Annotated in this window: 48 protein-coding genes (1 of these 48 cut by a window edge); 31 read left to right on the top strand and 17 right to left on the bottom strand. The window is 71.7% G+C overall.

Annotated features, from left to right (window positions below):
• The first annotated feature begins 60 nt into the window (after positions 1 to 60).
• Positions 61 to 495 (top strand): hypothetical protein, encoded by a 435-nt coding sequence (locus ACQ0O7_RS21900; RefSeq protein ID WP_430783992.1) that lies wholly within the window; start codon positions 61 to 63, stop codon positions 493 to 495.
• Here ACQ0O7_RS21900 and ACQ0O7_RS21895 read toward each other — a convergent pair.
• Genes ACQ0O7_RS21895 through cofC form a run of 4 tightly spaced genes read right to left on the bottom strand, consistent with a single transcriptional unit; the run spans position 452 to position 4587 of the window.
• Positions 452 to 1321, bottom strand: coding sequence for an NUDIX domain-containing protein (locus ACQ0O7_RS21895; RefSeq protein ID WP_430783991.1), 870 nt, complete (start codon positions 1319 to 1321; stop codon positions 452 to 454). The genes ACQ0O7_RS21900 and ACQ0O7_RS21895 overlap by 44 nt on opposite strands.
• A gap of 5 nt (positions 1322 to 1326) precedes the next feature.
• Complete coding sequence (locus ACQ0O7_RS21890) at positions 1327 to 3666, bottom strand: RNA degradosome polyphosphate kinase (protein ID WP_430783990.1); 2340 nt, start codon at positions 3664 to 3666, stop codon at positions 1327 to 1329.
• Positions 3667 to 3721: 55 nt separating this feature from the next.
• On the bottom strand, positions 3722 to 3919 hold the full coding sequence (locus tag ACQ0O7_RS21885; protein ID WP_430783989.1) for a cold-shock protein: 198 nt from the start codon (positions 3917 to 3919) through the stop codon (positions 3722 to 3724).
• Between the two features lie 29 nt (positions 3920 to 3948).
• Entirely contained in the window at positions 3949 to 4587 is a 639-nt protein-coding gene (cofC, locus tag ACQ0O7_RS21880) for a 2-phospho-L-lactate guanylyltransferase (protein WP_430783988.1), read from the bottom strand.
• A gap of 126 nt (positions 4588 to 4713) precedes the next feature.
• Here cofC and ACQ0O7_RS21875 point away from each other — a divergent pair, with 126 nt between their 5' ends.
• The 4 genes from ACQ0O7_RS21875 (at position 4714) to ACQ0O7_RS21860 (ending at position 8055) form a co-directional block, all read left to right on the top strand.
• A complete protein-coding gene (locus ACQ0O7_RS21875; RefSeq protein WP_430783987.1) occupies positions 4714 to 5439 on the top strand; it encodes a lysophospholipid acyltransferase family protein in 726 nt (241 codons plus the stop codon).
• A complete protein-coding gene (locus ACQ0O7_RS21870) occupies positions 5436 to 6428 on the top strand; it encodes an NAD(P)H-dependent glycerol-3-phosphate dehydrogenase (RefSeq protein ID WP_430783986.1) in 993 nt (330 codons plus the stop codon). The genes ACQ0O7_RS21875 and ACQ0O7_RS21870 overlap by 4 nt, the downstream gene beginning before the upstream one ends.
• Before the next feature lie 12 nt (positions 6429 to 6440).
• Positions 6441 to 7541, top strand: coding sequence for a cystathionine gamma-lyase (locus ACQ0O7_RS21865; RefSeq protein ID WP_430783985.1), 1101 nt, complete (start codon positions 6441 to 6443; stop codon positions 7539 to 7541).
• Between the two features lie 148 nt (positions 7542 to 7689).
• On the top strand, positions 7690 to 8055 hold the full coding sequence (locus ACQ0O7_RS21860; RefSeq protein WP_430783984.1) for a hypothetical protein: 366 nt from the start codon (positions 7690 to 7692) through the stop codon (positions 8053 to 8055).
• Positions 8056 to 8186: 131 nt separating this feature from the next.
• Here ACQ0O7_RS21860 and ACQ0O7_RS21855 read toward each other — a convergent pair whose 3' ends face one another.
• Positions 8187 to 8633: a hypothetical protein gene (locus ACQ0O7_RS21855; protein WP_430783983.1), complete on the bottom strand. Its 447-nt coding sequence runs from the start codon at positions 8631 to 8633 to the stop codon at positions 8187 to 8189.
• 120 nt (positions 8634 to 8753) lie between these two features.
• Between ACQ0O7_RS21855 and ACQ0O7_RS21850 the strand changes: the two genes are divergently transcribed.
• Complete coding sequence (locus tag ACQ0O7_RS21850; RefSeq protein ID WP_430784024.1) at positions 8754 to 9848, top strand: D-alanine--D-alanine ligase family protein; 1095 nt, start codon at positions 8754 to 8756, stop codon at positions 9846 to 9848.
• Between the two features lie 3 nt (positions 9849 to 9851).
• On the opposite strand, the gene ACQ0O7_RS21845 is transcribed toward ACQ0O7_RS21850, so the two are convergent.
• Together ACQ0O7_RS21845 and ACQ0O7_RS21840 are read right to left on the bottom strand one after the other, a co-directional pair.
• Positions 9852 to 10478 (bottom strand): DUF3515 domain-containing protein, encoded by a 627-nt coding sequence (locus ACQ0O7_RS21845; RefSeq protein ID WP_430783982.1) that lies wholly within the window; start codon positions 10476 to 10478, stop codon positions 9852 to 9854.
• Between the two features lies 1 nt (position 10479).
• Positions 10480 to 10713 carry an Lrp/AsnC ligand binding domain-containing protein gene (locus ACQ0O7_RS21840; protein WP_014447186.1) on the bottom strand — a complete coding sequence of 78 codons (234 nt, stop codon included), beginning with the start codon at positions 10711 to 10713 and terminating at the stop codon, positions 10480 to 10482.
• A gap of 96 nt (positions 10714 to 10809) precedes the next feature.
• On the opposite strand from ACQ0O7_RS21840, the gene ACQ0O7_RS21835 reads away from it, so the two are divergent.
• Both ACQ0O7_RS21835 and ACQ0O7_RS21830 read left to right on the top strand, forming a co-directional pair.
• Complete coding sequence (locus ACQ0O7_RS21835) at positions 10810 to 11748, top strand: thiamine-phosphate kinase (RefSeq protein ID WP_430783981.1); 939 nt, start codon at positions 10810 to 10812, stop codon at positions 11746 to 11748.
• A gap of 28 nt (positions 11749 to 11776) precedes the next feature.
• The gene (locus ACQ0O7_RS21830; protein WP_430783980.1) at positions 11777 to 12235 is read left to right on the top strand and encodes a GNAT family N-acetyltransferase; all 459 of its coding nucleotides are present in this window, start codon (positions 11777 to 11779) and stop codon (positions 12233 to 12235) included.
• A 1106-nt stretch (positions 12236 to 13341) separates the two neighbouring features.
• On the opposite strand, the gene ACQ0O7_RS21825 is transcribed toward ACQ0O7_RS21830, so the two are convergent.
• Both ACQ0O7_RS21825 and rpmB read right to left on the bottom strand, forming a co-directional pair.
• Positions 13342 to 14244: a DUF559 domain-containing protein gene (locus tag ACQ0O7_RS21825; RefSeq protein WP_430783979.1), complete on the bottom strand. Its 903-nt coding sequence runs from the start codon at positions 14242 to 14244 to the stop codon at positions 13342 to 13344.
• A gap of 506 nt (positions 14245 to 14750) precedes the next feature.
• Complete coding sequence (gene rpmB / locus ACQ0O7_RS21820) at positions 14751 to 14942, bottom strand: 50S ribosomal protein L28 (RefSeq protein ID WP_026207002.1); 192 nt, start codon at positions 14940 to 14942, stop codon at positions 14751 to 14753.
• Positions 14943 to 15104: 162 nt separating this feature from the next.
• Here rpmB and ACQ0O7_RS21815 point away from each other — a divergent pair, with 162 nt between their 5' ends.
• The 3 genes from ACQ0O7_RS21815 to ACQ0O7_RS21805 are packed head-to-tail and all read left to right on the top strand — an operon-like array spanning position 15105 to position 19191.
• On the top strand, positions 15105 to 16691 hold the full coding sequence (locus ACQ0O7_RS21815) for a DAK2 domain-containing protein (protein WP_430783978.1): 1587 nt from the start codon (positions 15105 to 15107) through the stop codon (positions 16689 to 16691).
• Positions 16688 to 18862, top strand: coding sequence for an ATP-dependent DNA helicase RecG (recG, locus tag ACQ0O7_RS21810; protein ID WP_430783977.1), 2175 nt, complete (start codon positions 16688 to 16690; stop codon positions 18860 to 18862). Before ACQ0O7_RS21815 ends, recG begins: the two co-directional genes overlap by 4 nt.
• Positions 18859 to 19191 (top strand): DUF952 domain-containing protein, encoded by a 333-nt coding sequence (locus tag ACQ0O7_RS21805; RefSeq protein ID WP_430783976.1) that lies wholly within the window; start codon positions 18859 to 18861, stop codon positions 19189 to 19191. Before recG ends, ACQ0O7_RS21805 begins: the two co-directional genes overlap by 4 nt.
• Positions 19192 to 19200: 9 nt before the next feature.
• On the opposite strand, the gene ACQ0O7_RS21800 is transcribed toward ACQ0O7_RS21805, so the two are convergent.
• Positions 19201 to 20460: an LPXTG cell wall anchor domain-containing protein gene (locus tag ACQ0O7_RS21800; protein WP_430783975.1), complete on the bottom strand. Its 1260-nt coding sequence runs from the start codon at positions 20458 to 20460 to the stop codon at positions 19201 to 19203.
• Between the two features lie 95 nt (positions 20461 to 20555).
• A complete protein-coding gene (locus ACQ0O7_RS21795; RefSeq protein WP_430783974.1) occupies positions 20556 to 21593 on the bottom strand; it encodes an LPXTG cell wall anchor domain-containing protein in 1038 nt (345 codons plus the stop codon).
• Between the two features lie 315 nt (positions 21594 to 21908).
• Here ACQ0O7_RS21795 and rsmD point away from each other — a divergent pair, with 315 nt between their 5' ends.
• The 10 genes from rsmD (at position 21909) to ACQ0O7_RS21745 (ending at position 28538) form a co-directional block, all read left to right on the top strand.
• Positions 21909 to 22472 (top strand): 16S rRNA (guanine(966)-N(2))-methyltransferase RsmD, encoded by a 564-nt coding sequence (rsmD, locus tag ACQ0O7_RS21790; protein ID WP_430783973.1) that lies wholly within the window; start codon positions 21909 to 21911, stop codon positions 22470 to 22472.
• A complete protein-coding gene (coaD, locus tag ACQ0O7_RS21785; protein WP_430783972.1) occupies positions 22469 to 22948 on the top strand; it encodes a pantetheine-phosphate adenylyltransferase in 480 nt (159 codons plus the stop codon). Before rsmD ends, coaD begins: the two co-directional genes overlap by 4 nt.
• A 29-nt stretch (positions 22949 to 22977) precedes the next feature.
• Positions 22978 to 23475, top strand: a complete 498-nt coding sequence (locus tag ACQ0O7_RS21780) for a hypothetical protein (RefSeq protein WP_430783971.1) — start codon at positions 22978 to 22980, stop codon at positions 23473 to 23475.
• 76 nt (positions 23476 to 23551) lie between these two features.
• Complete coding sequence (locus ACQ0O7_RS21775; RefSeq protein WP_430783970.1) at positions 23552 to 24115, top strand: YceD family protein; 564 nt, start codon at positions 23552 to 23554, stop codon at positions 24113 to 24115.
• A gap of 5 nt (positions 24116 to 24120) precedes the next feature.
• Entirely contained in the window at positions 24121 to 24294 is a 174-nt protein-coding gene (gene rpmF, locus ACQ0O7_RS21770) for a 50S ribosomal protein L32 (protein WP_043527495.1), read from the top strand.
• Positions 24295 to 24330: 36 nt separating this feature from the next.
• Entirely contained in the window at positions 24331 to 25299 is a 969-nt protein-coding gene (locus tag ACQ0O7_RS21765) for a phosphate acyltransferase PlsX (RefSeq protein WP_430784023.1), read from the top strand.
• Positions 25292 to 26023: a ribonuclease III gene (rnc, locus tag ACQ0O7_RS21760; protein ID WP_430783969.1), complete on the top strand. Its 732-nt coding sequence runs from the start codon at positions 25292 to 25294 to the stop codon at positions 26021 to 26023. Before ACQ0O7_RS21765 ends, rnc begins: the two co-directional genes overlap by 8 nt.
• On the top strand, positions 26020 to 27186 hold the full coding sequence (locus ACQ0O7_RS21755) for a mannosyltransferase family protein (RefSeq protein WP_430783968.1): 1167 nt from the start codon (positions 26020 to 26022) through the stop codon (positions 27184 to 27186). Before rnc ends, ACQ0O7_RS21755 begins: the two co-directional genes overlap by 4 nt.
• A gap of 11 nt (positions 27187 to 27197) precedes the next feature.
• Complete coding sequence (mutM, locus tag ACQ0O7_RS21750) at positions 27198 to 28043, top strand: bifunctional DNA-formamidopyrimidine glycosylase/DNA-(apurinic or apyrimidinic site) lyase (RefSeq protein ID WP_430783967.1); 846 nt, start codon at positions 27198 to 27200, stop codon at positions 28041 to 28043.
• A 144-nt stretch (positions 28044 to 28187) separates the two neighbouring features.
• Positions 28188 to 28538: a hypothetical protein gene (locus tag ACQ0O7_RS21745; protein ID WP_430783966.1), complete on the top strand. Its 351-nt coding sequence runs from the start codon at positions 28188 to 28190 to the stop codon at positions 28536 to 28538.
• A 10-nt stretch (positions 28539 to 28548) separates the two neighbouring features.
• Here ACQ0O7_RS21745 and ACQ0O7_RS21740 read toward each other — a convergent pair whose 3' ends face one another.
• The 5 genes from ACQ0O7_RS21740 to ACQ0O7_RS21720 all read right to left on the bottom strand — a co-directional run bounded on the left by ACQ0O7_RS21740 (position 28549) and on the right by ACQ0O7_RS21720 (position 33485).
• On the bottom strand, positions 28549 to 28890 hold the full coding sequence (locus ACQ0O7_RS21740) for a hypothetical protein (protein ID WP_430783965.1): 342 nt from the start codon (positions 28888 to 28890) through the stop codon (positions 28549 to 28551).
• Positions 28891 to 28892: 2 nt separating this feature from the next.
• Positions 28893 to 29327, bottom strand: coding sequence for a hypothetical protein (locus ACQ0O7_RS21735; protein WP_430783964.1), 435 nt, complete (start codon positions 29325 to 29327; stop codon positions 28893 to 28895).
• Positions 29328 to 29413: 86 nt separating this feature from the next.
• Entirely contained in the window at positions 29414 to 29971 is a 558-nt protein-coding gene (locus ACQ0O7_RS21730) for a spherulation-specific family 4 protein (RefSeq protein WP_430783963.1), read from the bottom strand.
• Positions 29968 to 31887 carry a hypothetical protein gene (locus ACQ0O7_RS21725; RefSeq protein WP_430783962.1) on the bottom strand — a complete coding sequence of 640 codons (1920 nt, stop codon included), beginning with the start codon at positions 31885 to 31887 and terminating at the stop codon, positions 29968 to 29970. Before ACQ0O7_RS21725 ends, ACQ0O7_RS21730 begins: the two co-directional genes overlap by 4 nt.
• Complete coding sequence (locus ACQ0O7_RS21720; protein ID WP_430783961.1) at positions 31884 to 33485, bottom strand: DUF3492 domain-containing protein; 1602 nt, start codon at positions 33483 to 33485, stop codon at positions 31884 to 31886. The genes ACQ0O7_RS21725 and ACQ0O7_RS21720 overlap by 4 nt, the downstream gene beginning before the upstream one ends.
• 726 nt (positions 33486 to 34211) lie before the next feature.
• Here ACQ0O7_RS21720 and ACQ0O7_RS21715 point away from each other — a divergent pair.
• The 3 genes from ACQ0O7_RS21715 (at position 34212) to ACQ0O7_RS21705 (ending at position 38793) form a co-directional block, all read left to right on the top strand.
• Positions 34212 to 34406: a hypothetical protein gene (locus ACQ0O7_RS21715; RefSeq protein WP_430783960.1), complete on the top strand. Its 195-nt coding sequence runs from the start codon at positions 34212 to 34214 to the stop codon at positions 34404 to 34406.
• Positions 34407 to 34578: 172 nt separating this feature from the next.
• Positions 34579 to 38163, top strand: coding sequence for a chromosome segregation protein SMC (gene smc / locus ACQ0O7_RS21710; protein WP_430783959.1), 3585 nt, complete (start codon positions 34579 to 34581; stop codon positions 38161 to 38163).
• Positions 38164 to 38172: 9 nt separating this feature from the next.
• Positions 38173 to 38793, top strand: coding sequence for an HAD-IA family hydrolase (locus ACQ0O7_RS21705; protein WP_430783958.1), 621 nt, complete (start codon positions 38173 to 38175; stop codon positions 38791 to 38793).
• Here ACQ0O7_RS21705 and ACQ0O7_RS21700 read toward each other — a convergent pair.
• Positions 38754 to 40457, bottom strand: coding sequence for an alkaline phosphatase D family protein (locus ACQ0O7_RS21700; RefSeq protein ID WP_430783957.1), 1704 nt, complete (start codon positions 40455 to 40457; stop codon positions 38754 to 38756). The two genes, ACQ0O7_RS21705 and ACQ0O7_RS21700, sit on opposite strands and share 40 nt — an antisense overlap.
• 142 nt (positions 40458 to 40599) lie before the next feature.
• On the opposite strand from ACQ0O7_RS21700, the gene ftsY reads away from it, so the two are divergent.
• From ftsY to ACQ0O7_RS21665, 7 genes are all read left to right on the top strand, one after another.
• Positions 40600 to 41769 (top strand): signal recognition particle-docking protein FtsY, encoded by a 1170-nt coding sequence (ftsY, locus tag ACQ0O7_RS21695; protein WP_430783956.1) that lies wholly within the window; start codon positions 40600 to 40602, stop codon positions 41767 to 41769.
• A gap of 36 nt (positions 41770 to 41805) precedes the next feature.
• A complete protein-coding gene (locus tag ACQ0O7_RS21690; RefSeq protein ID WP_430783955.1) occupies positions 41806 to 42603 on the top strand; it encodes an aminoglycoside phosphotransferase family protein in 798 nt (265 codons plus the stop codon).
• Positions 42604 to 42766: 163 nt separating this feature from the next.
• Positions 42767 to 44140, top strand: coding sequence for an ammonium transporter (locus ACQ0O7_RS21685; RefSeq protein WP_430783954.1), 1374 nt, complete (start codon positions 42767 to 42769; stop codon positions 44138 to 44140).
• 33 nt (positions 44141 to 44173) lie between these two features.
• Complete coding sequence (locus ACQ0O7_RS21680) at positions 44174 to 44512, top strand: P-II family nitrogen regulator (RefSeq protein WP_430783953.1); 339 nt, start codon at positions 44174 to 44176, stop codon at positions 44510 to 44512.
• 4 nt (positions 44513 to 44516) lie between these two features.
• Positions 44517 to 46787 (top strand): [protein-PII] uridylyltransferase, encoded by a 2271-nt coding sequence (locus ACQ0O7_RS21675; protein ID WP_430783952.1) that lies wholly within the window; start codon positions 44517 to 44519, stop codon positions 46785 to 46787.
• A gap of 117 nt (positions 46788 to 46904) precedes the next feature.
• Complete coding sequence (locus tag ACQ0O7_RS21670) at positions 46905 to 49376, top strand: glycosyltransferase (protein ID WP_430783951.1); 2472 nt, start codon at positions 46905 to 46907, stop codon at positions 49374 to 49376.
• Positions 49377 to 49386: 10 nt separating this feature from the next.
• Positions 49387 to 50342 carry the 5' portion of an O-methyltransferase gene (locus ACQ0O7_RS21665; RefSeq protein ID WP_430783950.1) on the top strand. Its footprint extends 79 nt past the window's final position, so the window shows 956 of its 1035 coding nt (coding positions 1-956); it begins with the start codon at positions 49387 to 49389; the stop codon falls past the right edge of the window.

Here is a 50342-nt window from a genome sequence, read left to right as displayed (position 1 = left end):
CGGGGGCCCGCCCCTCACGTGTTCCGGCGCGGCCCACCCGCCACCGCCTACCGTCCGGGCATGCAGCGACGACCGCCCGCGCCACGGGGCCTGACCACCCGGGCCACCCTCGCCGCGATCCTGTTCGCGATCGCGGTGGTGCCCGGATGGACCCTCGGCGATCTGGCCGAACGCGCCTCCGGATGGCCGGTGCTGGACTGGCTGATCACCTGCGGATGGTCCGGGCTGGCGGTGGCGTGGGCCGCGCCGTGGGGCTCCTACCGGCGGATCGACGGCTGGCTCGGCGCGGTGCCGGTCTACGGCTGGTATCTGGCCGGGATCCTCGCCTGGCGGCTGGCACTGCTGCCGTTCCGGGATTGGGAACCCCGCCCCGACGAGTCGTGGCGGGCCCGCTGGCTCACCGGAGACCACGTCGGATACTGGCGGGCCGATCCGCCGGTCCGCCGGCCGGTCACAGCCGGGACGCGCCCAGCAGCCGGTCGCCGGACCAGGTGAGCAGCCAGCCCTCGCCCTTCGGCGTCTTGAACGGGTGATGATCGTCCACCCCGTGCAGTGCCGCCAGCAGGTGCGGCATCAGCTTGCCCTGACTGCACACCACCACCCGCTCCCGGGAGCGCAGCTCGGCCAGCCGGGCCAGCGCCGCCGCCACCCGGGCCGGCACCTGCTCCGGATCCTCCGGCTCGGCGAACGCGCCGTCACTGACGATCGACCGGTCGCCGATCGCGGCTGCCAGCGGCTCCAGGGTCTGCGTGCAGCGCAGCGGGGTGCCGGCCACCAGCCGGCGCGGCCGCAGCGGGGTGAGCAGCGCGGCGAACCGGTCCGCCTGCTTCGCGCCGACCGGATCGATCGGCCGCAGCTCGTCCCGGCCGGCCCACTTCTTCCGCTCCCCGGCACGGGCGTGCCGGACCAGCGCGATCGTCGCGGTCACCGGGGGCTGCGACGCGGCCTCCGTCAGGACGGCCCGCTCATCGTCGTACGTCAACCGGGCCACCGCCTCGTCCACCGGCAGCCACACCCGCTCGTCGACCTCGGCGGTGTCCCGCACCGGGCCGTCGCCGGCGACCGCCATCAGCCAGTACGCCACCGACTTCGGCCGGCCGTCCGGCAGCGTGTAGTCGCAGTCGGGCAGCCGCTGCAGGGGGATCCCGGCGAACCCGGTCTCCTCCTCGACCTCCCGCACCGCCGCGAGCAGCGGCTCCTCGTCCCTGCGGAGCTTGCCCTTGGGCAGGCTCCAGTCGTCGTATCGGGGCCGGTGCACCAGGCACACCTCGGCCCGCTCACCGGACCGGCGGAGGAGAAGCCCGCCGGCCGCGCGTTCCACACTCGTCACTTTTTCCCAATGATCCGCCGGAGCATGGCCGCCTGCAGGTGGACCTGTGGGCGGCCGGGGTTGCCCTGGTTACGGTGCCAGATGCCGTCGCCGTCCAGATCCCAGCCCTCGGTGTGGTCACCCATGGACAGCTCCAGCACGTGCCGCAGCTCCTCGCGGGCCGACGTCAGGGTCACCTTGACGAGTGCCTCCACCCGCCGGTCCAGGTTGCGGTGCATCAGGTCGGCGGAGCCCATCCAGTACTCCGCGTCCGGGCCGGGACCGAACCGGAACACCCGGGAGTGCTCCAGGAACCGGCCGACGATCGAGCGGACCCGGATGTTCTCCGACAGGCCGGGCACACCGGGGCGCAGCGCGCACATCCCGCGGATGATCAGGTCCACCTTGACGCCGTCCTGCGAGGCCCGGTACAGCGCGTCGATGGTCTTCTCGTCGACCAGCGAGTTCACCTTGAACTGGACCAGCGCCTCGCCGCCCTCGCGGGCGATCCGGGCCTGCTCGTCGACCCGTTCCAGCAGACCCTTGCGGACGCCGTGCGGCGCCACCAGCAACCGGCGGTACGTGGTCTGCCGGCTGTATCCGGTCAGGACGTTGAACAGGTCGGTGACGTCGGCCCCCACCTCGGGGTCGGCGGTCAGCATGCCGAAGTCCTCGTAGAGCCGCGCCGTCTTCGGGTGGTAGTTGCCGGTCCCGATGTGGCAGTAGCGCCGGATCTGGTTGCCCTCCTGGCGTACCACCAGGGAGGTCTTGCAGTGGGTCTTGAGACCGACCAGGCCGTAGACCACGTGGCAGCCGGCCCGCTCCAGGGTCCGCGCCCAGGCGATGTTGGCCACCTCGTCGAACCGGGCCTTCACCTCGACCAGCACCACCACCTGCTTGCCGGCCGCCGCCGCGTCGACCAGCGCGTCCACGATCGGCGAGTCACCCGACGTCCGGTACAGCGTCTGCTTGATCGCCAGCACGTTGGGGTCGGCGGCGGCCTGCTCGATGAACCGCTGCACGCTGGTGGAGAACGAGTGGTACGGGTGGTGCACCAGGATGTCCGACTCGCGCAGCCGGTTGAAGACGCTGCGCGGCACCTCGCCGTCGGCCAGGTGGGTGTGGGTGGCCGGGACGAACGGGCGGTCCTTCAGATCGTCGCGGTCACACTCGCCGAAGACCTGCCAGAGTGCCGACAGGTCGAGCAGGCCGGGCACCCGGAGCACGTCCTGACTGTCCATGTCGAGCTCGCGGACCAGCAGGTCGAGCACGTGGTCGCTGATCGAGGCGGCCACCTCCAGGCGCACCGGCGGGCCGAACCGGCGCTGCGCCAGCTCCCGCTCCAGGGCCTGCAGCAGGTCCTCGTCGCGGTCCTCGTCGACCTCCAGCTCGGCGTTGCGGGTCACCCGGAACAGGTGCCACTCCAGGATCTGCATGCCCGGGAAGAGCTGGCTCAGGTGGACCGCGATCAGCTCCTCGACCGGCAGGAACCGCACCCCGCGGCTGTCGTTCTGCACGGTCACGAAGCGGGGCACGTTGTTCGGCACCTTGACCCGGGCGAACAGCTCCGGCGAGTCGTCACCGGGGTAGCGCAGGGCGACCGCGAGGTTCAGCGAACGGCTGGAGATGTACGGGAAAGGGTGTGCCGGGTCCACCGCGAGCGGGGTCAGCACCGGGAACACCTGCTCCCGGAAGAAGGTGCGCAGCCGGCCCTGCTCGGCGGCGTTCAGCTCCTTCCACGACACCAGTTCGATGCTCTCCGCCGCCAGTTTCGGCCGCACCTCGTCGGAGAAGCAGGCCGCGTGCCGGGTGACCAGGTCGGTGGTCCGCTCGGTGATCATCTCGATCTGGTGGCGCAGCGGGGACCGGTCGCCGCCACGCATCGGCAGGCCGGCGCTCAGCCGCCGCTTCAGCCCGGCCACCCGGACCATGTAGAACTCGTCCAGGTTGCTCGCGAAGATCGCCAGGAATTTGGCCCGCTCCAGCAGCGGGGTGCCCGGGTCCTCGGCCAGGGCCAGCACCCGCGCGTTGAAGTCGAGCCAGGACAGCTCCCGGTTGAAGAACCGGTCCTCCGGCATCAGATAGCCGGGCCCGGTGTCGCCCTCGTCCTCGTCGTCGTCATCATCGTCGTCATCGGAGTCGGCATCGGCCAGGCCGGCCACCATCTCACCGGCCGTGACCTCGAAGGCCTCACGCTCGGTCAGCACCGGCTCTTCCGGCGCGGGCAGCGCCTCGATCGGCTGCGCCAGCACCTCCTCCGCCCGGTCCGAACTGTCTTCCGGAAGCTCCGGCCTGGGAAGGAAGCGGCCGTTGGGGCCGCGCCGGCGGGGCTCGGGGGTCCGGGGCGGAGTCTGCATGCGTCCATCATCGCCGTTTCCGGAGAAACGTGAAACGAACTACCGGATGATCACATCAAGCCACTCCGGGAATTACCACCCGCCAAACCACACCAGTCCCGTCCGACTCGACCGTCACCCGCTGGCCCAGCCGGAGAAGCCGCAGGCCGGAGCGGTTGAAGGCGTCGGCGCCGAAGGTGAGCGGGGTGCCGTCATCGAGCAGCAGCGAACCGCTGCGGGTTTCCGGGTCGAAAGTCGCGATCGTGCCCTGCATGACAGATCACGCTACCGGTGTCGCGGGCGTCACGCGGCCGGGGCACACTCCGGGGCCAACCCGAGGTCACGCAACAGGCCACAGGTCCGCCACCCGGCACCCAGCGTGAGGACCGCGTCGAGGTCGGCGGCGGTGTCCACATCCTGCCGCAGACCCGGCCAGCCACCGCCCAGAGCCACCGCGCCGGAGCCGGCGTGCGCCGCCGCCGACGGCCCGCCGAACCGCGGATCGAGCGGCCGGCCGGCCGGGGCGGCCAGCAGCACCGTGCCGATCCCGGCGGCGTCCGGCACGAAAGCACGGCCGGTCACCCGGGCCAGCACGTCGTCCAGCTCCTCCGGGCGCAGCGCCGGCAGGTCACCGGCGAGCACCACCCGGTGCGCGGACAGGCCGGCCGCCTCGTCCGCGCCGAACCGCATCGCCGCGTTCAGCCCGCCACCCGGATCCGGCACCACCCGGGCGCCCAGCTCCCGCACCGCCCCGCCGACCTGCGGGTCGTCGGTCACCACCAGCAGCCCGGACACCGCTCCGGCGGCCAGCACCGCGGCCGCGGTGTCCCGCACCATCGCCAGGGCCAGCTCCGGATGACGGTCGGCGGGCACGGCGCCGCGCAACCGCGTCTTCGCCGCCCCGAGCCGCTTCACCGGAATGATCGCCGTCCACTCACGCACCCGACCATCCTGCCTGAGTGATCCGGGAAGCCGGGGCCCCGGCTTCCGTGATTCACGAGACCCCTAGCTGGTCCCGTGCGGGGTGAGAGGGCATGATTTCGTCGCAGGTGAACAAGGGGAGGCGTCGTGGCAAAGCTCAGGCTCGGCTTATGGCAGCGCGTCGCGGTGATGCTGGTGGTCCCGGTCACCACCCTCCTGACCCGGCGGACCTGGCTGCGGATGGACGACATCCCGGCCACCGGACCGGTGATCCTGGTCCCCAACCACGTGTCGCACTTCGACCCGCTGGTGGTCGCGCACTACATCTACCGTTCCGGCCGGTGGCCGAGGTTCCTCGGCAAATCCAGCGTGTGGAAGGTCCCGATCATCGGCTTCCTGCTGATCAAGACCCGGCAGATCCCGGTCGAACGCGGCAGTGTGGAGGCGGTGAAGTCGCTGGACACCCTGGTCACCGCGCTGCGTGAGGGCGGTGCCGTGGTGGTCTACCCGGAGGGCACCACCACCCGCAGCCCCGACCTGTGGCCGATGCACGGCAAGACCGGCGCGGCCCGGCTGGCACTGCTCACCGGGGCGCCGGTGGTGCCGATCGCCAACTGGGGAGCCCAGGCGATCTTCGACCCGCGTACCAACCGGCTGAGACTGCGCCGCACCGACGTGACGGTGACCACCGGGCGGCCGGTCGACCTGAGCCGCTGGGCCGGCGCCGCGCCGACCCGTGAGGTGCTCGACGAGATGACCGAGGCGATCATGCTGGACGTCCGGGACCTGTTGAGCGAGATCCGCGACGGCGAACCGCCGCCGCTCTACGACCGGCCCGTACACCGGGCCATTACCTCGGAGGAAGCGCCATGAGGGCGTCCGTCATCGGTTCCGGAGCCTGGGGCACCGCGTTCGCCAAGGTGCTCGGCGACGCCGGGTCGGACGTGACCATGTGGGCGCGGCGGGAGGCGGTCGCCACCGAGATCCGCGAGCGGCACGGCAACGAGGGATCACTTCCCGGTGTACGCCTGGCGGAGAGCGTCACCGGCACCACCGATCTGGCCGAGGCGGTCGACGGGGCCGAACTGATCGCGATCGCCGTCCCGTCCCAGACGCTGCGCGGCAACCTCGCCGACTGGGCCGGGCTCTTCCCCGCCGACGCCACCATCGTCTCCCTGATGAAGGGCATCGAACTCGGCACCCTCAAACGGATGAGCGAGGTGATCGTCGAGACCGCGGGTGTCGCCCCGGACCGGGTGGTGGTCGTCTCCGGCCCCAACCTGGCCCCGGAGATCGCCGCCGAGCAACCCACCACCACGGTGGTGGCGTGCTCCGACGAGGCCCGCGCCAAGCAGGTCCAGCACGCGCTCGCCACACCCTGGTTCCGGCCCTACACCAGCGACGACGTGATCGGCTGCGAGCTCGGCGGGGCCTGCAAGAACGTGATCGCCCTGGCGTACGGGATGGCCGTCGCCCTGGGCCTCGGCGACAACACCCGGGCCTCGCTGATCACCCGCGGGCTGGCCGAGACCGCCCGCCTGGGCGTGGCACTCGGTGCCGACCCGCTCACCTTCGCCGGCCTGGCCGGTCTCGGCGACCTGGTCGCCTCCTGCTCGTCGCCGCTGGCCCGCAACCGCACCTTCGGTGAGCACCTGGGCCGCGGCGAGTCCCTGGAACAGGCGCAGATCGCCACCCGGCAGACCGCCGAAGGGGTCAAGAGCTGCCTGTCCATCCGCGACCTGGCCCGCGCGAACGGTGTCGAGATGCCGATCGTCGAGCAGGTCGAGCGCGTGTGCCACGAAGGGGTGGACCCGCGGGTCGCGGTCAAGCTGTTGATGACACGGGACATGAAACCCGAGTAAGAGGTACGCATCATGAGCTACTCCGACGGCACCCGGTCGGTGCACGCCGGCCTGCCCGCACCCGAGGTCGGCGAGCCGTTCCTGCCGGGGCCGGTGTTCGCCGCGCCCTACCACCTGGACCCGGTCACCGGGCCGGGCGAGAACGGGTACGCGCGCACCGAGCACCCCACCCGGCAGCGCCTGGAGGCGGCGATCGGCGCCCTGGAGGGCGGCCCCACCCTGGTCTTCTCCAGCGGGCAGGCGGCGATCACCGCGCTGCTGCTCGCGGTGCTGCGGTCCGGCGACACGGTGGCGATCCCCGCGGACGGATATTTCACCGTACGGGCGTTCGCCGACGGCTTCCTGAAGGACCTCGGCGTGACCACCGTCCTGGTGCCCACCGCCGGACCGTACCCGGACCTCACCGGGGTCCGCCTGGTGCTGCTGGAGACCCCGGCCAACCCCGGCCTGGACGTGTGCGACGTGCGGGCGGTGTCCGCGCTGGCGCACGCGGCCGGGGCACTCGTCGCGGTGGACAACACCACACCCACCCCGCTCGGGCAGAACCCGCTCGCCCTCGGCGCCGACCTGGTGGTGGCGTCCGGGACCAAGGCGCTGACCGGGCACTCCGACGTCCTTCTCGGGTACGTGTCGGCGAGCGACCCGGAGGTGCTGGCCCGGGTCGAGACGTGGCGCAAGCAGACCGGCGCGGTGCCGGGGGCGTTCGACGCGTGGCTGGCACACCGGTCCATCGCCACCCTGGACCTGCGGCTGGCCCGGCAGACCGCGAACGCGGCGGCGGTCGCCGAGCTGCTGCTGTCCCGGCCGGACGTGACCGGGGTGCGCTGGCCGGGGCTGCCGTCCGACCCGTCGTACGCGGTGGCGTCCGCGCAGATGCGCCGGATCCCCGGGATCGTCTCGTTCGACCTGGGCACCGCCGAGCGGGTGGGCCGGTTCCTGGAGGCGGCCTCGCTGGTGTTCGCGGCCACCTCGTTCGGTGGTGTGCACACCACCGCGGACCGGCGGGCCCAGTGGGGTGACGACACCTCGCCGGGGTTCGTCCGGTTCTCCTGCGGGATCGAGGACACCGCCGACCTGATCGCCGACGTCACCGCGGCGCTGGACGCGGCATGAGCGAGCCGACCTCCGCATGCCGGCGCCTCCGCCGCGATCCGGCTTCCGCATGCCGGCACCTCCGCCGCGATCCGACCTCCGCATGCCGGCACCTCCGCCGCGATCCGGCTTCCGCATGCCGGCACCTCCGCCGTGCTCCGGTGTCGGCATGACCGCGTGGAGCAGCTTCGACGGGGAGCAGGTGGCGGCGCTCACCCAGGGCGAGAGCTTCTTCGCCGACCCGGGGGAGCGGGACTGCCCGGCCTGCGGACGGCGGCGGCTGCGGGCCTACTTCACCACGCCGGCGAACGCCAAGCGGCCCACCCTGGTCAGCTATGTGTGGTGCGGGGGCTGCGACAAGTTCGTCGGGACCCGGGCCCGGCACCCGGAAGGGCTGATCTTCTCCGACCCGCTGGCCACCCTGAGCGTGACGGAACGGCGTGAGCTGGAGCGCAGCCTCACCGGGTTCCTCGCCCATCTGGACTCGTTGTGGGACTCGGGAGCGCTGCCGCAGACGTTCACCACCGAACGGTGACCACCGCTCATCACCCGGCGGCGGCGTAGCGGTCCGGTGGGCCGCCCACGTCGCCGGGACGGGACGGGACGTCCTGGATTCGGCGGGGGCGTCCCGGAGCGTACGTGCGGATCGTGAATTTGATCTTTGAATCAGCCGTGCGTGGCCACGAAATCGTGCAACCAGTCCGGGGCGATGTCGGCATCCGGATCGCCGGTGCGGCGCAGCGCCTCGCCCGGCCGGATGCCCAGCAGCGCCAGGGTCATCGTGGCCAGCAGGGTGGACCGGCCGTTGTCGGCGGCCGACTGGGTCACCACGAACCGTCCGGCGCGGACCTCCCGGGCCAGCCGGATCGCCAGTGCCACCACCTGGTTCGCCTCCTGCGGGGCCTCCTGCGCCGACCGGGCCCGCGCCGGGAAGGTCACCACCTCGATGCCCGCGGTGTCCGGTCCGGGCGCCGCGCACGACACCAGCACCTGCACGCCGGCCCGGGCCAGAGCGACCAGTTCCGGCGGAGACCAGGGCTCGTCCGCCGGATGCGCCATCGTCGCCAACTGCCCTGGTCCCGGGCCGGCGATCACGTGGAGTGCTGGAGCCATTGACGCTTCGTCCTCCCTGCCTTGCACATCGGTTATGGTCGCCGCCACGAATCCCATATTTGGCTTACGCAGAGTAGGGTCACCCCCGGCATGACCGCTAGCTGGAAGGCGCAGAGAAGAGTGACCTCCCCCCGCAAGACCCGCGTCGCGATCGTGTTCGGCGGTCGCAGCACTGAGCACGCCATTTCCTGCGTCAGCGCCGGTGCGATCCTGGGTGCCCTGGACCCGGATCAGTACGAGGTCGTGCCCGTCGGAATCACCCGGGCGGGGCGCTGGGTACTGACCTCGGCCGACTCCTCCACCCTCGCCATCAGCGAGCGGACCCTGCCGGAGATCACCGCAGCCTCCGGCAACGCCGTGGTGCTCGCCGCCGACCCCACCGCCACCGAGTTGATCGTGCGCGACCCGGCCGAGGGCATGTCCGAGCTGGCCGGTGTGGACGTGGTGTTCCCGGTGCTGCACGGCGCCTACGGCGAGGACGGCACCATCCAGGGGATGCTGGAGATGGCCGGGATTCCGTACGTGGGGGCCAACGTGTTCGCCTCCGCGGCGGCCATGGACAAGGAGTTCACCAAGAAGCTCGCGGCCGCCGAGGGCATCCCGGTCGGGCCGTACGCGGTGCTCCGCGCCGGCACCTCACTGTCCGAGGCCGACAAGGAGCGGCTCGGCCTGCCGGTCTTCGTCAAGCCGTCCCGGGCCGGATCGTCCACCGGCATCACCAAGGTCACCGATTGGGCCGACCTGGACGCGGCCATCGCCACCGCCCGCGAGATCGACCCGAAGGTGCTGGTCGAGGCCGGCATCGTGGGCCGGGAGATCGAGTGCGGCGTGCTGGAGGGGGAGAACGGCGGAGCGCCCGAGGCGTCGCTGCTCGCCGAGATCCACATGGACGACGCGGACTGGTACGACTTTGAGACGAAGTACCTGGTAGGCAGCCGGTACACGATTCCGGCCGGCCTCTCCGACACCCTGTCGAAGCAGGTCCGGGAGTACGCCCTGCGCACCTTCACCGCCCTCGACTGCGCCGGACTGGCCCGTGTCGACTTCTTCGTCACCGAGGCCGGCGAGATCTACCTCAACGAGATCAACACGATGCCGGGAATGACCCCGACCTCGATGTTCCCGCAGATGTGGGCGGCCACCGGACTGGAGTACCCGAAGGTGGTGGACCGGCTGATCCGCACCGCCGTGCAGCGCGGCACCGGCCTGCACTGAGGATCACTCACACCCGGACGGCATGGTGCCGATCTCCTTCGACTTGACCGTCTTCACGATCGTGTCGGAGAACTCGTTGGCCCACTGCGCCGGGTTCTCGTAGGACCCCGGCACGGTCACCCGCACCGCGACCTCACGGTCCATCGTGGTGATGGTGGACGTGCCGGAGCCGGGGGCGGCGTACCAGCAGACGTTGTTCATGATCAGGAGCTCGGTGTCCATCGGGACACAGCCCGGGGTCGAGTCGTTCGGCACCTTGCAGGTCTCCGGCTGCGGGACACCACAGGACACCGTGATCGCGGGCTCGCCGTACGCCGCGTTCTGCTCCGGGCCGGCGCTCACCGGACGGCCCGGCAGATCGCGGATCGCGGCCGGGAGCTGCGAGGTGACCGCCAGGCAGACGGTGGAGGCGCGCTCGTCCAGTTCGGGCGCGTCCATCACCACCGGGGAGCTGGGGATGCTGACCGGGGCAGCCGATGTTTCATCCGACTTGTCGGGATTTATGGTGGCAAAGGCCAGGACGCCTACCAGGACCGTCACCGGCACCGCCACCGCGGTCGCCCACAGCGCGGCGATCCGCTTCGTCCGGTCTTCCGTCGGTACGGTCTTCGGGGCGTCGGTGTCCACCATGTCAGAGGTTTACCACGGAGCAGGTCAGCGTCCGCGTGATGCCCGGTACGTACTGGACCTTGCTCACAATCAGGCCGCCCAGCTCGTCCACGGTGTGCGCCTCGGTCAACACCACCACGTCGTACGGCCCGGTCACCGCGTCGACCCGCACCACCCCCGGTATCTTCTCGATCGCGGCGGCCACGTCACGGGCCTTACCGACCTCCGTTTGAATGAGGATGTATGCCTGGACCACGATCGACTCCAATCCGCCACCGCCGGTGATCCCTGGTCGTGAAACTACCGTACGAAGCGGCCCGGCAGCGGGTCGCCACCATCGAAGGGCTTGGACGTGAGCATCGCAGAGGCCGGTGAATTCGGGCTGATCGGCCGAATCGTCTCCCGGCTGGGCCAGGGAGAGGCCACCCTGATCGGCCCCGGCGACGACGCCGCCGTCATCCGCGCCACCGACCGGCGGGTGGTCGCCTCCACCGACGTCCTCGTCGAAGGCCGGCACTTCCGGCGCGACTGGTGCGGCCCCGAGGACATCGGGCACCGGGCCGCCGCCGCCAACCTCGCCGACATCGCCGCCATGGGCGCCGTCCCCACCGCCCTGCTCGTCGCCCTCTGCGTGCCCACCGGGCTCGACATCGGCTGGGCCGAAGGACTCGCCGACGGCCTCAGCGCCGAAGCCGGCCTGGTCGGCGCCTCCGTCGTCGGCGGCGACACCTCCGCCAGCCCCACCCTCACCATCGCCGTCACCGCCCTCGGCGACCTGCGCGGCGCCGACCCGGTCCGCCGCGACGGCGCACGACCCGGGGACGTCGTGGCTCTCTGCGGGCGGATCGGTCACGCGGCCGCCGGGCTCACCGTTCTCTCCCGCGGATTCCGTACGCCGAAACTACTCGTCGACGCCTACCGCCGCCCGTCCGTGCCGTACGATGCGGGCCCGCAAGCCGCCCGCCTCGGCGCCACCGCGATGATCGACGTCTCGGACGGCCTTCTCCAGGACATCGGCCACATCGCCACCGCCAGCCGGGTCGGCATCGACGTCCGGCGGGACGCCTTCGACCTGCCCGCCCAGATGCGCGACGCGGCCAACGCCCTCGGCGTCGACCCGTACCTGTGGCTGCTCTCCGGCGGCGACGACCACCCGCTGGCGGCGACCTTCCCACCCGACGTGACACTCCCGCCCGAGTGGCGCCCGATCGGCGTCGTCCAGGATGCCGGCGGCGTCACCGTCGACGGCAAACCGTGGACCGGCGGCCTGGGCTGGGACCACTTCCGCTGACATCGCCTCCGCCTCGTAGTCTTGCCACGTGCAGGACATCAAGATCAAATCCGTGGGGTACGACGAACCGGCGGTCCAGCTGCTCCGTGCCGAGAACATGCGCGACCTCTCCGAACGCTACGGCGGCACCGGTGACGACACCCCACTGGCGGCGAGCGACTTCCTCCCGCCCCACGGCGACTTCCTGGTGGCCGTCGACGGCGACACGCTGATCGCCAGCGCCGGTTGGCGCCGCCACGGCGACGACGCCGAACTCAAGCGGATGTTCACCACGCCGGCCGCCCGGGGCCGTGGCCTGGCCCGCCGCATGCTCGCGGCCGTCGAGGACTCGGCGCGCTCGGCCGGCTGCCGGCGCCTGATCCTGGAGACCGGAGACAAACAGCCAGAGGCGATCGCCCTGTACGAGTCAGCCGGCTACACCCGGATCACCGACTTCGGCTACTACGCGGGCCACGAGGGCGTCCTCTCCTACGCCAAGCCCCTCTAACAGCGCCCGCTCGTCCCGCATCCCCCACCCGGCGTCGGGGCGTCTCGCATCCGGCATCCCCACCCAGCGCCATGCGTCTCGCATCCGCGTCGGGCGTCGGCTGTCTCGCATCCGGTGTCTCGCATCCGCGTCGGGCGTCTCGCATCCGGTGTCTCGCATCCGCGTCGGGTGTCTTGCATCCGGTGTCTCGCATCCGCGTCGGGTGTCTCGCATCCGGTGTCTCGTACCCGTGTCGGGCATCGGGCGTTCGCATCCGGCATCCGGTGTCTCGTATCCGCATCCGCATCCGCATTCAGCGTCGGCGGGGTCGGCCTCACGCCCTCGTGATCTTGGTCGATCCTCCGCCGTTTGAGTCCTTCTCTCCACCACTGGCCCGCTCGCGCCCGGTCTTCTGCACAGGCCTGCCCGTCCGGGGCGACCTTTGCCCACTCGGCCGTTCAAATTGGTCGTTTTGCCGATTTGCGTCGCGAAGATATGCTATTTAAGGCTATCTTTGCGAGTTTACTGCCGTTTGGAGTCTTCCTCTGGTTTGCTGGCCCGTCCGCGGTCAATTCCCCCGTGCGAGCGTCCGCCTTCCCGCCCCACCCTGGACGATCTTGGCGGATTTACCACCGTTTTGAGCCCTCTTCTCAGCTGCTGGCCCGATCGCGGTCGATTCCTAGCGCGAGTGTCCGCCTTCCAACCCCACCCAGGTTGATCTTGGCGGATTTGCCACTGTTTCCGGTGGTAAATCCTCCAAGATTTCTGCTGAGCGGGTCGCTCGCTCGAGGGCTTGACCGGAAGTGATCAGGCGGTCGAGAACAGGACTCAATCCGGTGGTAAATCCGCCAAGATCGGCCAGCGTGGGGCCGGAAAGACGGCCACACGCGCGGGGAATTGACGCTGGCGGGCCGGCGGCCAAGACAACGACTCGAAACTTGAGCTCAATCGGTGGTAAACCCTCCAAGATCGCGGCTGGTGGGGCGAGAGGGCGGTTGTGAGCGAGTCGGAAGCTAGGAACAAGACCTTTCTGGTGGTGAATCCACCAGTTCCGCGGGGTTGCCGACTGTTCTCTCAGTGGAGATCTTCGGTGATTCTTGGTGCGAACCTTCTGGTGGTACGAGGCGTCAGTGGTGTGCGAGGGCTGCTCTCAACTGGGCAATGACCTCGTCGGGGCGGTGGTGTAGGGCCCAGGCGGGGAAGCGGAGTACCCGATCGCCGGGGATCCACAGCTCGTTCTGTCGGCTCATGTCGGCCCACCATTGCTCGACGTCGGTGTGATGGCCGCCGTCGATCTCCACGTGTAGGGCGTGATCCTCGAAATAGGCGTCCAAGTAGTTGGTCCGGCCTCGACCGCCGCGTCGCTCTCTCTGGAGGACGGGTGTGGGGAGGCGGGCTCGCCGGCACAGATGGAGGAAGTCGGCCTCGGCTGTCGAATGGACGCCTCCCGCCGACCAGGTGACCGCCTCGGTGATCAGGGCGTGCCGGCGGGCCCGCCGCATCCTCGCCAGGACCGGCTGGATGTCGTCGGCGGACACCAGCCGCTGCTGGAATCCGGCGGCGATGACCGCCCAGGCCCGCCGGTCGGACGAAGCCCACTGGGCCGCGTCGACGAGTGATCGGGCCGGCATGGTGCCGGGTGGCCGTCCCATCAGGTGAAGGTCACTGTCCGGAAGGGTCGTGGTCCGGTGAACGACGACACCGGGTGGTGGATTGTCCGGTTTTCGATGAGCTGGGAGAAGGATGTCGATCCGGTTGCCGGGTGACTCCCGAGGGCCTCGGTGATCTCGGGGGCCCCGGAAGCCGAGCGTCTCCAGCGCGGAGAGCCCTCCGAGCAGACCGCGGGTGGCGAGGACGGCGATCCATCGGCGGGCCGGGTGTTCGATCGGGCCGGTGTGGGTGACGTAGACGCCCTGATGAGCCGATCGCCACCGGCCGGAGGACAGCTTGCGCTCGACGGTGCGAGCGGTCAGATGGCACAACGCCTGGCGCCGGGTGAGGATGCCGGCTTGCGCGGTCGCCAGTTCCATCAGAGGGGAGTCAGCGTCGGAGGGGGCCACCGGAACGATGCTGCCGAGATACCCGCGGCGAGGCGACCGGTTTCCCGGCGCCCTGTGGATAAGTGTCGCTGTCCACAGGGTGGACCGCAGACAAGGTGGGCAAGGCCGTCAAGGTGGCCGAGTCGCCCGGCGGTCGGCGCGGCAAGGTGGGCGGACGGCGAAGGCGGGCGGAGGGCCAAGGTGGGCGGAGGGCCAAGGCGGGCGGCAAGATGAGCGTTCAGCGTAGAGCCGTCCGCGAAGTGCGCCGGCCGGAGAGCGAAGCGGGCAGACAGGCCGGCGGGCAGGGTGATCCACGGCGAGGCGCCCGGCATGTCCAGGGCGGGTTTGACGCCGGGCGGCCGGCAGACCTGAGCCAGGTTGTCACCCGAAGAGGGGGCGACCGGCGGATGGTGGCAGCGGGGGTGGAGGGCGGGAATGACGAACAGCCGCCGGACCCGAAGGTACGGCGGCTGCTCGAAAAGCCTCAGAAGGCCAGGTCAGGCGCGGACGACCTTGCCCGCCTTGATGCACGAGGTGCAGACCTTGAGCTTCTTGGTGGTCCCGCCACCGGCCGGGGTGCGCACCGACTGGATGTTCGGGTTCCAGCGGCGGTTGGTCCGCCGGTGCGAGTGGGACACGTTGTGGCCGAAGCCCGGTCCCTTGCCACAGACGTCGCACACGCTAGCCACGGGATACTCCTGGGTTTGATACGAAACTGAAGGCGCCCAGGGCAAAACAGTCTCACCCAGGCAACCCGGCAAGGTTACCCGATCCCCGGGGCCTACAGCCAATCGCCCCCGGTCAGGGTGCGGGACCCGGCGTTTGTCGGGGGTGGTTAGTACGATTTTCGCGTGCTGGAGACCCTCGATGCCGCCGCCGTACACCGCTGGTGTGACGGTGGTCTCGAGGCGCTGCGGGCCCATCAGCGGGAGATCGACGAGCTGAACGTCTACCCGGTTCCGGACGGCGACACCGGCACCAATCTGGTGCTGACCCTGACCGCGGCGCGGGAGGCGCTGGCGGCCACGACGGGGGAGCCGGGGCCGGGTGTCCCGATGCGCCGGATGGCCCGGGGGGCGTTGCTGGGGGCGCGTGGCAACTCCGGGGTGATCGTCTCGCAGATCCTGCGGGGGATGGCCGACTCGTTCGCGGCGGCGGTGGCGGTGCGCGGGGGTGAGCTGGCCCGCGCGTTGCGCACGGCGACGGATGCGGCGTACGCGGCGGTGGCCCGCCCGGTGGAGGGCACGGTGCTGTCGGTGGTGGCGGCGGCTGCCGAGGCGGCGGGGCGGATCGGTTCGGACAGTCTGGTGGTGGTGGCGCGGGAGGCGGCGCGGGCGGCCGCGGAGGCGCTGGCCCGGACTCCGCAGCAGTTGGAGGTGCTGGCCCGGGCGGGGGTGGTGGATGCCGGTGGCCGTGGGCTCTGTCTGCTGCTGGACGCGCTGGTGGAGGCGGTCGACGGCGAGGGCGAGCGGCCGGTGCGCCGGGAGCGTCACCACCATGTCGGGGAGCGGCGGGTGGGCGGGGACCGGCGTCGTGGTGAGACGCCGCTGGGCTATGAGGTGCAGTACCTCCTGGACGCCACCGAGCCCGCCGTGGACGGTCTGCGCGCGGCGCTGGCCGAGATCGGCGATTCGCTGGTGGTGGTGGGGACGGGCGAGGGTGATCCCCCGACGTGGAACGTTCATGTGCACGTGGCGGAGATCGGCCCGGCGATCGAGGCGGGGGTGGCGGCCGGCCGGCCGTACCGGATCAGTGTGGTGCCGCTGACCGATCGCGGGCCGGGGGGTGACCGCCGGGGTGCCGTGGTGGCCGCCGCCGGTGACGGGCTGACGGCGTTGTTCGAGGCGGAGGGCGCCGTGGTGGTGGACCGGAATCCGTCGACGGCGGAGATGCTGGCGGCGGTGGCGGCGACCGGCGCGCGGTCGGTGGTGTTGCTGCCGAACGATCCGAACACGCACGCGGTGGCGAAGGAGGCGGCCAAGGAGGCGACGCGGGAGGGGCTGCGGGTGAGTGTGGTCCCGACGCGTTCTCCGGTGCAGGCGCTGGCCGCGCTGGCGGTGCGGGACGAGCAGCGCCCGTTCGCCGACGACGTGATCGCGATGGCGGAGTCGGCCGGGGCCTGCCGGTACGGCGAGGTCTGTACCGCTCAGCGGGACGCGTTCACGGTGGCCGGCCAGTGCCGTGCCGGTGACCTGCTGGGTCTGGTGGACGGCGAGGTGCACGTGATCGGCGGTGATCTGGCCGAGGTGAGCCGGCTGTTGCTGGACCGGATGCTGGGCGGTGGCGGCGAGCTGGTGACGCTGGTGCTGGGCGCGGACGCCCCGCCGGGTTTCGAGGAGGAGCTGCGCGGCCATGTGCACCGCACCTGGCCGTTCATCGAGTTGCAGTGTTACGCGGGCGGTCAGCCCCGTTACCACCTGCTGGCAGGAGTCGAATGACCACGACCGACACCCCGTTGACGAAGGTGCTGGGAGCGAAGACCGCCAAGGCGTTGGCGGAGCATCTGGATCTGCACACGGCGGGTGACCTGATCTATCACTTCCCGCGGCGGTACGACGAGCGCGGCGAGCACACCGATCTGCGCAGTCTGGAGGTGGATGAGCAGGTCACCGTGTTGGCGCAGGTGCAGGGGATGAGTGTGAAACCGATGCGCCAGCGCCGCGGCAACATGCTGGAGATCACCATCGGTGATGGTTCGGGCGCCACGTTGAGTTGCACGTTCTTCAACCAGGCGTGGCGTGAGCGGGAGTTGCGCAAGGGTGTCTGGGGGTTGTTCGCCGGCAAGGTGACCGAGTTCCGGGGTAAGCGGCAGTTGAACGGCCCGGCCTATCAGCTGCTCGACGCGGATGCGACCAGGGATGACGCGGCCGCCGAGATCGAGGAGTTCGCGGGTGCGCTGATCCCGGTGTATCCGGCGGCGCAGGCGGTGCCGACCTGGGTGATCGCCAAGTGTGTGCGCACGCTGCTGGACACGTTCGAGCCACCTGACGATCCGATGCCGGCCGAGGTGCGGGCGAAACGGAAGCTGGGCGGGATCGGGACCGCGTTGCGGGAGATCCACCGGCCCAGCTCGGAGGGCGCGCTCTTCGCGGCGAAACACCGGCTGAAGTGGGACGAGGCGTTCGCCGTACAGCTGACGCTGGTGCAACGCCGGGCGCGGGCGGCCGCGGCGCCCGGGACCGCCCGGCCGCGCGCGGACGCCGGGTTGCTCGCCCGGTTCGACGCGGCGCTGCCGTACGAGTTGACCGACGGTCAGCGGCAGGTGGGTGAGGAGATCGCGGCGGATCTGGCCCGGCCGCATCCGATGCACCGGCTGCTGCAGGGCGAGGTGGGGTCCGGCAAGACGCTGGTGTCGGTGCGGGCGATGCTGCAGGTGGTGGACGCGGGAGGGCAGGCGGCGTTGCTGGCGCCCACCGAGGTGCTGGCGACGCAGCACTTCCGGGGCATCAGCGCCCAACTGGGGGCGCTGGGCCGGGCCGGTGAGCTGGACGGCGATCCGGACGGCACTCGGCTGGCCCTGGTGACCGGCTCGCTGGGGGCGAAGGCCCGGCGTGCGGCGCTGGCCGAGGTCGCCGACGGGACCGCCGGCATCGTGGTGGGGACACACGCCTTGCTGTACGAGGGTGTCGACTTCCGCGATCTGGGCCTGGTGGTGGTGGACGAGCAGCACCGGTTCGGTGTCGAGCAGCGGGACGCGCTGCGGGCGAAGGCGGAGCGGCCGCCGCACGTGCTGGTGATGACGGCGACGCCGATTCCGCGGACGGTGGCGATGACCGTCTACGGCGACCTGGAGACGTCGGTGTTGTCGCAGCTGCCGCGGGGCCGTTCGCCGATCGCCTCGCACGTGGTTCCGGCGCTGGACAAACCGGCCTATCTGGATCGCGCCTGGGTGCGGATCAAGGAGGAGGTCAAGGCCGGCCATCAGGCGTACGTGGTGTGCCCCCGGATCGGGGAGGACGAGGAGACGCCGCCGAAGGACGGGGAGCCGGAGCGCCGTCCGCCGCTGGCGGTGACCGAGGTGCTGCCGCTGCTGCGCGACGACTATCTCAAGGGCCTGCGGATCGAGATGCTGCACGGCAAGATGCCCCCGGAGGACAAGGACGCGGTGATGCGCCGGTTCGCCGCCGGTGAGGTGGACGTGCTGGTGGCGACCACGGTGATCGAGGTGGGCGTGGACGTGCCGAACTCGACGGTGATGCTGATCCTGGACGCCGACCGGTTCGGGGTGTCCCAGTTGCACCAGTTGCGTGGCCGGGTGGGCCGGGGCGCGGCGCCGGGCATCTGCCTGCTGCACACCGAGGCGCAGGAGGGCTCGCCGGCCCGGGAGCGGCTGGACGCGGTGGCTTCGACCACCGACGGGTTCAAACTGTCCGAGATCGACCTGGAGCAGCGCCGGGAGGGTGACGTGCTGGGCGCGTCGCAGTCCGGCAAGCACTCGCATCTGCGGCTGTTGTCGCTGCTCAAGGACGAGAAACTGATCAAGGAGGCTCGGGCGGAGGCGTCCGAGCTGGTCGGCGACGACCCGGATCTCTCGCGCTATCCGGCGCTGGCGGCTTCGGTCGCGGCCCTGGTGGACGAGGACCGGGCTGAGTATCTGGAGAAGGGTTGATCTACCACATCTGCCCGCGCGAGGCGTGGGCCAAGGCGATCGAGACCGGGTCGTACGACGGGGACACCCTGGCCACCGACGGGTTCATCCACTGTTCGGCGCGCGACTGGGTGCACGTTCCGGCGACTCTGCGGTTCCGCGGCCGTACCGACCTGGTGCTGTTGGAGATCGACGACCGGGATCTGCCGGTGGTCTGGGAGGACGGGGTCCCGCCGGAGCCGGACGGCCGCCAGTTCCCGCACATCTACGGCGAGATGCCGACGGGCGCGGTGGTAGCCGTTTCCGACTATCCACCGCGCCCGGACGGTTCGTTCGCGCCTATCGGTTAGGCGTACTCATCAGGCGGTGAAGTTGATCTTCCGGCGGCGGGCCAGGAAGAAGAACACGCCACCCGCGACGAGCAGGAGGAAGGCACCACCGGCGACGCTGGCCGCGGCGGAACCGGTCAGCGGCAGCTCACCGTCGCCGCCACCCTCACCGGCGACCGGCGTGGTCGCGACCGGGCTGGTGCTGGTCGAGGCGGACGCCGAGGGGCTCTCCGAGGCCGGAGCCGACGGGGAGGCCGACGGGCTGGCCGGGGGCTCCTCGGACGGCGTGTTCGACGGGCTGGGCGACGGGCAGTCGGCCTTCTCGACCGGCACGGTCACCGGCTCGGTGCCGGTGATCTCCGGGTAGGAGACGGTGGCCGTGGTGGCCTCACCGGCGGGGAAGGTCACCGGCTCCGAGGTGCCCGGGGCGACGGTGACGGTCTTGGTCTCGGTGCCGTAGGTGACCTCGGACTTGGCCGGGGTGTTGCCCTCCGGGTTGGTCACCGTGACGGTGACGGTGGTGCAGTCGTTCTGGCCCACGGCGACCGGCACACAGGTCTCCGGACGGCTCCAGGTGTAGGTGAACTCCTTCATGCGCGGCTCGGTCACCTTGATGGTGCCGGCGCCGGCCGGGATCTTCACGGTCTCGCCCTGGCCGGCCGGGACCTTGACGGTCTTGTCGATGCCGTTGGCGGTCACCCGGAACGTGACGTCGAACTTGCTCAGCGCGCCGTTGTTGCTCAGCTGGAGGTCGACGGTGCCGTCACACAGGGCGACGGGCTGGACGGCCGGCTGCACACAGTCCTGCTTGCCACCGTTGAAGAAGCCCGCCGGGCCCTCGGAGCGGCCGCCCAGGCCGGTCTTCTCACCCAGCTTCTTGTCGCCGTAGCGCTTGTTGCCGTCCAGCGGGTTGAGAACGTCATCCTCACCACCGAAGAACAGGTCCACCTGGGTGTTGCAGTCCGGGACGTTGACCTGAAGCTCGACGGTGCCGTTCTTCTTCTCCAGGACGCCGGTCTTGCTCTCGAAGACGTACTGCGGCACGGCGAAGTTCGGCTTCGGCGCGAAGTAGGACACCAGGGTGACCTTTTCAGCCTTCACGTCCCGCTTCGGGGTGATGGTGGCGGTCGCTACGCCGTCTTTGATCGTGAAGGTGTGGGTGAACAGCTTGCCCTTCGAACCGCCGTGGTTGCCGCCGGTGGCGCCCGCGGGGTTGGTGAGAGCCGTCAGCCCGAGCAGGGCACCGGCCAGCGCGGCCACGACGTGGCGTACGCGGAGGGGGTTCTTCATTTTTTCTCCGGATGAGGGGAAAGGGCGGGGGCACGCCGACCTGCGATCGACATGCCCCCGGTTTGGTGCCTATGACAGGTGGTGCTGCGCCTTGATCAGGCGGTGAACTTCACCTTGCGGCGACGGGCCAGGAAGAAGAGGCCGCCACCGATGGCGAGCAGAGCCGCGGCACCGCCGGCGACGCCACCCGCGGCCGCGCCGGTCAGCGGGAGCTCACCCTCGCCGCCGCCACCGCCGCCGGTGCAGTTCTCGTCCTTCTGGAACTCGACGGTCCCGGACTCGGTGTAGGTCTCGCCCTCGTACTCGACGGTGAAGGTCACGTCGACGGTGAAGCCCTCGGTGGCGCTGAAGGTCTCGGAGCCCTTCTTGCCGGGCTCGACGACCAGCGTGCGCTCCTCGCCCTTGCTGGTCTTGTAGTCGATGGTGAACGGAACGTCGTTGTTGGAGTTGTCGACGCCGATCGTGATCGTGTCGCAGGTCTCGTCGATGATCGGCTCAGCCGGAACGTCCTCCGGGATGCCGACCGGCGGGGTCGCGCTGCCGCTCGGGGCCGGGCTGCTGGGTGCCGGGCTGCTCGGCGCCGGGCTGCTCGGAGCGGGGCTGCTGGGTGCCGGGCTGCTCGGGGCCGGGCTGCTCACGCTCGGGGAGGGTGAGGCGCTGCTGGCACTCGGGCTGGGGCTGGGGTTGGTGGGCGGCGTGCACTTGCCCCTGAGCCGGACCCGCTCGGTGACCGGGTACTTCTCGGTGACCTTGCCCCACTTGGAGGTCCACTCGGAGGCGACCGTGAGCGTGGCCCACCGCTCGGTGGTGGTGGCGGGGATCCGCTGCTTGCCGGTGAGCGGCACGCCGGCCGGCAGCTCGATGCCGGTGGCGATGTTCGGGTTGTCGATCGTGGTTCCGGCCGGGGTCAGCGCGACCTGGGTGAACGTGAACTTCTGGCCGGCCTCGCCGCTACCGACGGCGTTGACCCTCCAGTCGACGACCCACTCGCCGTCGAGGCACTTCGCCGAGCCTGAGATTTCGCTGTGGTGGGCCAGGGCGGGGGAGGCGAAGGCCACCGCGCCCGCCATGCCGATCAGTGAGCCGGCGACCAGGGCGGTCGCCCGACGGAGCGGGGACTTGGACACGTTCACGCCATCTCCTGTGGAACGGGGGTGAGAAAGTGAGCGCGAGGAGTTACGCAGAAGACGCTGGTGGGTACACGAAACCTGCGACGACGCCTCCCCGCGTCATCGGCGCGGGGACGATAGAACGCACCCGCAACGTCGTCCGACCATAGTGGTTGACCGAGATCAAAGAAACGTCTCAGTGCGCACTAATGGTCTTGTGATGAATCTGAGACTTTCCATCCACGCAGAGAAGTTGATCGTTCGCTCCACGTGTCCTTGATGAGGGAAATGTTCACGTAGGAGTGGCCCGGCGGAAGTGGTGAAGTAGCGTCGCCGGTGATGACCAGGATTATCGCGGGTGTGCACGGCGGGCGGCGGCTGTCCGCCCCGGCCGGAGCCCACACCAGGCCCACGTCGGACCGTGTCCGGGAGGCCTTCTTCAGTGCACTGGAAACGATGACCGATCTGCCCGGTGCGCGGGTCGCCGACCTGTATGCCGGATCCGGTGCGATCGGTCTGGAGTCGCTGTCCCGGGGCGCCGACCAAGCGCTCCTGGTGGAGGCGGACGCCAAGGCGGCCCGGGTGATCCGGGACAACATCGTCACCCTCAAGGTCGGCCCGGCCGCCCGCCTGGTCACCGGAAAGGTGTTGCAGGTGCTCGCGGATCCCCCGGCCGGGGGACCGTACGACGTGGTCTTCGCCGATCCGCCCTACGCGCTCGGCGACGACGAGGTCGACACCGTGCAGCGGCATCTGGTGACCAGCGGCTGGCTGGCCGAGGATGCCGTGGTGGTCTTCGAGCGATCCCGCCGCAGTGGACCGATGAGCTGGGTGGACGGTCTGACCGGCGACCGCACCCGGCGTTACGGGGACACCACTCTTTGGTACGGTCGCCGATCATGAGACGAGCGGTGTGTCCAGGCTCCTTCGACCCGGTCACCAACGGGCATCTCGACATCGTCGGGCGGGCCAGCCGGCTTTTTGACGAGGTCATCATCGGTGTCCTCATCAATCAGTCGAAAGCGGGACTGTTCACCATCGAGGAGCGGCTGGAGATGCTCCGCGAGGCGACCGCGGAGTACGGCAACGTCCGGGTCGCGTCGTTCCACGGCCTGCTGGTCGACTTCTGCCGGGCCGAGGGTGCCGCGGTGGTGGTCAAGGGCCTGCGGGCGGTCAGCGACTTCGACTACGAGCTGCAGATGGCCCAGATGAACATCGGGCTCTCCGGTGTGGAGACACTGTTCATGCCGACCAATCCGCTTTACTCATTCCTGTCGTCCAGCCTCGTCAAGGATGTGGTGAAGTGGGGCGGCGACGCCTCCGCCTACCTGCCGGACCCGGTGCTGGACCGGCTGGTGGCCCGGTTGAAGCAGAATTAGGCGGCAGCGACAGACGGGAGTAGACACCGGTGGATCCGCTCGACCGCATAGACGAGCTCATCGAGCTGGTCCAGGAGGCCCGCGCCGTGCCGATGTCGCGGACGAACTTCATGTTCGACCGCACCGAGATGATCGAGCGCCTGGAGGACCTGCGCGCCGAGCTGCCCTCGGAGCTGCGCAAGGCGGCCGCGGTCCTGGACGAGCGGGACCGGATCGTCGACGCCGGCCGGCGGGAGGCCGACCGGATCGTCCGGGAGAGTGAGGCCGAACACGCCCGCCTGGTCTCGGTGAACGAGATCACCGTCTCCGCCGAGCACGAGGGCTCCCGGATCATCTCCGAGGCCCGCAGCGAGGCACAGCGGCTGCGGGAGGAGGTCGACGACTACGTCGACACCGCCCTGGCCAACTTCGAGCAGTTCCTTACCCGGGCGCTGGCGTCGATCGAGCGAGGGCGTGACAAGATGCACGCGCTGCGCGAGATCGGCACCTTCCAGGGCGAGGACGCGGAGCGCCCACTGCCCTTCTGACCCAGGGCCGATTCGACGACGTCCCTCAAGCTCAGGTAATGTTTTCGGTCGGCCTACCCATGGCTGAGGAATCACGATGCCCAAGTCACCGCAGAGCCACCTGGACCCCAGGCAACCGCTGGTCGTCGACACGACGAAACTGCCGCGGCAGCCTGGTGCGACGCGTGCCCTGAACAGGGTGGTTCCGGCCCCGGCAGACCTCGGTCTGGAGATGATCTCGGTGCCCGAGGGCTCCGACGTCACACTCGAGATGACGATGACGTCGGTCTCCGAGGGGGTCTACATCACCGGCACCGTCCGCGGTTCGCTCAAGGGCGAGTGCGGTCGTTGCCTCAACGAGATCGACGAGTCGTTCGAGGTGAGCCTCGCGGAGTTGTTCGCCTATGCGGACAGCACCACCGAGGAGACCACCGACGACGACGAGGTCGGGCGGATGTCGGGCGACCTGCTTGACTTGGAGCCGGCGGTCCGGGACGCGATCGTCCTGAAACTGCCGGTCACTCCGCTCTGCCGCCCGGACTGCCCAGGGTTGTGCCCCGACTGTGGGGTGCACTTCGACGACCTTCCGGCTGATCACAGCCATGAGGAAGTCGACCCCCGTTGGGCCGCACTGCGCAACCTGTCAAACAACAAGGAGTAGGAACCGTGGCCGTCCCGAAGCGCAAGATGTCGCGCAGCAACACCCGCTCGCGGCGGGCGAACTGGAAGGCGACCGCGGTGGTTACCGCGGCCTGCTCCCAGTGCAAGTCGCCGAAGCTGCCGCACGCCGCCTGTGGCGTCTGCGGCACCTACAACGGCCGTCAGGTCCTCGAGGTCTGACGACGCCGCGTGACGCGCCCGATCTTCGGGCGGGTCGTGCCCGAGCGGTGGCGAACCACCGGTGCCACGGCTCCCGGACAGCGCTCTGTCGGGGAGCCGGGCACCGCGCGGATCGCCGTCGACCTCCTCGGCGGGGACCAGGCTCCCGCCGTCGTGGTTGACGGCGCTCTGCGCGCTTGCCGGGCGGATCCGTCCCTTCATCTGACTCTCGTCGGCCCGGCCGAGGCCGCCGACGCGGTGCTCGCCGCCCTGAAACCGGGCGAGCGGCGCCGGATCACCACCGACATCACCGGCACGGACACCGCCAACGGCGCGGTCCGGGCGGTCGCCGAGGGGCGCGCCGACGCCCTGGTCTCCGCCGGTGACACCCGGGTCCTGGTTCTCTCCGCGGCCCGTGAGCTGGGCCGCTGGCCCGGCGTCCGCCGCCCCGCTCTGACCGCCGTGCTGCCGACCGCGGCCGGCCGTCTGGTCCTGCTCGACGTGGGTTCCTCCGTCGACCCGGACGAGGAGACCCTGGCCTGGCACGCGCGCCTCGGTGCCGCGTACGCCTCGGTCGTCCACGGCGTCGCCACGCCCCGGGTGGGCCTGCTCACCATCGGCACCGAACCCGGTAAGGGCGACCGTCTGCGCCGCGCCCTGCCGGCCCAGCTCTTCGACCTGCCGCTGCCCGCCGGTGCCCGTTATGCCGGCCTGGTCGAGGGCGGCGACGTGGTGCTGGGCCGGGCCGCCGATGTCGTGGTGACCGACGGGTTCACCGGCAATGTGCTGCTCAAGGGCTTGGAGACGGCGTACGCGCTGACCGGGCCACCCTCCTCGGACACCGCTCCGCCGCCCCGGGCCGCTCTGCTGCTCGGCGTCTCCGGCACGGTCGTCGTCTGTCACGGAGCCGCCACCGGCCCCGATCTCGCCGCGGGCATCGCGCTCGCGGCCGACCTGCACCGCCGCGCCTCCGTCGCGGCTATCGCCGATCTGCTGAGAGTCCAGCGAGGTATCGCCAATGATTGACAAGCGCCGCCGTCCGTCCACCGAGCCGCTCGAGGAGGCCTTCGGTGTGCCGTTCAAGCCGGAGCTGCTGGAACGTGCGCTGACCCACCGCTCGTACGCGTACGAGAACGGCGGTCTGCCGACCAACGAACGCCTGGAGTTCCTGGGTGACTCGGTGCTCGGTGTGGTGATCACCTCGGCGCTCTTCCACAACCACCCGGACCTGCCGGAGGGGCAGCTCGCCAAGTTGCGGGCGAGTGTGGTCAACATGCACGCGCTGGCGGACGTGGCGCGGGCGCTGGGCCCGGCCGGCCTGGGCCCGCACCTGCTGCTCGGCAAGGGTGAGGAGACCACCGGGGGCCGGGACAAGGCGAGCATCCTGGCGGACACCCTGGAGGCGCTGCTCGGCGCGATCTATCTGGAGCACGGGCTGGAGATCGCCGGCGAGGTGATCCACCGGCTGTTCGATCCGCTGATGGCCGAGTCGGCCGGGCGGGGTGCGGCGCTGGACTGGAAGACCAGTCTTCAGGAGCTGACCGCGGCGCTGGGCCTGGGTGTGCCGGATTATGAGATCGAGGATTCCGGGCCGGATCACGCGAAGACGTTCACCGCCTGGGTGGTGGTGGCCGGCGAGCGGTACGGCGGTTCCGAGGGCCGCAGCAAGAAGCAGGCCGAGCAGCGGGCGGCCGCGGCGGCGTGGCGGACGCTGACGGAGCAGAGTGAGGCGGAGAAGACCGAGCCGTGACCGCGATAAGCGCAGAAGTCACGAAAAAAGAGTCCCTGTGGGACAAGTCGGGCGGCTGGCAGGGCATCAGCGCGGCGATCGGCATCCTCGCCCTGACCCGCGTCGGCCAACTGCTGATGATCGCCTGGATGGGCGGCGCCAACGACGAGCCCAAGACCGTCTGGGACCGGCTGCTGATCTGGGACGCCGGCTGGTTCCTCCGGGTCGCCATGGACGGCTACCCGGAGGGGTACACGTACTCCTCGGACGGCCGTCTGGAAGCCAACGAGCTGGCCTTCTTCCCGGTCTACCCGATGCTGATCCGGGCCGGGGCGGCGCTCGGCCTGGACCCGAACACCGCCGCCCTGAGTGTGGCCTGGCTGGCCTCGATCGGCGCGGCGATCGCCCTGCACCTGCTCGGCACCAGCCTGTACGGCAAGCGGGCCGGCTGGGCGCTGGTGGCGATCTGCTGTTCGGCGCCGGCGTCGGTGGTGCTGTCCATGGCGTATTCGGAGAGCATCTACATCGCCCTGGTCGCCGGCATGTTCGTGGCCGCCCACCGCCAGGTGTGGTGGGCCGCCGGCCTGCTCGGCCTGCTGACCGCGCTGTCCCGGCCGACCGGCGCGGCCGCCGCGATCGGTCTCACGGTGGCCGCCCTGCTCGCCGTCCGGCAGAGCCGGGTGCAGGCCTGGAAGCCGCTCGCCGCGGCGGCCGTCGCGCTCGCCGGGGTGCCGCTCTTCCTGGGCTGGGTCGCCTATCGGGTGGGTGAACCGACCGCCTGGTTCAAGATCCAGACGGCCGGCTGGGGCACCTCGTTCGACTACGGCAGCAGCACCGCCGAGTTCCTGCGGTCCACCCTGCGCTCCGGGGACGGCTGGATCCCGGTCAGCATGGCGCTGATCCTGCTGGTGGCGCTGGGTGCGGCCGGGATGGCGCTGGCCCAGAAGCCGTGGCTGCCGCTGGCCGTCTACGGCGTGGTGGCGATGATCCTGGTCTATGGTCAGGCCGGGTTCTACCACTCCAAGCCGCGGCTGCTGCTGCCCGTACTGTTGACGCTGCTGCCGGCCGTGGTCGCGGCGTCCCGCGCCCGCCCCCGGGTGGCGATCCTGTCCATCACCGCGTGGGCGCTGTTCGGTCTCTGGTACGGCGCCTATCTCGTCACCGTCTGGCCCTACACGCTGTAGAGGAACCCCCTGTGCCTGAGCTTCCCGAGGTCGAGACCGTCCGCATCGGCCTGGCGAAGTGGGTGACCGGCCGCACCATCGCCACCGCCGAGGTGCTGCACCCCCGGGCGATCCGCCGGCACCTGCCCGGCGACGCCCACTTCGCCGCGATCCTGGCCGGCCGCACCGTGCTGGACGTCTCCCGGCGCGGCAAATACCTGTGGCTGCCGCTGGACTCCGGCGACGCGATCATCGGCCATCTGGGGATGAGCGGCCAGCTGCTGATGCAGCCGGCCGAGGCCGCCGACGAGAAACACCTGCGGGTCCGGTTCACCTTCACCGACGGCGGCCCGCAGCTGCGGTTCGTGGACCAGCGCACGTTCGGCGGCCTGTCGGTCTCCGAGGGCGGCGCCGAACTGCCCGACGAGATCTCACACATCGCCCGTGACCCGATGGACCCGCTCTTCGACGACACCGCGTTCGTGGCCCGGATGCGCGGCCGGCACACCGAGGTCAAGCGGGCGCTGCTGGACCAGACCCTGATCTCCGGGGTCGGCAACATCTACGCCGACGAGGCGCTGTGGCGGGCCAAGCTGCACGGCACCCGTCCCACCGACCAGCTCACCCGCCCCGCCGTCCAGCGCCTGCTCGGTCATGTCCGCGACGTCCTCGGCGAGGCGATCACGGCCGGCGGCACCAGCTTCGACGAGCTGTATGTCGACGTGAACGGCGAGAGCGGCTACTTCGACCGGTCGCTGAACGCCTACGGCCGCGAGAACGAGCCCTGCCATCGCTGCGGGGCGATCATCCGCCGCGAGCAGTTCATGAACAGGTCCTCGTTCAGCTGCCCGAAATGCCAACCCAAACCCCGGATCTGATACGGGGTCAGCGCACAGCCCCGTGGGAATCCGCGCGAGCCCGGCGGCACACCGGACCGCCCGGCGACCGCCGGGCGAATGCGGTGGCCGGGGTCACTGCGAACGGGACAGCGGGCCGGGCGACCATCTACATAGGGTGCGCCGGTGGAACAGATCGAACACCCGCCGGCCCCGCCCCCGGGGCACCGGACCTGGAACGGTAAGACCAACGGCTTCTCCATCGCCGGCCTGATCACCGCCTGCCTCGGCTGCGTCTTCGGGGTGGTGGGCCTGGTGGTCGGCGTGGTGACTCTCCCGGAGTCCCGTCCGGACGCGGACACCCGTGCCGACGCCGACTGCCGGACGCATTACTCGAACTACACCGGAAACCCGCTCACCGAGGACGGCACGACACCCCTGCACATCCTCCGGGTCCCCGACGGCGACACCCGCGAACTGGCGATCTGCCTGGCACACACCGAGTCCGCCCCCACCACCGGCTCAGTCCGGCGCTGACGTGCGGCGATCACTTCGTCTCGTGCGGATGGCTCGTATGCACCTGCTCCAGGTAGACGATGCGGCCGTCGACGTAGAACCAGACCCGTGCGGTGCCTTTCAGCGTCGGCTTGTGCTGCCACCGTTGATACGTCCTGCCGTTGCGATGGATCGTTGCGAGCGCGTCGCGCAGCGGGTAGTTCGCCGGCGTTCTAGCCGTCGGGGTCGATGTCAGGAAATCCCAGGTGTCGGCCATGGCGTTGCGGATCGTCGCGACCAGATCGTTCCAGTCCTTCCGGGCTCCGGCAGTGGCGAAGCGGATCTCGAACTCGGACTTCTTGGTGGGCCTGGGGACGAGGCTCTCCTTCGCCATGGTCAGGGACGCTCGACCGGCTCATCGGGCTCGAGCCATTCGACCGGCTCGGAGCCCAGGCCCGCGGCGATCGCGGTGGCGGTCTCGCGCCAGGACGTGAGCTCGGCGATGGCCAGATGCGGTTGGCCGGTGGAGAACGACGCGCGGGCCGCGTCGATGAGGGCCTGAGCACATGCTGCCCGGCCCTCCGGCGCGAACGCCAGCATCCATGGGAACAGCTTTGCCATCCGCACCTCGAGAGGACCGTCGTCGTCGAGGGTGACCGTGATGAGTTGGGCGGCGAGCCGCAGCAACTGCGCACGGGCGTCCGCCTCGCGCTGAGACATGAGCACGAGCGTCTCGCCGTCACGCCGGGTCACCGTAACCGGATGATCCTCGGCCTCGGCGAAGACCTCGGCGGAGTGCTTGCTGAGGTCCGAGGATCGGCGAGTCGTCAACGGGACACCTGCTGTGATGCTCATGCCGACATCGTATTCGGATCGTATTCGGAAGTCCAGGTGACGGTGCCCGCCGGAGGGGTGGGTCAGGCGGCGGCCCGGCCGGCGCACTCCGTGGTCACTCGTGGGGTGGCGTCGGTGGCCAGGCCGAAGCCGGCGCCGCGGCGGCCCATCAGGCGGCGGGCGGCGGTGAGCAGTGGGGCCGGTACGCCGTACACGATGTGGCCGTCGCCCGGCCGGACCCCGTCGCCGTCCCAGCTCTGGTAGGCCGTCCACGGGCCCTCGAAGGTGCAGATCCGCACCCCGAGATCCCGGTAGAGCGGGTGGGTCGGCACACCCGGGTTGAGCACCACCCGGTGCAGGCCGCGGCGGGCGGCCAGGCGCACGGTCAGCGCGACCGGCCCGACCCCACCGGCCCCGGCCGGCGCCCGGTCCAGGAACAGGCCCTCGACACCGTCGGCGCGCCACGCGTCCACGTCGGCCAGGACGTCGGCCAGTGAACGGCTGCCCCAGTCCAGGTCGATGCGGCCGAGCGACTGGTGCAGGGTGCGGCGGTCGCCGGGCTGTTCACGGACGATCCAGGTCTCGGTGTCCAGCTCCAGTGCCTGCGACGGGTGGGCGTACGGGGGGAACAGGGTCTTCACGGCGTCCTCCGGAGATCGGCGGCGGTCAGGGCGACGATGAGCAGGCCGGTGAGATGCGTCGCGGCGAGTACCGCGACCGCGGCGGGCAGCATCCCGGCCGGTGAGGCGAACAGGGCCAGCACGATGGCGGCGCCCGGCGGGATGGCGGCCAGGGTGGCGGCGATCCCGTGCCGGGAGCGGGCGGCGAGCAGGAAGGTGACCGCGAAGACCCCGCCGAGCAGGGTTCCGGCGGCCAGTGCGAGCACCGCCTCCCGGGCGCCGGGCACCGCGGCGTACCCGTCCGGCAGCCGGTACGCGGCGACCAGCAGGCCGCATCCGGCGGCGAGTGGCGGCACCAGCCCGGCCAGGGTGATCGCGGTGACGTTACGGACGTGCCGGTCGAACTGTTCCGGTGTCTCGGCCGAGTCCAGGGCCGCGTCCAGCCGGGCGGTGTGCCAGCCGATCAGGCCCTCCAGCAGGGGTACGGCCAGCAGCAACGGCACCGCGGCGGGCAGCGGCATCACGGCCGGGCTGCCCTGCCAGAGCAGGGCCACGCAGACCGCCTGGGCGGCGCCGATGATCAGGTACGCCGCACCGCGCCGGTAGTCGGCCCGGGTCAGCCGTGGGGCCCGGCCGGTCCGTCCGGTCAGCCGGGCCGGGAGCATGGCCGGGCGGAAGGCCCGGATCGCGGCCGCGATCAGCGCGGCCGGCAGGAGCGTCCCGACCGGGATCAGCGCGGCGCCACCCACCCCGGCGGCGTCGGCCAGCACCGCGGCGGCGAGCAGCCAGCACGGGGTGAACCAGACGGCCACCGCCCGCTCGGACCGGGTGACCAGGGCGGCGGTGACCGCGGCCAGGCTGAGCAGGCCACCGGTGCCGACGGTGGCGGCGAGCATCCGGTCCGGGCCGAGCCACGCGTCCGGCGCGACCCACACCAGCGCGCACCAGAGCCCGATCACCGTGGCGAACCCGGCGGCCACCGTCCGGGCGGCGGCGGTCGGCCCGCCCCGGCCGGCGACGGTCACACCCACACTGGTCAGCCCCTGCGCGGCGGTCCAGCCGAAGAGCAGCATCAGAGCCGGTACCGGCCAGGCGACCCGGCCCAGCGCACCGGCCGAGGCGACCGCGACGCTGAGCGGGCCGAGGTAGAGCCCGCAGCGCACCAGCGCGGCCTTGAGGTAGACGCTGTGCGTACGCCGGGCGTGTGCCCACCGTCCGCGATCCCCGGCCGGGTCGTCGGCATCGGTCTCGTCCGCGCCGGGTCCGGCGCCGGCGCCGGCCGTGGCGCCGGAGTCACGGCCGGCGGTCTCGTCGTCCCCGGTGGTCTCGGCCCAGATCTCCCAGGCCCGTTCCCGGCCGTCGGCGCCGGCCCAGTCAGCGGCGGGAAGAGCGTCACCCGGTTCGGTCCAGCCGGTCGCGCCCGGGGAGTCACCCGGTTCGGTCCAGCTGGTGGCGCCGGGGGAGTCCCCCGGCGTGGTCCAGTTCGCCGCGCCGGAGGAGTCGTCGGCCCAACCGGTGCCGGTGCTGGTCTCGCCGGTCTCGGTCCAGCCGGAGACGGTGCTGAGTTCGGCCGGGTCACCCCAGAACGACCGGCCCCCGACCACCCCGGACGCGTCGAGCGGATCCGCCGGGCCGGCCGGGCGCGCCGGATCCAGCGCCGGGCCGGTGCCGGTGGTCCACGGATCCCAGGCGGGCGCCGGGAACTCCACGTCGGTGAGGGCGGCGACCCCGGCCTCCGGCTCGTCGGCGGCGTGCCGGCCGCGGCGCCGTGGCGGGGCGAGTTCGGCCTGGTGGTGGGAGGTCCGGCTGTCGACGGACGCCGACGAGGAGGCGTTGAGCCGCCGCCGGCTGCGGTTGCGGGCCGAGCGGGTGACGGTCCCGCCGGTGTCCCGCGTCTCCCGGTTCTCCCGCGTCTCCGGCGGGGGAGTGATCGTCATGAGGTCTCCCGTGTGAGCCAGCGCAGCGTGGCCGGCGTGGTGGTCCGGGGCGCCGGAACGGTGAGCGCCAGTTCGAAGGCCGGGGCCGGGGGCGGTGCGGCCAGATCGGTGTAGAGGGCTCCGTACGACCGGGTGACCCGGTCGACGGTGAAGTGGTCCAGGGCGCGCCGGCGGGCGGCCTCGCCGAGGGCCCGGCGCCGGGCCGGGGCGCGAAGCAGCCCGGTGATGGCGATGGCGAGTTCGGACGGGTCGCCGGCGGGCACCAGGATCCCGGTGTCGCCGAGCGTCTCGCCGGCCGGGCCGACGTCCACGCCGACCACGGCACGGCCCGACATCATCGCCTCCACCAGCCGGTACGGCGGGTCGGCCGGCCCGGGGACGTGCGCCACCACCTGCCCGACGGTGTAGCGGTCGCGCGGGTCGGCGGGCAACGGGTGCAGCCGGACGGCCCGGCCGAGCCCGGTGCGCTCGATCTGCTCGGCGCAGTGCTCCTCGTGTGCCTCGGTGACCCCGACCAGGTGCAGCACGGTTGCCGGCAGGGCCGCGGTGACCTCGGTGAACGCCTCCAGCACCAGGGACAGTCCGCTGCCCGGCCCGCCGCTGCCGGCCCACACCACGGTCGGTGTCTCGGCCGGTTCGGCGGCGCCCGGGTATTCCCGCGGGTCGACTCCGGCGGGCACCTGGACCAGCCGGGCCGGCTGCGCGCCGTGGTCCAGCGCCCAGCCGTGGTGGTAGGCGCTGAGCGGGGCGATCAGGGCGGCTTCGGCGTACCCGGTGCGGGTCACCGCGGCCCGGAACCGGCGCAGCACGGTGCGGACGCCGGCCGACAGCCGTTCCTCGGCGGGCCGCTGCCGGATCACCGCCGCCCGCGCCTCGGTGAGCAGCAGCGGCGTCCCGGTGCGCCACCGTCCGCCGAGTGCCGCGAGCAGGGGTGTCGTCCCGCCCACACAGTGCACCAGGTCCACGTCGGGCAGCGGTACGGCGGTGGCGCGCAGGGCGTGCCGGAGCAGGGTCGCCGCGGTGCGGGCGTCGCGCACGCTGAGCCGGGGCAGGGTGGTGCGGCCGTCCGGGTCACCGGCCTGGTGCTGCCGCCACGCCTCCAGCAGCGCCTCGGCGAGCGGGAGCGCGGCCAGCGGTTCGGCGTCGACCTCGGTGCCGTCCGCCGGGCAGAGCCCGGTGATCCGCCGCAACCCCTCGGTGAACCGGGCGGTGCCCGACGTGTCGGCGCTGAGGCGCCCTCCGGGGCCGCTGGGCAGGCCCGGGGTGTCGGCGCGCGGGCCCTGGCCGTCGCCGAGCAGGCCCTGGCAGAGCAGGGCGGCCGCCTCGTCGGCGCCGTCCGGGGTGGAGCCGCCGCGCCGCCGGTCGGCACGGTTCGGGTCCCGGCCGAGCGCGACGGCGCGGGCGGAGACGACGTGGAGCGGCAGCGGGTACGCCGGCGCGGACGGTTGTTCACGGTCCGTGACGGTCAGCAACTCGAAGCGGAAGCGGCGCAGCCCCTCCACGAGGGTCCGGCACCATCCACCGAGGGCGTCCCGCCGGTACGGGTACCCGCCGCCGGTGAGCAGACAGATGCGCTCGTGCGGCGGGGTCGGATTCACGCTGGAGGCAACGACACAACCGGCCGTGTTTGCCGGAGCATGTCGGCTAGGCGACACAATTACGTACCTTTTAAGCTAATTTGTCAGCCGTCTTTGCCCGTTTATGCCCGAAAGAGCATGACATGCGACTGCGGCCGGTGCCCCGATCCGGCGCTCGGCCGCCGGCGCCTCGTCGATCCGTTCCGTGATCGTCCGTGTGCGCCTGCGTGAGGGTGTGCCGGACCGGAGCGGTTCGGTTGCCAGACGGGAGCGGGCCGAAGCGGACACCCGCATCAGATCTTGCAAAAACGGGCCACTCTTGACGAGATCGACATGCCCGCGAAAGATGTATAAGGCCTGCTGAGGTGCCCTGGTGGCGTGATTCACTGAGATGGTGAGCGCAACCGGCACGCCCTCGGCTTGACGGCGACTGGCTCTCGGCGGACTATGGAGATGTCGCCAGTCGCGCCCACTTTGCCTTGGGTAACTCAAGTTGCCTGGGGTAACTCATACCTTGGTTAATCGAGCTCTGTCTCGGTTTCCTCGGGGTTTGAGCTTCTGCACCATTCAGAGCCCCGCAGTTTGACCAGCGGGTTTCTGCGCTCATGCGTGCCCTTGAGTGTTTGGTGTGCCAGTCCGCGCTTATGTCTCCATGCGTACTGAATCAGTGCACTGGGCGCCACGTTGGCCGGCTTTTCCGGCAACGCTTCACAAAATACGAGACGCAACGCGTCACAAGGAGTCACGATGGCGAAGGCCCTCTTTGGCCACGTAGGTGCGGCGCCCGACCGGCGCCTCCTCGACGAGGTCACCCGACTGCGCTCCCGGGTCCAGGCTCTGGAGTTCGAGGTCACCCGGCTTCAGGCGGACAACGACCGTCTCGCGGCGGCGGCCGCTGAGGCAGACGAGTTCGCCCGGCTCACCGAGCCCGCTCTGACCTGAGCCCCGGCCGGATGCCGGAGGGTGTTACGGGGTGACCAGTCGGCATTCACATCCCCTCGCACGACAGACGAAGTAGTGAAGAAAACGCGCGCCTCCACCTCACGTGGCGGCGCGCAGCTTTTTGACCAGCGGATTCCGCTGCCGGGTGGCCCGGGCGGGTAGCCTGCGTGCCGTGCACCTCAAGAGCCTGACGGTGAAGGGTTTCAAGTCCTTCGCCTCCGCCACCACGTTGCGGTTGGAGCCCGGCATCACCTGCGTGGTGGGCCCGAACGGCTCCGGCAAGTCCAACGTCGTCGACGCCATCGCCTGGGTTCTCGGCGAGCAGGGCGCCAAGGCACTGCGCGGCGGCAAGATGGAGGACGTCATCTTCGCCGGCACGGCCGGCCGTGCCCCGCTGGGCCGGGCCGAGGTGACGCTGACGATCGACAACAACGACGGCGCCCTGCCGATCGACTACACCGAGGTCTCGATCACCCGGCGGATGTTCCGGGACGGCGCCAGCGAGTACGAGATCAACGGCAACTCCTGCCGCCTGCTCGACATCCAGGAACTCCTGAGCGACTCCGGCATCGGCCGGGAGATGCACATCATCGTCGGGCAGGGCCGGCTGGACGCGATGCTGCACGCCAAGCCCGAGGACCGCCGCTCGTTCATCGAGGAGGCGGCGGGCGTACTCAAGCATCGCAAGCGCAAGGAGAAGGCGATCCGCAAGCTGGACGCCATGCAGGTCAACCTGAATCGTCTCGGTGACCTGACCACCGAGCTGCGCCGTCAGCTCAAGCCGCTCGGCCGGCAGGCCGAGGTGGCCCGCCGGGCCGCCGGCATCCAGTCCGACCTGCGCGACGCCCGGCTCCGCCTGCTCGCCGACGACCTGCACACGCTGCGCACCACCCTGGACAAGGAGATCGCCGACGAGTCGGCGATGCGCGAGCGGCGCGGCCAGGTGGAGGAGGAGAACCGCGAGGTCCAGCGGATGCTCGCGGACCTGGAGTTCGCGCACGCCGAGGACGCGCCGCTGCTGCAGGCCGCCCAGGACACCTGGTACAAGCTGTCCACCCTGCAGGAGCGGTTCCGGTCCACCGAGCAGCTGGCCACCGAGCGGCTGCGGCACCTGGCCGCCACCCCCGAGGACGAGCGGCCGGGCCGCGACCCGGAGATGCTGGAGGCCGAGGCCGAGCGGGTCCGTGAGCAGGAGGAGGAGCTGCGCGAGGCGCTCACCGAGGACCAGATGCGCCTGGCCGAGGCGGTCGAGCACCGGCAGGACCTGGAGCGCCAGCTGGCCGGGGCGGAGGGTGAGCTGCGGGCCGCGGCCAAGGCGATCGCCGACCGGCGGGAGGGCTTGGCCAAGCTGACCGGCAACGTGAACGCCGCCCGGGCCCGCACCACCAGCGCGGCCGAGGAGATCGAGCGCCTGGCGATCGCGCACGAGGACGCGCTGATGCGTGCCGAGGCCGCCCAGGGTGAGGTGGACCTGGTCTCGGCCGAGTCCACCGAGGCCGACCGGGACAACGCCGACCTGGACGCCCGGCACGACGAGGCGGTCGCCGCGCACGACCGGGCCGCCGCGGTGGTCCGGGAGCTGAACGACACCGAGCGGGCCGCCGAGAAGGACGCCGCCAGCTGGAAGGCCCGCGAGGAGGCGCTCGCGATGGGCCTCAAGCGCAAGGACGGCGCGGGCGCCCTGCTGGCGAAGGCCGGCCAGGTGCCCGGTCTGCTCGGCAGTCTCGCCTCGCTGCTGACCGTCCGCCCGGGGCACGAGGTGGCGCTGGCCGCGGCGCTGGGCGGGCTGGCCGACGCGGTCGCGCTGTCCGGCGTGGACGAGGCGATCGAGGCGATGCGCAGCCTCAAGATCGCCGACGCCGGGCGGGCCGACCTGATGGTCGCCGGCTCCGCCCGGCCCGGTATGCGGGGCCCGCTCGCCAATCTGCGCCCGGAGCTGCCGGCCGGCGCGGTCTGGGCGCCCGAGGTGGTGGACTGCCCGGAGCAGATCCGGCCGGCGCTCAACCGGGCGCTGCGCGACGTGGTGCTGGTGCCCGACCTGGCCGCGGCGGCCGCCCTGGTGGCGGCGAACGGCGAGCTGCGCGCGGTCACCCCGGAGGGGGACGTGCTCGGCGCCTACGCGGCGGCCGGCGGTTCGGCCAAGGCGACCAGCTACATCGAGGTGCAGGCGGCGGTCGACGAGGCGAAGGCCAGGCGGGCCGTCGCCGAGCAGACCATCGCCGAGGTCAAGGAGCAGCTGGGCGCCGCCCGGGACGAGGTGGCCGGGCTGAAGCAGGCGGTCACGGTGGCCGCCCAGGCCAAGCGGGCCGCCGAGGGTGAGCGCAACGCCGCCGCCCGCCGGCTGGCCGAGCTGGGTGCCGCGGCCCGGTCCGCCAAGGCGGAGAGCGAGCGGCTGGGCGCCTCCCGGCAGAAGGCCGAGGCGGCCCGGGAGGCCGACCTGATGCGGGTGGCCGAGCTGGAGGAGCGGCTGCGGCTGGCCGAGGACACCCCGATCGACGAGGAGCCGTCCACCGAGGAGCGGGACCGGCTCGCCGCCCTGGTGCCGCAGTCCCGGCAGAACGAGATGGAGGTGCGGCTCGCGGTCCGTACCGCCGAGGAACGGGTCTCCTCCATCGCCGGCCGGGCCGACTCGCTGATGCGCCAGGCCAACCAGGAGCGGCAGGCCCGGGAGCGGGCCGCCGCCCGGCGGGCCGCCCGGGCCCGGGGCGCCGAGATCGCCCGCGCGGTCGCGCACGGCGCGGCCGCCGCCCTGGAACATGTCGCGGTGTCGCTGGCCGGCGCGGCCGAGCGGCGGGACCAGATCGCCAGCGAGCGGACTAGCCGCGAGGCCGAGCTGCAGGAGGTGCGGGCCACCGCCAAACGGCTGGTCACCGAGCTGGAGCGGCTGACCAGCGAGGTGCACCGGGACGAGATGGCCCGGGCCGAGCAGCGGATGCGCATCGAGCAGCTGGAGGCCAAGGCCGCCGAGGACTTCTCCCTCGACGTGGAGACCCTGATCAGCGAGTACGGGCCGGACCAGCTGGTGCCGCCGACCCAGGCCGAGGTGGCGTCGGCCGAGAAGGACGGCAAACCGGTCCCCGAGCCGATCCCGTTCCACCGCCCCACCCAGGAGAAGCGGGCCAACAAGGCGGAGCGCGACCTGACCCTGCTGGGCAAGGTCAACCCGCTGGCACTGGAGGAGTTCGCCGCCCTGGAGGAGCGCTACAAGTTCCTCTCCGACCAGCTGGAGGACCTCAAGGCCACCCGCCGGGACCTGCTCACCGTGGTCAAGGACGTGGACGAGCGGATCCTGGAGGTCTTCACGTCGGCGTTCGAGGACACCGCCCGCGAGTTCCAGACGGTCTTCCAGGTGCTGTTCCCGGGTGGCGAGGGCCGGCTGATCCTGACCGATCCGGAGGACATGCTCACCACCGGCGTCGAGGTGGAGGCCCGGCCGCCGGGCAAGAAGATCAAGCGGCTGTCGCTGCTCTCCGGTGGTGAGCGCTCGCTGACCGCGGTGGCCATGCTGTGTGCCATCTTCCGGGCCCGGCCGTCGCCGTTCTACATCATGGACGAGGTGGAGGCGGCCCTCGACGACGTCAACCTGGGCCGGTTGATTACCCTCTTCCGACAGCTTCGTGAGAAGAGCCAGCTGCTCATCATCACGCACCAGAAACGGACGATGGAGGTCGCGGACGCCCTGTACGGCGTCACCATGCGCGCCGGCGTCACCCAGGTGATCAGCCAGCGCCTGGTCCGCGACCCGGACGACGAGTAGAGGAACCAGATGCGCGACCGCGCCCAGGCCCTGTTGATCGACCTGGACGGCGTGCTGCGCCGCTGGGACCCGGCCCCGATGATCGCCGTCGAGGTGAAGTACGGCCTCACCCCGGCCGCGCTGCTGGAGACCTCGATGTCGTGGGATCTCTACCAGCCCGCGATGGCCGGCGAGATCACCCACGCGGAGTGGATGCACCTGGTCGCCCAGCGGCTGCCGCTGGGCGAGGAGGAGGCCGCCGCGGCGGTCGCCGAGTGGCAGGAGTACCGCGGCGAGCCCGACCCGGAGGTGCTGGCCTTCGTCCGCGAGGTGCGGGCCGGCGGCCGGAAGGTCGGTCTCGCCACCAACGCGACCGATCTGCTCCCGGCCGACCTGGACCTGCTCGGGCTCACCGGCGAGGTCGACCTGGTGATCAACTCCTGGGACCTGAAGATCCACAAGCCGGCCCCGGACTACTTCGCCAGGGCCTGCGAGGCGATCGGCGCCCTGCCCAAACACGTGCTGTTCGTCGACGACGACGACCGGGTGGTCCGGGGCGCCCGGTCGGCCGGCCTCTCCGCGTACCGCTGGGCCGGCCCCGAACACCTGCCTTACCTGCGCAAGGTGCTCGACCTGCCCTCCGGGGCGTAGTCGACCGACGCGACGTCGTGCAGGCCACCGTCCTTCGTGGTGCCCTCGATCCGGGCGGTGGCCCGCCGGCCGTCCAGCCGCAGCGTGCCGACGGCGTTGCCGAAGTACGGCCCGGCCAGCCGCTTCCAGCGCAGCGCCGGGCGCGGCACCGAGGCGGTCTTGGACAGCCCTCGGGCCACCGACGCCACCGCCCGCGACCAGGCGATCCGCATCAGCGGCCGCATCGGCAGCGGCACCTCGTTGTGGATCGGCGAACAGGTCAGCTGGAAGACCGGGGTGGTCATGGCGTGCCCGAAGTCGGCCCGCGCCACGTACGAGTGATGCACGTCACCGGAGAGCACGCTGATCGAGGCGGGCGCGGCATAGGCGCCACCGGCCCCGATCCGCTTCCCCTCGGCCAGGTCACCCTCACCGAGCCGGCGGAACAGCTCACCCAGCGCGGCGAACGACTTGCCGAACGCCGCCCAGTGCTCCAGGTCGAAGGCCCGGCGCACCTTCTCACCGAACGCGGCGTACCGCGGGCGCGCCGACTCGGCGACCTGCTCGTTCCACGCCTCCAGGTAGTGGATGGCCGGTGGCATCAGCCACGGCAGTGACGAGCCCACCACCAGGTGGTCGTAGTCGCCGTGGGCCTGGTCGACGAACCAGTTCCACTCGGCGGCCGGCAGCATCGACCGGGCGCCGGGAGTCAGCACCCGGTTGCAGCGGTTGTCCAGCACCACCAGGCGGGTGCGGCCCAGATCCAGGGCGAAACTCCACTGGTACGGCACATCGGTGTTCTCCGCCGACTCCGGCTCGTCCACCTGGAGCCCGAACTCGTGCAGCAGATCGGTGGCGTCCTCGACCGACGTCACCTTCGCCAGCAGCGGGTCGGCGGCCAGCTCGTCCGGGCTCAGGTTGCCCAGGTGCTGATAGATCCAGTACGACGCCAGGCCGGCCGAGATCCGCTCCCGCCACCACGGCTCCCGGGCCATGTCGGCACGCCAGGACGACGAGGTGTTCCAGTCGTCGATCAGCTCGTGGTCGTCGAAGATCATCACGCTCGGCACGGTGGCGAACAGCCAGCGCACCTCCGGGTCCCGCCACGACTCCAGGTAGAGCTTCGTGTACTCCTCGAAGGTGACCACCTGATCCGCCGGGCCCTCGTGCCCGGCGGCCCGGCGGCGGCGGATGAACCGGCGCACCTTCTTCGACGTCTCGTCCGCGTAGACCTGGTCACCGAGCAGCACCAGCAGATCGGGACGCGCCGCCGGGTCGGCCATCAGCCGTCGGGAGTAGGCGTCCAGGGCGTCCGGCGGCAGATTGCGCCGGCTCGACTCCGGGGTGGCCTCCCGGCACGAGCCGAAGACCAGCGACACCGGCTGACCGCTGTCGTCGGCCGCCCGGGTGCTGATCACCGAGGGCGGGTGGTCGGTGTGCTCCTCCGGCCAGACCTGACGGTCGTCCAGATAGAGGCGGTACGCGTTCGCCGACTCGGGGGCCAGTCCCTCGACCGTGACGATCGAGTAGTGGTGGCCGTACGCCGAGAAGGTCCGTGCGGACCCGGCGCCGGCCTCGTCGACCTCGACCCGCACCGACGCGGGCTCGCTGGTCTCCAGCCACAGGGTGGCGCGGGCGCCGTCGACGCGCCGCAGCACCGGGCCGATGAGCAGTTGAGCGGTCACCGGACGATACCGATGGTGTGACGCATGGGGGGTTCCTCCACACCGGGTTACAAGGGGCGTCCCATCCTCCGTCAATCCGGTCCGGAATCGCCAGTGCGCTACCTCCGCCACGTCCGGACGGCTCATCTGTCAGGATTCGGGCATGGAATACGTGGTCGCCGCAGTGATCCTGCTCGTCGTCCTGATCGTGGGCGCGGTCGGACTGGTGGTGCCGAAGATGCGGCGTCGCGATCTTCCGCCGCCGCCTCCGGTGCCCACCGTGCCGCCGGTCGATCAGGAGATTCCGCCTCTCGTCGAGAAGCCGTCCGACGTCCCGGCGCCGCCTCCGGTGGTCGTCGAGGAACCGGCGCCGGTCGTCGTGGAGCCGGTCCTCGACAAGCCGGAGCCGACCGCCGGACGGATGGTCCGGCTGCGCGCCCGGCTGGCCCGCTCGCAGTCCGCACTGGGCCGTGGCCTGCTCAGCGTCCTCTCCCGGGACCACCTGGAGGAGGAGGACTGGGAGGAGATCGAGGAGAGCCTGATCACCGCGGACGTCGGGATCGAGGCCACCCAGGTGATCGTCGAGCGGCTCCGGGAGCGGGTCCGGGTGCTCGGCAGCCGGACCGTCGCCGAGGTGCGCGAGCAGCTGGTCGAGGAGCTGGTCGCCGCTCTCGAACCGGAGATGGACCGCGGCCTGAGGACCGCACCGCACGAGGGCCGCCCGGCGGTGGTCCTGGTGGTCGGGGTGAACGGCGCGGGCAAGACCACCACCTGCGGCAAGATCGGCCGGGTGCTGATCGCCGACGGCAACAGCGTGCTGTTCGGCGCGGCCGACACGTTCCGGGCCGCGGCCGCCGACCAGATCCAGACCTGGGGTGAGCGGGTCGGCGCCGAGACCGTGCGCGGCCCGGAGGGTGGCGACCCGGCCAGCGTGGCGTTCGACGCGGTGAAGCGGGGGATCGAGACCGGCATCGACACGGTGCTGATCGACACCGCCGGCCGGTTGCAGAACAAGGTCGGCCTGATGGACGAGCTGGGCAAGGTCAAGCGGGTGGTGGAGAAGCACGGGCCGGTCGACGAGACCCTGCTGGTGCTGGACGCCACCACCGGGCAGAACGGGCTGGAGCAGGCCCGGGTCTTCACTGAAGTGGTGGACGTCACGGGTGTGGTCCTGACCAAGCTGGACGGCACCGCCAAGGGCGGCATCGTCATCGCCGTACAGCGCAAGCTGGGCATTCCGGTCAAGCTCGTCGGCCTCGGCGAGGGCCCGGACGATCTCGCCCCGTTCGAGCCGAGGGCCTTCGTCGAGGCCCTCATTGGTTCGGACGCGTAGTCTCACAGGAGTCGTGTGAGATTCGGGAGGCCGTGAGTGACGCAAGAGCCGGTGCGCGAGATTCCGCTGCACGGCGGCAACGTCAGTACGGTCTCCCGGATCGGTGACACGGTCCGGCGCAACGCGGGGCCGTGGACACCCGCCGTGCACGCCCTGCTGCTCCACCTGGAGCGGGTCGGTTTCACCGGCTCGCCGCACGCCCTCGGGATGGACGAGAAGAACCGTGAGGTCCTCTCCTACCTCGACGGCGAGTGCGGGGAGTACCCGCTGGCACCCCACTGGGTGACCGAGGAGGCGCTGGTCACGGTGGCGACCATGCTGCGGATGTTCCACGACGCGCAGTATGGGTTCGTCCCCCCGCCCGGCTCGGTGTGGCGTTCGTTCGGCCCGCCCCCGCCGGACACCGAGGTGATCTGCCACCACGACGCGGCGCCGCACAACGTGGTCTGGCGGCCGGACGGCACCCTGGCGCTGATCGATTTCGACCTGGCGTCGCCGGGCTCACGGCTCTATGACGTGGCGTACGCGGCGTGGACCTGGGTGCCGCTGTTCAGCGACCGGGATTCGTACACGCTGGGCTGGAAGCGGCCCAACCGGCCGCGCCGGCTGCGGCTGTTCGCCGACGCGTACGGGCTGATCCCCCGGGACCGGCACCGTCTGGTCCGGACCATCCGGAAACGGATCGTCGACCACGTCGAGGGCATCCGCCGGATGGCCGCGGCCGGTGATCCGGCGTTCGTCCGCATCGTGCACAAGGGCCACCTGCGCCGTCCGATGCGGGACCTGAGGCTGCTGGACTACGAGCGGCACACCCTGGAGTACGCCCTCCGTTGAGCCTGTGAGGGTTTCTTCACACGCCGGAAACACCCCGTCACTCACCGGTAATCGCCCCAGGCCGGTGCGCGAAACAGCGGACCGGAAAGCTTCCGCGCATCCGGCCAGGGGCGATGTAGCCACGCTGCGCCGCGAGAAGGGGTTCCGACTTTAGGAGGCCGGCGTGCCTGAACCGACTATTGATACCGGCAACACCGCCTGGCTGCTCATCTCCAGCGCGATCGTGTTGCTCATGACCCCTGGCCTGGCGCTGTTCTACGGCGGCCTGAACCGGTCCAAGGGTGTTCTGAACATGATCATGATGAGCTTCAGCGCGATGGGGCTCATCTCCATTCTGTGGTTCTTCTACGGATTCTCTCTCGCCTTCGGGTCCGACGTCGGCAGCGTGATCGGCAACGTCGGCGACTACCTGGGCACCAAGACCTTCCTGGGTGAGGGCGACCTGTGGGGCGCCTCGGCCGAGAACCCGAGCGGCACCGGCATCCCGCTCTACGTCTTCATGGCGTTCCAGATGATGTTCGCCATCATCACCGTGGCCCTGATCAGCGGCGCGATCAGCGACCGCGCCAAGTTCGGCGGCTGGCTGGTCTTCGCCGGCGCCTGGGCCACCCTGGTCTACTTCCCGGTCGCCCACTGGGTCTGGGGCGGTGGCTTCATCGGCGCCGGCCTCGGCGCGCTGGACTTCGCCGGCGGTACCGCGGTGCACATCAACGCCGGTGCGGCCGCGCTGGCCCTGGTCATCGTCCTGGGCAAGCGGGTCGGCTGGCCGCGTGAGGCGATGAAGCCGCACAACGTGCCGTTCGTCGCGCTCGGCACCGGCCTGCTGTGGTTCGGCTGGTTCGGCTTCAACGCCGGCTCCGAGCTGACCGCCGACGCCGTCACCGGTCTCGCCTTCCTGAACACCCAGCTCGCCACCGCCGCCGCGATCCTCGGCTGGCTGATCGTCGAGAAGATCCGCGACGGCAAGCCCACCCTGGTCGGCGCCTCCTCCGGTGCGATCGCCGGTCTGGTCGCCATCACCCCGGCCTGTGCCTTCGTCGCCCCCTGGGCCGCCGCCCTGCTCGGCCTGGTGGCCGGCGCGGTCTGCGCCCTGGCCATCTCCCTGAAGTACAAGCTCGGCTTCGACGACTCGCTCGACGTGGTCGGCGTGCACTTCGTCGGCGGCTGGATCGGCTGCCTCTGGATCGGCCTGTTCGGCACCAGCGACGTGAACGCGCTGGTCGAGAACCAGGGCCTGTTCTACGGTGGCGGTGTCACCCAGCTCGGTGTCCAGGCGCTCAGCGCCCTGATCGTGACGGTCTACTCGTTCGCCGTCGCCTTCGTCCTGGGCTTCGTGATCAACAAGACCATCGGCTTCCGCCTCGACAAGGACGCCGAGGTCGACGGGATCGACCTGGCCGAGCACGCCGAGAGCGCCTACGACTTCACCCCGGCCGGCGGCAGCGGTGGCGGCGCGTTCGCGATGGCGGGCATCAAGCCCGCCGGCAAGACCGAGACCGAGGACGACGCCCCGGTCTCCGAGAAGATCTCCGGTTAAGTTCTGATGGCTGCACCGATGGAAGGACTGAGCATGAAGCTGGTGACCGCAGTCATCAAGCCCTACCAGCTCGACGCGGTGAAGGAGGCTCTGCACGCCCTGGGCGTCGCCGGTCTCACCGTGAGCGAGGTACAGGGTTACGGACGGCAGAAGGGCCACACCGAGGTGTACCGGGGCGCCGAGTACACCGTGGAGTTCCTGCCCAAGATCAAGGTCGAGGTGCTGACCGACGAGATCGACGTCGAGAAGATCGTCGACGCCGTCGTCACCGCCTCCCGGACCGGCAAGATCGGTGACGGGAAGGTCTGGGTGACCACCGTGGACGAGGTCGTCCGGGTCCGCACCGGCGAGCGCGGCCTCGACGCCCTCTGATCCCATGACGAACCCGTTGAGTGAGCCGCCGGCCCCGCCCGCACGTCCGGCCGCGGGCGGCTCACTCGACGAGCTCAAGCGTCACATCGGTGCCGCCGCCCGCGACGAGCGGTCGGCGGCGCTCGACGTCTGGCTCCAGAGCCTCTTCCCGTCCCACCTGCCCGGGGTCAGCCTGATCGCGGTGGGCGGGCTCGGCCGGCGCGACTGCGCCCCGTACAGCGATCTCGACCTGGTGCTGCTGCACAACGGCACCGCCGGGATCGACCGGATCGCCTCCTCCCTCTGGTACCCGATCTGGGACGCCCGCCTCGGGCTGGACCACTCGGTGCGTACCCTCCCGGAAGCCCTGTCCGTCGCCCACGACGACGTGAAGGTCTCCCTCGGCCTGCTCGACGCCCGGCACGTCGCCGGCGACGCCGCCCTCTCCGCCGAGTTGATCGCCGCCACCTCCGACCAGTGGCGGCGCACCGCGGTCCGGTTGATGCCCCAGCTCCGGGAGCTCACCACCAGCCGCTGGACCAGCCACGGCGAACTCGCCTTCCTGCTCGAGGGCGACCTGAAGGAGGCCTGCGGCGGCCTGCGCGACATCACCCTGCTGCGCGGCATCGGCCGGGCCGGCGTCGCCGACACCATGCGCCCCGCGGTCCGCGCCGCCACCCTGCGGCTGCTCGACACCCGCGACGCCCTGCACCTGGCGGTCGGCCGGAGAGTCGACCGGCTGGTCGCCCAGGAGCGCAAGGCGGTCGCCGACCTGCTCGACATCGAGGAACCCGACACCCTGCTGCGCCGGGTCTCCGGTGACGCCCGGACCATCGCGCACGCGGTGGACGACGCCTGGCGCGCCGTGGACCGGCTGCGCGGTGGCCGCCGCCGCACCGGCCCGGCCGCTCCCTCCACCCGCCGGCCGGTCGCCCGCGACGTCGTCGAACACGACGGCGAGCTGGTCCTGGCCCGGACCGCCATCGGCCCGGTCCCGGACCCCAGCCTGTCGCTGCGGGTGGCCGCCGCGGCCGCCATCGTCCGGCTGCCGATCGCCCGGGCCACCAGCGAGTGGCTGGCCTCGTTCTGCCCGCCGCTGCCCACCCCGTGGCCGCCCGCCGCCCGGGCCGCCCTGGTCTCGCTGCTCGGCTCCGGACCGGGCCTGCTGCCCGCCTGGGAGACCTGCGACCGGTACGGGCTGATCGACGCCTGGCTGCCCGAATGGGCCCGGATGCGGGGCCTGCCACAGCACCACCCGATCCACCGCTACACCCTGGACCGGCACCTGGTGCAGGCCGCCTACGAGGCCACCGCGCACACCCGCGAGGTGGACCGCCCCGACCTGCTGCTGATCGGCGCCTTCCTGCACGACGTCGGCAAGGGCCTGCCCGGTGACCACAGCGTGGTCGGCGCGCCGATCGCCGCGAGCATCGCCGCCCGGATCGGCCTGCCACCCGCCGATGTCGCCACCGTGGCGAAGATGGTCCGGCTGCACCTGCTGCTGCCGGACGTCGCCACCCGGCGCGACCTGAGCGACCCGAAGACCATCTCGGCCGTCGCCGAGGCGGTCGGCGACACCCAGACCCTGCACCTGCTGCACGCCCTGGCCCGCGCCGACTCGCACGCCACCGGCCCGGCCGCCTGGTCGGACTGGAAGGGCCGGCTGATGGCCGAACTGGTCGACCGGGTGCACACGCTGCTCGACACCGGCGTCCTGCCCGGCCCGCCGGAACCCGACCCGGAACTGCTCGACGGCGCCCTGCCGGTGGTGCACCTGGACGGCGACCGGGTGGCGGTGGCCGCGGCCGACCGGCGTGGGCTGCTCGCCGGGGTGGCGGCCTGCCTGGCCATGCACCGGCTGGACGTGGTGGCCGCCGACACGGCCACCGTGGACGGGCGGGCGATCGTCGAGTTCTACACCCAGCCGCGCTACGGATCCCCGTACGACCCGGTCTCGCTCACCGCCGACCTGCGCCGGGTCGCCGCCGGGGACGTCTCGGTGACCCAGCGGGTCCGGGCCCGTGCGATGAGCGCGCGCGGCGGGACGGCCTCGCCCCGGGTGGTCTGGCAGCGGGACATCGCCACCGACGCGGTGGTCCTCGAACTGCGTGCCGCCGACTCGCCCGGCCTGCTCTACCGGGTCACCCATGCGCTCGACGAGGCCGGTGCGGAGATCCGCGCGGCCCGCATCTCCACTCTCGGCGGTGACGTGGTGGACGCGTTCTACCTGGTCGGCGCCTGGTCCTCGGCGGACGACCGGGACCGGGTGCGGGCGGCGGTGCTGGCCGCCGTCTGACGGCGGCCGCGCGATCAGACGGTCCGGCGGCCCGGTCCCGGCCGCGGGGAACGTCACCGTACCGTCGTCCCGGCGTTGATCCGAAAGGACAATTGCCGCGGTACGGACGGAGAGTCGATGGCTGAGGCGCAGCCGGTCGGATTGCTGGACGATCACGTCACCCTCGCCGGTGCCGGGGCCGCCGTGTCGCTGCCGAACACCGCCATGCGGAACCGGTCGGTGGCGGCCCGCCGGGTACTGGCCCGCGCCGCCGGGATCGGCCTGGACGAGGTGCTGGCCGCCGCCCGCCGGGGCGACACCCGCCGGATCCGCCGGCCGGTCGACCCGGAGCTGCTGGCCGGGCTGGCGCAGACCATCGCGCTGCAGGACGAGCTGCCGGAGGACCGGGCCGACGCGCTGGCGCTCTACGCGCTGATCCGCACCGGCCGGGGCGCCGCCGCGCTGCCACCCGCCCACCAGGCCCTGCACGTGCAGCTCGTCTACGCCTGGCAGGGGCCGGCCAACGCCCGGCAGCTGCTCGGCGCCTACCGGAACCTGCCCGCCGCGGCCCGGCAGACGCTGGAGATCGACCTGGCCAACCCGCACGCCGGCGGCCCGGCCGAGGAGGAGACCTGGCTGGCCCGGTTCGGCGCGCTCTTCCCGGAACCGGCGCCGATGCTGGCCGCGGCCCCCGAGTCGGTGCCGTTCGACCGGCTGACCGGGGCGGCCGGACGGCCCGCCGAGACGGCCGGGGAACGGGTCACCGTGGTGGTCACCGCGTACCGGCCGGGGGAGGGACTGCTCACCGCGGTCCGGTCGATCGCCGCCCAGTCCTGGCCGGACCTGGAGATCGTGGTGGTGGACGACGCCTCGCCGCCCGAGTACGACGCCGTCCTGGCCACCGCCGCGGACCTGGACCCCCGGGTCCGGCTGATCCGGATGCCGGACAACGGCGGCACCTACGCGGCCCGCAACACCGGCCTGGCGGCGGCCCGCGGCGAGTACGTCACCTTCCAGGACTCCGACGACTGGTCGCATCCGCGCCGGATCGAACGGCAGATGGCCCCGATGCGTGCCGACCCGTCGGTGATGGCCAGCCTCTCCGAGGGGATCAGCGTCTCCGACCAGCTGGTGATGACCCGGCCGGGCATCCGCCGGGGACGGGTCAACGTGTCGTCGCTGCTGATCCGCAGAGAGCCGGTGATCAGCCGGATCGGCCGGTTCGACCCGGTCCGCAAAGCCGCCGACTCGGAGTTCTCGGAGCGGATCCAGGCGGCCTTCGGCCCCGGCGCGGTACGCCGGGTCGCCGAGCCGCTGGCCCTGATCCGTCTCTCCGAGGGGTCGCTGTCCCGCGCCGAGATCCGTGCCTACTGGATGCATCCGGCGCGGACCGCGTACATGTCGGCGTACCGCTGCTGGCACGCCTCGGCCCGCCCACCGCATCTGCCGCCGGACGGCGACCGCCCGTTCACCGCCCCGGCCCACCTGCGCGGGCGCACCGAACCCCGCCGTCATGACGTGGTGGTGGCCGCCGACTGGCGGTTCCTGGCCGGTGTTCAGCGATCGGCGCTCGCCGAGATCCGGGCGATGCGCGCGGCCGGGCTGTCGGTGGCGGTCCTGCACCTGGAGGCGCTGCGCTCGGTGCACCGGCAGCGGCGGTCGATCGGCGCCGACGTGCAGCGGCTGATCAACACCGGTGAGATCGACCAGGTGCTGGAGACCGACGAGGTGACCGCCGGGCTGCTGCTGGTGCGGCAGCCCGAGGTGCTGCAGTTCGCGCCCGAGGACGGCTGCCGGATCCGCCCCCGAAGGCTGCTGCTGGCCGCCGGCCGGGGCCCGGCCCGCCCGGACGGCAGCGATCACCGGTACACCGTGGAGGCGGCCGGTACGGCGGCACGACGGCTGTTCCAGGCCGGCCCGCTCTGGTGCCCGGCCGGACCCGGCGTACGGGAGACGCTGTCCGGCGCCGACCTCACCGACTTCGACCTGCCGCCGGTCGCCGAACCGCAGGACGTGGCCCGCCCGCTGCCCGGCCCACGCGGCCCGGCGGTGGCCGGCACCGACCTGTGCGACGCCGGTGAGTGGCCCGGCGACCTGGCGGCGGCCCTGGCCGTACCCCGCCGGTGTGTGGACGCCGACATCCGGCTGCGCCTGCCGGACGGGACCCGGCGCCCGGCCGGCCTGCCCGCCTCCTGGCTGGTCTACCAGCCCGCCGACCTGGACTCCCGGACGTTCGCCGCCCAGCTCGACTTCTACCTGCACTTCCCGCCGGAGAACCAGGACCGGGTGCTGTCCCGGCCGGCCCTGGAGGCGGCCGCGACCGGCTGTGTCGTGCTCGTCCCGGAACACCTCGCCGGCGTCTTCGGCGAGACCGCCCTGCCCTGCGCGCCCGGCGACGTGCCGGCCCTGATCGACCGGCTGCGCACCGAACCCGGCCGGTACGCGGCACAGAGCATCCGGGCCCGTACCGCGGTCGCCCGGGACCACCAGCCGGCCCGGTTCGCCGAACGGATCGCCGGCCTGCTGGGGTCCGCGCTCCCGGCACCCGCGCAGCGTAGGCGTAACGGGTCCGGGCCCCGCCCCGTTACCTCGGAGGAAGTGCACCGATGAGGAGTTCCGCATGAGCAAAATGAGCCGAGTCCGCCGCCGGCTGCCGCGCCTGACCGGCCCGCAGGCCGGGGTGCTGTCGGCCGCCGGTGTCCTGTGCGCCGGCACCGCGGCCGCCGCCCTCCTCGGGCACCCCGGGATCGCCACCGCCCTGCTCGCCCTGCTCGGCGGGGTCATCGTGGCCGGCATCCTGCTGCTGTTCCGGCGCCTCGCCAAGGTGCAGCGGGCCGGGCTGGCCGCCCAGCGGGACCTGCGGACCACCGTCGAGGAGATGCAGCGCCGCCTGGTCGCGGCGGTGGAGCGGGAACGCCTCACCGCCGGCGACCGGCACCTGGAGCTGGCCGAGGCGATCGCCCGGGTCAAGCAGATCACCGACCGCAAGGCGGCCGCCACCCAGCTGCTGGCCCTGCCCCGCGAGTTCGAGGCCACCGTCCAGCTGTTCCAGGGCTTCACCCCGCGCGCCCCGATGCCGTCCTCCGGCGACTTCGCGCTCAACCCGACCGACCTGCTGGAACTGCTGCACCTGGTCCGGACCCGCAAGCCGCGCCTGGTGCTGGAACTGGGCAGCGGCACCTCGTCGGTGTGGATCGCCTACGTGCTGGAGAAGACCGGCGGCCGGCTGATCTCACTCGACCACGACGCCGGATACGCCGGGCGGACCCGGGCGGCGCTCGCCGCACACGGACTGGAGAAGGTCGCCGAGGTCCGCGACGCCACGCTCACCCCCGTCGACATCGACGGGCGCGACTACCCGTGGTACGACCCGGAGACCCTGACCGACCTGCACGACATCGACTTCGTGCTGATCGACGGGCCGCCCGCGTCGACCGGGGCGGACGCCCGCTACCCGGCCCTGCACATGATCGAGAAGCGGCTCGCGGACCGGGCCACCCTCGTCTTCGACGACGCCGGGCGCCCCGACGAACAGGCCGCCATGGCCGCCTGGACGGAGCGGTTCGACGGGCTGAC

The sequence above is a fragment of the Actinoplanes sp. G11-F43 genome (genome assembly GCF_050589265.1).
GTDB lineage: Bacteria > Actinomycetota > Actinomycetes > Mycobacteriales > Micromonosporaceae > Actinoplanes.
The sequence above is the reverse complement of the archived record's forward strand: the minus strand, read 5'-3'. Positions and strand labels throughout refer to the sequence as shown.

Bases quoted from the DNA above. Each gene is read 5' to 3' on its own strand.
- ACQ0O7_RS21900 (WP_430783992.1), top strand. From the start codon at position 61: ATGCAGCGACGACCGCCCGCGCCACGGGGCCTGACCACCCGGGCCACC.
- ACQ0O7_RS21890 (WP_430783990.1), bottom strand. From the start codon at position 3,666: ATGCAGACTCCGCCCCGGACCCCCGAGCCCCGCCGGCGCGGCCCCAAC.
- ACQ0O7_RS21885 (WP_430783989.1), bottom strand. From the start codon at position 3,919: ATGCAGGGCACGATCGCGACTTTCGACCCGGAAACCCGCAGCGGTTCG.
- ACQ0O7_RS21870 (WP_430783986.1), top strand. From the start codon at position 5,436: ATGAGGGCGTCCGTCATCGGTTCCGGAGCCTGGGGCACCGCGTTCGCC.
- ACQ0O7_RS21865 (WP_430783985.1), top strand. From the start codon at position 6,441: ATGAGCTACTCCGACGGCACCCGGTCGGTGCACGCCGGCCTGCCCGCA.
- ACQ0O7_RS21860 (WP_430783984.1), top strand. From the start codon at position 7,690: ATGACCGCGTGGAGCAGCTTCGACGGGGAGCAGGTGGCGGCGCTCACC.
- ACQ0O7_RS21855 (WP_430783983.1), bottom strand. From the start codon at position 8,633: ATGGCTCCAGCACTCCACGTGATCGCCGGCCCGGGACCAGGGCAGTTG.
- ACQ0O7_RS21845 (WP_430783982.1), bottom strand. From the start codon at position 10,478: ATGGTGGACACCGACGCCCCGAAGACCGTACCGACGGAAGACCGGACG.
- ACQ0O7_RS21825 (WP_430783979.1), bottom strand. From the start codon at position 14,244: ATGGAACTGGCGACCGCGCAAGCCGGCATCCTCACCCGGCGCCAGGCG.
- recG (WP_430783977.1), top strand. From the start codon at position 16,688: ATGACCACGACCGACACCCCGTTGACGAAGGTGCTGGGAGCGAAGACC.
- ACQ0O7_RS21800 (WP_430783975.1), bottom strand. From the start codon at position 20,460: ATGAAGAACCCCCTCCGCGTACGCCACGTCGTGGCCGCGCTGGCCGGT.
- rsmD (WP_430783973.1), top strand. From the start codon at position 21,909: ATGACCAGGATTATCGCGGGTGTGCACGGCGGGCGGCGGCTGTCCGCC.
- coaD (WP_430783972.1), top strand. From the start codon at position 22,469: ATGAGACGAGCGGTGTGTCCAGGCTCCTTCGACCCGGTCACCAACGGG.
- ACQ0O7_RS21775 (WP_430783970.1), top strand. From the start codon at position 23,552: ATGCCCAAGTCACCGCAGAGCCACCTGGACCCCAGGCAACCGCTGGTC.
- rnc (WP_430783969.1), top strand. From the start codon at position 25,292: ATGATTGACAAGCGCCGCCGTCCGTCCACCGAGCCGCTCGAGGAGGCC.
- ACQ0O7_RS21740 (WP_430783965.1), bottom strand. From the start codon at position 28,890: ATGGCGAAGGAGAGCCTCGTCCCCAGGCCCACCAAGAAGTCCGAGTTC.
- ACQ0O7_RS21725 (WP_430783962.1), bottom strand. From the start codon at position 31,887: ATGACGATCACTCCCCCGCCGGAGACGCGGGAGAACCGGGAGACGCGG.
- ACQ0O7_RS21715 (WP_430783960.1), top strand. From the start codon at position 34,212: ATGGCGAAGGCCCTCTTTGGCCACGTAGGTGCGGCGCCCGACCGGCGC.
- ACQ0O7_RS21705 (WP_430783958.1), top strand. From the start codon at position 38,173: ATGCGCGACCGCGCCCAGGCCCTGTTGATCGACCTGGACGGCGTGCTG.
- ftsY (WP_430783956.1), top strand. From the start codon at position 40,600: ATGGAATACGTGGTCGCCGCAGTGATCCTGCTCGTCGTCCTGATCGTG.
- ACQ0O7_RS21680 (WP_430783953.1), top strand. From the start codon at position 44,174: ATGAAGCTGGTGACCGCAGTCATCAAGCCCTACCAGCTCGACGCGGTG.
- ACQ0O7_RS21675 (WP_430783952.1), top strand. From the start codon at position 44,517: ATGACGAACCCGTTGAGTGAGCCGCCGGCCCCGCCCGCACGTCCGGCC.
- ACQ0O7_RS21670 (WP_430783951.1), top strand. From the start codon at position 46,905: ATGGCTGAGGCGCAGCCGGTCGGATTGCTGGACGATCACGTCACCCTC.